The organism is Pontibacter arcticus (assembly GCF_003284895.1).
GTDB classification, from domain to species: domain Bacteria; phylum Bacteroidota; class Bacteroidia; order Cytophagales; family Hymenobacteraceae; genus Pontibacter; species Pontibacter arcticus.
The window spans coordinates 117,843-175,086 of record NZ_QMDV01000003.1; the positions used below are offsets into that span (position 1 = coordinate 117,843).

At 46.7% G+C, this 57,244-nt stretch carries 53 protein-coding genes, 1 other RNA gene and 1 pseudogene (1 of these 55 running past the window's edge); 30 read left to right on the top strand and 25 right to left on the bottom strand.

The annotated features are described in order from the left end of the window. Positions 1–34: 34 nt before the first annotated feature. From DP923_RS10030 to DP923_RS10055, 6 genes are all read right to left on the bottom strand, one after another. Positions 35–613 carry a YceI family protein gene (locus tag DP923_RS10030; protein ID WP_112305733.1) on the bottom strand — a complete coding sequence of 193 codons (579 nt, stop codon included), beginning with the start codon at positions 611–613 and terminating at the stop codon, positions 35–37. A 6-nt stretch (positions 614–619) separates the two neighbouring features. Continuing rightward, a complete protein-coding gene (locus DP923_RS10035) occupies positions 620–1,975 on the bottom strand; it encodes a hypothetical protein (RefSeq protein WP_112305734.1) in 1,356 nt (451 codons plus the stop codon). Positions 1,976–2,010: 35 nt separating this feature from the next. Beyond that, the gene (locus DP923_RS10040; protein WP_112305735.1) at positions 2,011–2,598 is read right to left on the bottom strand and encodes a YceI family protein; all 588 of its coding nucleotides are present in this window, start codon (positions 2,596–2,598) and stop codon (positions 2,011–2,013) included. A gap of 254 nt (positions 2,599–2,852) precedes the next feature. Beyond that, on the bottom strand, positions 2,853–3,641 hold the full coding sequence (locus DP923_RS10045; RefSeq protein ID WP_112305736.1) for an SDR family NAD(P)-dependent oxidoreductase: 789 nt from the start codon (positions 3,639–3,641) through the stop codon (positions 2,853–2,855). 64 nt (positions 3,642–3,705) lie between these two features. After that, positions 3,706–4,389, bottom strand: coding sequence for a deoxyribonuclease V (gene nfi / locus DP923_RS10050; RefSeq protein WP_112305737.1), 684 nt, complete (start codon positions 4,387–4,389; stop codon positions 3,706–3,708). 113 nt (positions 4,390–4,502) lie between these two features. Further along, positions 4,503–5,147 carry a hypothetical protein gene (locus tag DP923_RS10055; RefSeq protein ID WP_112305738.1) on the bottom strand — a complete coding sequence of 215 codons (645 nt, stop codon included), beginning with the start codon at positions 5,145–5,147 and terminating at the stop codon, positions 4,503–4,505. A 140-nt stretch (positions 5,148–5,287) separates the two neighbouring features. On the opposite strand from DP923_RS10055, the gene DP923_RS10060 reads away from it, so the two are divergent. From DP923_RS10060 to DP923_RS16695, 5 genes are all read left to right on the top strand, one after another. Next, entirely contained in the window at positions 5,288–5,962 is a 675-nt protein-coding gene (locus DP923_RS10060; RefSeq protein ID WP_112305739.1) for a dienelactone hydrolase family protein, read from the top strand. 259 nt (positions 5,963–6,221) lie between these two features. Then, the gene (locus DP923_RS10065) at positions 6,222–8,450 is read left to right on the top strand and encodes an NADP-dependent isocitrate dehydrogenase (RefSeq protein WP_112305740.1); all 2,229 of its coding nucleotides are present in this window, start codon (positions 6,222–6,224) and stop codon (positions 8,448–8,450) included. A 271-nt stretch (positions 8,451–8,721) separates the two neighbouring features. Further along, on the top strand, positions 8,722–8,898 hold the full coding sequence (locus DP923_RS16900) for a hypothetical protein (protein ID WP_317047275.1): 177 nt from the start codon (positions 8,722–8,724) through the stop codon (positions 8,896–8,898). Next, on the top strand, positions 8,891–9,271 hold the full coding sequence (locus tag DP923_RS10070) for a transposase (RefSeq protein WP_317047276.1): 381 nt from the start codon (positions 8,891–8,893) through the stop codon (positions 9,269–9,271). Before DP923_RS16900 ends, DP923_RS10070 begins: the two co-directional genes overlap by 8 nt. 133 nt (positions 9,272–9,404) lie before the next feature. Further along, positions 9,405–9,575 (top strand): hypothetical protein, encoded by a 171-nt coding sequence (locus DP923_RS16695; protein WP_165838173.1) that lies wholly within the window; start codon positions 9,405–9,407, stop codon positions 9,573–9,575. Here DP923_RS16695 and DP923_RS10075 read toward each other — a convergent pair. Further along, positions 9,556–11,043, bottom strand: a complete 1,488-nt coding sequence (locus DP923_RS10075) for a M28 family peptidase (RefSeq protein ID WP_112305741.1) — start codon at positions 11,041–11,043, stop codon at positions 9,556–9,558. The genes DP923_RS16695 and DP923_RS10075 overlap by 20 nt on opposite strands. 233 nt (positions 11,044–11,276) lie before the next feature. On the opposite strand from DP923_RS10075, the gene DP923_RS10080 reads away from it, so the two are divergent. Next, positions 11,277–12,806 (top strand): M20/M25/M40 family metallo-hydrolase, encoded by a 1,530-nt coding sequence (locus DP923_RS10080; RefSeq protein WP_239021000.1) that lies wholly within the window; start codon positions 11,277–11,279, stop codon positions 12,804–12,806. Positions 12,807–12,993: 187 nt separating this feature from the next. On the opposite strand, the gene DP923_RS10085 is transcribed toward DP923_RS10080, so the two are convergent. Together DP923_RS10085 and DP923_RS10090 are read right to left on the bottom strand one after the other, a co-directional pair. After that, positions 12,994–15,945 carry a M16 family metallopeptidase gene (locus tag DP923_RS10085; RefSeq protein WP_112305743.1) on the bottom strand — a complete coding sequence of 984 codons (2,952 nt, stop codon included), beginning with the start codon at positions 15,943–15,945 and terminating at the stop codon, positions 12,994–12,996. A gap of 48 nt (positions 15,946–15,993) precedes the next feature. Then, complete coding sequence (locus DP923_RS10090) at positions 15,994–17,865, bottom strand: DNA polymerase III subunit gamma/tau (protein WP_112306229.1); 1,872 nt, start codon at positions 17,863–17,865, stop codon at positions 15,994–15,996. A gap of 361 nt (positions 17,866–18,226) precedes the next feature. On the opposite strand from DP923_RS10090, the gene DP923_RS10095 reads away from it, so the two are divergent. Both DP923_RS10095 and ssrA read left to right on the top strand, forming a co-directional pair. Beyond that, positions 18,227–21,601, top strand: a complete 3,375-nt coding sequence (locus tag DP923_RS10095; protein WP_112305744.1) for a T9SS-dependent M36 family metallopeptidase — start codon at positions 18,227–18,229, stop codon at positions 21,599–21,601. Positions 21,602–21,843: 242 nt separating this feature from the next. Continuing rightward, positions 21,844–22,213: a transfer-messenger RNA gene (gene ssrA, locus DP923_RS10100) on the top strand. Positions 22,214–22,278: 65 nt separating this feature from the next. On the opposite strand, the gene DP923_RS10105 is transcribed toward ssrA, so the two are convergent. Together DP923_RS10105 and DP923_RS10110 are read right to left on the bottom strand one after the other, a co-directional pair. Continuing rightward, positions 22,279–22,848, bottom strand: a complete 570-nt coding sequence (locus DP923_RS10105) for a chemotaxis protein CheB (RefSeq protein WP_239021001.1) — start codon at positions 22,846–22,848, stop codon at positions 22,279–22,281. An 806-nt stretch (positions 22,849–23,654) separates the two neighbouring features. Further along, positions 23,655–24,473, bottom strand: coding sequence for a sialate O-acetylesterase (locus DP923_RS10110; protein WP_112305745.1), 819 nt, complete (start codon positions 24,471–24,473; stop codon positions 23,655–23,657). Positions 24,474–25,020: 547 nt separating this feature from the next. Between DP923_RS10110 and DP923_RS10115 the strand changes: the two genes are divergently transcribed. Further along, positions 25,021–25,233, top strand: coding sequence for a hypothetical protein (locus DP923_RS10115; RefSeq protein WP_112305746.1), 213 nt, complete (start codon positions 25,021–25,023; stop codon positions 25,231–25,233). Positions 25,234–25,274: 41 nt separating this feature from the next. After that, on the top strand, positions 25,275–25,772 hold the full coding sequence (locus DP923_RS10120) for a DUF4112 domain-containing protein (protein WP_112305747.1): 498 nt from the start codon (positions 25,275–25,277) through the stop codon (positions 25,770–25,772). On the opposite strand, the gene uvsE is transcribed toward DP923_RS10120, so the two are convergent. The 5 genes from uvsE to DP923_RS10145 all read right to left on the bottom strand — a co-directional run bounded on the left by uvsE (position 25,764) and on the right by DP923_RS10145 (position 30,199). Next, positions 25,764–26,660, bottom strand: a complete 897-nt coding sequence (gene uvsE, locus DP923_RS10125; RefSeq protein ID WP_112305748.1) for a UV DNA damage repair endonuclease UvsE — start codon at positions 26,658–26,660, stop codon at positions 25,764–25,766. The genes DP923_RS10120 and uvsE overlap by 9 nt on opposite strands. 56 nt (positions 26,661–26,716) lie before the next feature. Continuing rightward, entirely contained in the window at positions 26,717–27,301 is a 585-nt protein-coding gene (locus DP923_RS10130; protein ID WP_112305749.1) for a peptidase associated/transthyretin-like domain-containing protein, read from the bottom strand. A gap of 144 nt (positions 27,302–27,445) precedes the next feature. Continuing rightward, a complete protein-coding gene (locus DP923_RS10135; RefSeq protein ID WP_112305750.1) occupies positions 27,446–28,084 on the bottom strand; it encodes a carboxypeptidase-like regulatory domain-containing protein in 639 nt (212 codons plus the stop codon). Positions 28,085–28,288: 204 nt separating this feature from the next. Further along, a complete protein-coding gene (locus DP923_RS10140; protein ID WP_165838174.1) occupies positions 28,289–28,756 on the bottom strand; it encodes a hypothetical protein in 468 nt (155 codons plus the stop codon). Positions 28,757–28,966: 210 nt separating this feature from the next. Beyond that, positions 28,967–30,199, bottom strand: coding sequence for a metallophosphoesterase (locus DP923_RS10145; RefSeq protein WP_112305752.1), 1,233 nt, complete (start codon positions 30,197–30,199; stop codon positions 28,967–28,969). A gap of 153 nt (positions 30,200–30,352) precedes the next feature. On the opposite strand from DP923_RS10145, the gene radC reads away from it, so the two are divergent. After that, positions 30,353–31,081 carry a RadC family protein gene (radC, locus tag DP923_RS10150; protein WP_239021002.1) on the top strand — a complete coding sequence of 243 codons (729 nt, stop codon included), beginning with the start codon at positions 30,353–30,355 and terminating at the stop codon, positions 31,079–31,081. A 33-nt stretch (positions 31,082–31,114) separates the two neighbouring features. Beyond that, entirely contained in the window at positions 31,115–31,372 is a 258-nt protein-coding gene (locus DP923_RS10155; RefSeq protein ID WP_239021003.1) for a four helix bundle protein, read from the top strand. Positions 31,373–31,524: 152 nt separating this feature from the next. On the opposite strand, the gene DP923_RS10160 is transcribed toward DP923_RS10155, so the two are convergent. Continuing rightward, the gene (locus DP923_RS10160) at positions 31,525–31,722 is read right to left on the bottom strand and encodes a YwbE family protein (protein WP_112305753.1); all 198 of its coding nucleotides are present in this window, start codon (positions 31,720–31,722) and stop codon (positions 31,525–31,527) included. A 55-nt stretch (positions 31,723–31,777) separates the two neighbouring features. Further along, positions 31,778–33,625: a pyruvate kinase gene (locus DP923_RS10165; protein ID WP_112305754.1), complete on the bottom strand. Its 1,848-nt coding sequence runs from the start codon at positions 33,623–33,625 to the stop codon at positions 31,778–31,780. A 280-nt stretch (positions 33,626–33,905) separates the two neighbouring features. Between DP923_RS10165 and DP923_RS10170 the strand changes: the two genes are divergently transcribed. Continuing rightward, on the top strand, positions 33,906–34,967 hold the full coding sequence (locus DP923_RS10170; RefSeq protein ID WP_112305755.1) for a hypothetical protein: 1,062 nt from the start codon (positions 33,906–33,908) through the stop codon (positions 34,965–34,967). A gap of 79 nt (positions 34,968–35,046) precedes the next feature. Here DP923_RS10170 and DP923_RS10175 read toward each other — a convergent pair whose 3' ends face one another. After that, entirely contained in the window at positions 35,047–35,373 is a 327-nt protein-coding gene (locus tag DP923_RS10175; RefSeq protein ID WP_112305756.1) for a hypothetical protein, read from the bottom strand. A gap of 274 nt (positions 35,374–35,647) precedes the next feature. On the opposite strand from DP923_RS10175, the gene DP923_RS10180 reads away from it, so the two are divergent. The 5 genes from DP923_RS10180 (at position 35,648) to rny (ending at position 41,355) form a co-directional block, all read left to right on the top strand. After that, a complete protein-coding gene (locus DP923_RS10180) occupies positions 35,648–36,271 on the top strand; it encodes a DUF1684 domain-containing protein (RefSeq protein ID WP_112305757.1) in 624 nt (207 codons plus the stop codon). Positions 36,272–36,544: 273 nt separating this feature from the next. Further along, positions 36,545–38,959, top strand: a complete 2,415-nt coding sequence (pheT, locus tag DP923_RS10185; RefSeq protein ID WP_112305758.1) for a phenylalanine--tRNA ligase subunit beta — start codon at positions 36,545–36,547, stop codon at positions 38,957–38,959. 3 nt (positions 38,960–38,962) lie between these two features. Next, the gene (locus DP923_RS10190; protein WP_112305759.1) at positions 38,963–39,259 is read left to right on the top strand and encodes a hypothetical protein; all 297 of its coding nucleotides are present in this window, start codon (positions 38,963–38,965) and stop codon (positions 39,257–39,259) included. Positions 39,260–39,310: 51 nt separating this feature from the next. After that, positions 39,311–39,598, top strand: a complete 288-nt coding sequence (locus DP923_RS10195; protein WP_112305760.1) for a cell division protein ZapA — start codon at positions 39,311–39,313, stop codon at positions 39,596–39,598. A gap of 125 nt (positions 39,599–39,723) precedes the next feature. Beyond that, positions 39,724–41,355: a ribonuclease Y gene (gene rny / locus DP923_RS10200; protein WP_112305761.1), complete on the top strand. Its 1,632-nt coding sequence runs from the start codon at positions 39,724–39,726 to the stop codon at positions 41,353–41,355. Positions 41,356–41,430: 75 nt separating this feature from the next. Here the strand turns inward: rny and DP923_RS10205 are convergent, their stop codons facing one another. Beyond that, positions 41,431–41,904 carry a Dps family protein gene (locus DP923_RS10205; protein WP_112305762.1) on the bottom strand — a complete coding sequence of 158 codons (474 nt, stop codon included), beginning with the start codon at positions 41,902–41,904 and terminating at the stop codon, positions 41,431–41,433. Between the two features lie 131 nt (positions 41,905–42,035). Here DP923_RS10205 and DP923_RS10210 point away from each other — a divergent pair, with 131 nt between their 5' ends. Beyond that, positions 42,036–42,980 (top strand): hydrogen peroxide-inducible genes activator, encoded by a 945-nt coding sequence (locus DP923_RS10210; protein ID WP_112305763.1) that lies wholly within the window; start codon positions 42,036–42,038, stop codon positions 42,978–42,980. Between the two features lie 259 nt (positions 42,981–43,239). Here the strand turns inward: DP923_RS10210 and sucD are convergent, their stop codons facing one another. Continuing rightward, complete coding sequence (gene sucD, locus DP923_RS10215; protein WP_112305764.1) at positions 43,240–44,130, bottom strand: succinate--CoA ligase subunit alpha; 891 nt, start codon at positions 44,128–44,130, stop codon at positions 43,240–43,242. Positions 44,131–44,363: 233 nt separating this feature from the next. Here sucD and DP923_RS10220 point away from each other — a divergent pair. Both DP923_RS10220 and DP923_RS10225 read left to right on the top strand, forming a co-directional pair. Beyond that, a pseudogene (locus tag DP923_RS10220) lies at positions 44,364–45,347 on the top strand (PLP-dependent cysteine synthase family protein); the annotation flags it as partial. Between the two features lie 348 nt (positions 45,348–45,695). Continuing rightward, complete coding sequence (locus tag DP923_RS10225; RefSeq protein ID WP_112305766.1) at positions 45,696–46,136, top strand: response regulator; 441 nt, start codon at positions 45,696–45,698, stop codon at positions 46,134–46,136. 50 nt (positions 46,137–46,186) lie between these two features. Here the strand turns inward: DP923_RS10225 and DP923_RS10230 are convergent, their stop codons facing one another. Both DP923_RS10230 and ade read right to left on the bottom strand, forming a co-directional pair. Continuing rightward, complete coding sequence (locus DP923_RS10230; RefSeq protein WP_112305767.1) at positions 46,187–47,032, bottom strand: sulfite exporter TauE/SafE family protein; 846 nt, start codon at positions 47,030–47,032, stop codon at positions 46,187–46,189. A 28-nt stretch (positions 47,033–47,060) separates the two neighbouring features. After that, positions 47,061–48,695, bottom strand: coding sequence for an adenine deaminase (gene ade, locus DP923_RS10235; RefSeq protein ID WP_112305768.1), 1,635 nt, complete (start codon positions 48,693–48,695; stop codon positions 47,061–47,063). A gap of 84 nt (positions 48,696–48,779) precedes the next feature. Here ade and DP923_RS16700 point away from each other — a divergent pair, with 84 nt between their 5' ends. The 5 genes from DP923_RS16700 (at position 48,780) to DP923_RS10260 (ending at position 52,375) form a co-directional block, all read left to right on the top strand. Beyond that, entirely contained in the window at positions 48,780–48,929 is a 150-nt protein-coding gene (locus DP923_RS16700) for a hypothetical protein (protein ID WP_165838175.1), read from the top strand. 21 nt (positions 48,930–48,950) lie between these two features. Then, complete coding sequence (gene cmk, locus DP923_RS10245; RefSeq protein ID WP_112305770.1) at positions 48,951–49,655, top strand: (d)CMP kinase; 705 nt, start codon at positions 48,951–48,953, stop codon at positions 49,653–49,655. A gap of 10 nt (positions 49,656–49,665) precedes the next feature. Continuing rightward, a complete protein-coding gene (locus tag DP923_RS10250; RefSeq protein WP_112306232.1) occupies positions 49,666–50,556 on the top strand; it encodes a 4-hydroxy-3-methylbut-2-enyl diphosphate reductase in 891 nt (296 codons plus the stop codon). A 77-nt stretch (positions 50,557–50,633) separates the two neighbouring features. After that, positions 50,634–51,176, top strand: coding sequence for a DUF502 domain-containing protein (locus tag DP923_RS10255; protein ID WP_112306233.1), 543 nt, complete (start codon positions 50,634–50,636; stop codon positions 51,174–51,176). A gap of 392 nt (positions 51,177–51,568) precedes the next feature. Beyond that, complete coding sequence (locus DP923_RS10260) at positions 51,569–52,375, top strand: alpha/beta fold hydrolase (protein WP_112305771.1); 807 nt, start codon at positions 51,569–51,571, stop codon at positions 52,373–52,375. Positions 52,376–52,602: 227 nt separating this feature from the next. Here DP923_RS10260 and DP923_RS10265 read toward each other — a convergent pair whose 3' ends face one another. Then, positions 52,603–53,124 carry a hypothetical protein gene (locus tag DP923_RS10265; RefSeq protein ID WP_125047699.1) on the bottom strand — a complete coding sequence of 174 codons (522 nt, stop codon included), beginning with the start codon at positions 53,122–53,124 and terminating at the stop codon, positions 52,603–52,605. A 191-nt stretch (positions 53,125–53,315) separates the two neighbouring features. Here DP923_RS10265 and DP923_RS10270 point away from each other — a divergent pair, with 191 nt between their 5' ends. The 4 genes from DP923_RS10270 (at position 53,316) to DP923_RS10285 (ending at position 56,936) form a co-directional block, all read left to right on the top strand. Beyond that, the gene (locus tag DP923_RS10270; RefSeq protein ID WP_112305773.1) at positions 53,316–54,494 is read left to right on the top strand and encodes a PQQ-dependent sugar dehydrogenase; all 1,179 of its coding nucleotides are present in this window, start codon (positions 53,316–53,318) and stop codon (positions 54,492–54,494) included. Between the two features lie 102 nt (positions 54,495–54,596). Further along, entirely contained in the window at positions 54,597–55,091 is a 495-nt protein-coding gene (locus DP923_RS10275) for an ATP-dependent zinc protease family protein (RefSeq protein ID WP_112305774.1), read from the top strand. Continuing rightward, positions 55,088–55,993, top strand: coding sequence for a 30S ribosomal protein S6--L-glutamate ligase (rimK, locus tag DP923_RS10280; protein ID WP_112305775.1), 906 nt, complete (start codon positions 55,088–55,090; stop codon positions 55,991–55,993). The genes DP923_RS10275 and rimK overlap by 4 nt, the downstream gene beginning before the upstream one ends. A 1-nt stretch (position 55,994) precedes the next feature. Further along, complete coding sequence (locus tag DP923_RS10285) at positions 55,995–56,936, top strand: succinylglutamate desuccinylase/aspartoacylase family protein (protein WP_112305776.1); 942 nt, start codon at positions 55,995–55,997, stop codon at positions 56,934–56,936. A 10-nt stretch (positions 56,937–56,946) separates the two neighbouring features. Here DP923_RS10285 and DP923_RS10290 read toward each other — a convergent pair whose 3' ends face one another. Continuing rightward, a protein-coding gene (locus DP923_RS10290; RefSeq protein WP_112305777.1) for a hypothetical protein crosses the window boundary here: on the bottom strand, positions 56,947–57,244 show its end. The gene runs 389 nt beyond the window's last position; only the last 298 of its 687 coding nucleotides appear in the window; its start codon lies beyond the right edge, outside the window — the gene reads right to left on this strand; the stop codon is at positions 56,947–56,949.

The window sequence follows — 57,244 nt, forward strand, 5'->3', positions numbered from 1 at the left end:
TTAAATAAATCTCAATTCCAGCGGAAGATTCTCATTACCGGTCTGCCAGATTATCAGACTCCAGCGCGAGTTCAACTGTAATCTGAAGCTCGTCCTGTACTTTAAACAGACCACCCAGCTTTTTGGGAGTTACTAACCCGATCTCAGAGAAATCCAGGCAAATGTTACTCTTTAATAACTCTGTCTGGTTTTCTGATAAAGTATAAAACTTCACATCGTTCAGAAGTATGTTTTTCCCGGCCAGTTCCAGCTGCAGTTCTCCGGTGTAGTCGTTGCCGTGTTTTTTCAGGCTGATGAGCTCAATCCTGATTTCGGGATGCTGCTTTACATTTAGCGTGTTGGCAAAATCACGGTTCAGAAGATAATTTCCGCAGTTAAACTTTGCTACCGAAATCGTTAGTTTCAGCCTGTCTTTTTTAGGGTGTTGCCTGTTTAAGTAAACCGTATTTTTCTGATTGTAGCCTGTATAGGTGCAGTTTACAGCACCCAATGAAGTGTGCGCCTGTACTGTTATCTTGTTCCCCTTCACGATAACAAACGCTTCTCCGGGCATGAATGCTGTACCTGCCACAGCGGCAGCAACCAGAAAAATACGGGTAAGCAACAATACCATCTGTACTTAGAAAGAAATAGCGCCTTCTAGCATGATGCCATCAAACTGGCCACCATTCCGGATATCAGTAGGTGCAAAACCTTTGTACTGCTGCTTTACATATTCTGCTTTGGCCACAATGTTTTTGGTTACAAACCAGCCGCCACCGGCCTGCACTCTCTCCAGGGTTACATTATTGTTTTGTACTGTTGGAGCAGAAGCCAGAGGAGCAAGGCGGCCTTTCACCAGGTTGTAGCGGCCTGCCACATAAAAGTTCTCGTTGCCACCGAAGCGGTATACCAGATCAGTTCCGAGTTGTTTCCAGGTACGGTTGCTTGGCTCATCTGTAGCGCCCACTCTGCCTTTGCCTCTGGCCTGCTCGAAGTTACCAAACAACTCCAACCCTCTGAACTTAACGAACGGGTTAATAACGAAAGCAGTTAAGCTGTTGGTGATGCCCGGGTTAATATGGCCGGAAGTAAAGTTAGTGGCTGTAGTAACGGCTGCACCGCTGGCAACTCTGGCTGGCTCCATCACTAAAAAGTAACGTGAACCGGCGCGGTCGCCGCCATATAAGGTATTCCGAACAGAGCCGGCAGTTGTGTAAACAGAACCGGTCAGGCGTACGCGCAGGTCATCAGAAACCTGGCTGTCGTACCCAAGCTTGCCTATAAACGAAGGCTTGCGCTGCCCCGGGTTCTGAATCCCTCCCTGGATTTCTCCGCCGGTTACAGAGGCTAATGCCAGAAACCCTTTGTAATGATAAATCGCCTCGGCGCCAATTTCGGTTGTGAACGCATCCATAATATAGTTGCCTACAAACGGGTTTTGCAACGCGTGTGCATTATCTGTTCTTCTAAAGTGTGCATCGCCGTAGTTAATTTCCATGTGGCCCACACGCACCGTCAGGTTCTGGAACAGGTTGTTTATTAAGGTGCTGTTCAGAAACTCCGCTTTGTCAATTTGAATGTAGCCACCTTTTACCCATGCTTCCGGGTGGTGCCTGGATGATAAATAAGTGATCAGGTTCAGACGGATACCATCGGCCAGCGCCACATCCAGGTTCAGGTTAGCGGAGGCCAAGTTAAAACCGTTTTCGATTGGCATCAACTCGTTCAGGTTTACTTCTGCGCCATTCTGGTTCTGGAAATTGGCAGTTGCGGTGTTTTTGTGCTGGAGCCCCTGAAACTGCTGGGCAAATCCGCCACCTAAGCGCACTTTTATACCATCAAACGGAATCGTATCTGCTTTGCTTGTTTCGAAAGTGTTCAGGCCGCGTTTATCGTATGGTCTCCAGTACTGCATATCGGAAAGCGTGATCTGGGCAAAAGAACTTAAGCTAAGGCCTAGCATCAGGCTTAAGGAAAGTATGGTTTTTTTCATGACGTTAAATTTTATATCCGTTGGAAGTAGTGTAGTTATTGGATGGCAGCCTGCTGAAAATTAACTTTGAAAAGCAGCGTCAGCTCGTTTCCTGTTTTAATGGTGCCCATCATGGCGGTTGGTGGCTTTATGTTGAAATCAGAAAACTTAATAGCCGCTTCTCCTGCCAGAGAGACCAATTCTCCATTTATACTTGTATCCACTGTAAAAACAACCGGTTTGGTAACGCCTGCAATGGTTAAGTTACCGGCTGCCTGCGCTTTTTTGCCGGACAGGTTTTTAAAAGATGTCAGCGTAAACTGGATATCTGCGTGCTTGTTTGTTTTGAGCGATTCGTAAGCAATTTCATCCATTTTACCTTTGCCGCTTTTCAGCGATTCGGCTTTCATAGTGATGCTCCCGGATTTTACATTTTTCAAGCCGGCACCTTCTACCAGCATTTCTGCCTTGCCTGTTGCCTGGGCAGACGACATTTCCCAGTCGTGTAAGGTCGATGTTCCTTTAACTGCAAGTACAGGCTTGCCGGCCAGGCGGTAAAGGTTCTGAGCCAGCAGGTGGTTTGTAACTCCTGATCCTAAAAGAAGGGTAAGTACAAACAAGAGCTTGGTGGTTACATGTGTCATGTGTATAGCGTTTAGTGCGTAGCCCGGCGGGCTTATTTGATACACAAAAGTAGGGTGCCCGAGCCGCCGGAATAATGATAAACAATTGCAGAAAAGATGATAAATGTTATGTTTCAGAGTTCCGGAAAAGTAAAAGGCAGGTAATTTCAGGGTGCTAAAAACAGCGGAGTATAAAGTATAGAAAGAAGCTTAGTGCATAAAAAAAGGCCACCCGGATCAACTCCGGGTGGCCTTTCTACTTTAAACGTCAACGGTTACTTTACTTCTTTCATTTGCGATTTCATCAGCATGGCCAGCATCGAATCCGGGAAAAGGTTACTGGAAGCGAAGTTAAGTTTGGCACCAAACGTAGGCAGTACGCGGGCATCGCCGTTCATCAGGCCTTTATACCCTTCTTCTGCTACAACCTTCGGATCGGCCAAATCGCCCTGCGCAATTTTGGTGTCCTCCATGTTGGCTACATTAAAGAAATTGGTATCGGTAGCAGGCGGGCAAAGCAGTGTTATAGTTACACCCGTATCTTTCACTTCGTTCTGGATCGCTTCTGTAAACGAAAGTATAAATGCCTTTGTAGCTGCATAAATAGCCTGTTTTGGGTTAGGCATAAACGAAACCACAGAGCCCACCTGCAGTATTTTACCTGACCTGCGCGCCACCATTTCTTTTAAGTATAACTTGGTGAGGTGTACCAGCGAGGCTACGTTTAACTGGATCATACCGAGTTCTTTTTGCAGATCGGTATCCACGAAAAGACCCGACTCGCCAAACCCAGCATCGTTTACCAATACATCAACCTGCAGGCCCAGGCGCTGCACTTCGGCATACAGTTGCTCCGGGCCTTGAGGCAAGCTCAGGTCACAGGGAATAACGGTGGTGCGGCTTTGCGGAAATTCGCGTTGCAGGGTCTGGGCAGCTTCGTCTAAATGAGAACCGTGGCGGGCAACCAGTATCACATGGTAATTATCGCGCACAAAGCAACGGGCCAGTTCGAAACCAATGCCGCTCGAGGCACCGGTAATTAAAGCGTTTTTAGTTGTTTCCATAGAGGTTTTGGGTTTATAAAGTATGTTTATAACTATACCGGTATGCTGCCAGAAAGTTCAGGCCTTATACTTCGCTTTTAAACACGGCGGCATAATGGTCGGCGAGGCGGGTAGGTTCGGGTAATTTATGTTTGAGGGCGCACTCCATCGCAATACGGGTGGCAGTTTCCTGATCTATCAGGTGTCCGGGAGATACAAATACAGGTTTTACGTTATCTTTCGTACGCAGCACATTAGCGATAACCTCCTCTTTATACACTAGCGGCGATATGGCTCCTTTGGTAATTTCAGGCTCTTTATACTTGCCCACCAGCACTTTTTTAGCAACGCCCATGGTTGGTTTGTTTAAGTGGATGCCCAGGTGCGTGGCAATGCCCAACCGTCGCGGATGCGAAATGCCGTGGCCGTCTACCATGATCAGGTCGGGTTTTTGCTGCAGTTTTTTATATGCCTCCAGTACATTAGGCGCCTCCCTGAACGATAAGAAACCCGGAATGTAGGGCAATTGTACCGTGCCGTGGTGCCATACTTTTTCCAGCACTTCCATACTTGGGTAAGCCAGCAACACAAACACAGAAAGTATGGAATCCTCGCCGATAAAAGACGAATCGCAACCGGCAATCAGTTTCAGGTCGAAGTCGGGTTTTTGAAGTATGATTTGCGCCTGCATGTCGCGTTGCTGCTCGGTCAGTTTTTTCAGAATAGCCGGATCGGGCGCAGGGTAATCAAATCGTTTATAGTAAGCCATTATTTAATTTTGAATAACTGAATTTTGAATAATTGAATTTCAAATTGTAGTTGATCATACGCAGTATTCATCCTGATATTCAAAATTCAGTTATTCAAAATTCAAAATTAAACCTAAGCGCTGCACGGGTAAATGAGCTTGGCAAAGAGCAGGTACCAATTGCCGTCAGCAAAACCGAAATGAAACTCAAAAGAAGTTGCCGTATGCAGCACGGATTTCTGAACGTGCGGTAAAGTGGTTTTTATACGATCAACTTCAGCATCTGACAAGCTGGCGTAATACCAGTAGCCACTTTGCCTGAACTTAGCGGGGCCGGCTACAAAACAACCGTCTTTGCTGTAACCTGATTTCCCGGCTTCGTAATTCATTTCACCGCAATCAAATGCCGGCCATACTTCCGCAGTCAGGTTGCAGGTTTTGACTTCTTCGGCAACTGTAAAAAAGGACCTGCTCCGATACGTGCGCTTAAAATCTGAAATGACGGTTACGTGTGTCATTTTAGGCATGGCGCCCGACTGTTCTATTATCCAAAGGCCGTATTTTGGATGGATGAATAGGTTTATACTTGCCGTATCGGAAGTTTGCAGGGCAGTCAGGAAATCCTCAAAAGCGGTGGCAAAGTCGGCTGTATCGGGTTTAGTTATACTTTCCTGCGTTGATTGAGGTGCTTGCGGGCGTTCGGAATTCGCTGCGGCATCCGGTTGCGGCTTGTTGCAGGCTGCGCAAAGTATAAAAAGTATAAACAGCAGATTTCTCATGGGAGTTGCTTTCAAACGTCCTACGTGTTGGCGGTTGTTAGGTGCAGCTCAGCAAGAACTTTAGCTACCTGCAGGCGTAAATTGAGAGGCTGCATTTCCCCGCAGCGAACAGGGGATCTACTTAATTTTAAATTACGATCATGCCGGAATATACTTTCAATAACAGCGTTCAGATGGATGTGGAGAATGCCCAGCTTACAGGCGACCTGATGATACCCGAAAACCCGAAGGGGCTGGTTATACTTTTGCAGGGCACCGGCCGAAATCGGAACAACCCGCGCAATATGTTTGTAGCCGAACATTTACAGCACTCCCGATTTGCTACACTGCTGATAGATCTCCTTACGCCTGAAGAAAGCGCAGACCAGAACGCCCCTGCCATCACTTTGCTAACCGAACGCCTGATAAGCGCCGTGAACTGGTTGCAACAACACGACGAAACCAGGGATTTTAACATCGGGTTTTTCGGGGCAAGTACCGGAGCAGCCGTTGCGCTAAGTGCAGCCGCAGCGTTGGGCAGCGATATTGTAGGCGCAGTCGTTAGCCGCGGAGGCCGCCCAGATCTGGCAGATGCCGTTTTGCCTGATGTAGCATCACCCACCTTGCTGATTATGGGAGGGAGAGATGAAGAAGTGCTTGATTTCAATAAGACAGCGCAGGACAGATTACAATGTATAAAAGACCTACAACTGGTACCCGATGCCACGCATTTATTTGAAGAACCCGGTGCCCTCGAAATGGCCGCCCAACTTGCCACCGATTGGTACCGCAAATACCTGGAGCCTAAAAAGCAGCACGCCTTGCGCCAGGAATAACAAGCTAATAGGAGAGCAGCAAAGTATAAATTTAAGATAACCTTCGTTTATACTTTGCTGCTTTTTAAAGTATAAATCCGGGCTCTCATGCAACACAAAAAAGTACGCAGCCAAGCTATACTTTCCGAAGCCGGGCTTGTATGAAGCTCAGGAAACCTGCTGCTACGCGCTCCATTATCAAAAAGACTCTTATATTTGTTACAGATACCTGTTACTGCCGCCTTTTGGAGTAGTAACATAGCTTTAAACAAAAGAAAACATGACAACAAAGACAGCTAAAATTGTTTACACCATAACCGACGAAGCACCTGCGCTTGCCACACATTCCTTTTTACCGATCGTAAAAACGTTTACCAAAGCAGCTGGCATCGAAGTAGAAACTAGAGATATTTCACTTGCAGGCCGTATTTTGGCTACTTTCCCTGAGAACTTAACCGAAGAACAGAAGCAGAACGATGACCTGGCTTATTTGGGCGATCTGGCAAAGACACCGGAGGCAAACATCATCAAATTACCCAACATAAGTGCTTCTATTCCACAGCTGACGGCTGCTATAAAAGAGTTACAGGCGCAAGGCTATAAAATTCCGGATTACCCTGCAGACCCGCAGAACGATGCTGAAAAAGAAACAAAAGCACGTTATGCTAAAGTACTGGGCAGCGCTGTAAACCCGGTTTTAAGAGAAGGAAACTCTGACAGAAGAGTAGCCGATCCGGTAAAAGAATATGCTAAAAAGAACCCGCACTCCATGGGAGCCTGGTCTGCTGATTCTAAAACGCACGTAGCCCACATGACCGAAGGCGACTTTTATGGCAGCGAAAAATCTGTTACCGTAGAGCAAGCCGGCGAAGTGAAGATCGAATTCGTTGGCGCAGACGGAAGTACAAAAACCCTGAAAGAAGGCTTGAAACTGAAGGCCGGCGAAATTATAGATGCGTCTGTGATGAGCAAAAAAGCCTTGCGCGCTTTCTTCGAAAAAGAGATTTCGGATGCAAAAGAAGCCGGTGTTTTACTGTCGCTGCACCTGAAGGCAACCATGATGAAAGTATCCGATCCTATTATGTTCGGGCACGCAGTCACGGTTTTCTTTAAGGATGTATTCGAGAAGCACGCCGCCACATTCGAACAAATTGGTGTAGATGCCAACAACGGTTTAGGCGATGTGTACGCCAAGATCAAAACCTTGCCGGATGCCCAACGCGAAGAAATTGAAGCCGATCTGAAAGCAGCTTATGCCAACCGCCCGGAACTGGCGATGGTAGATTCTGACAAAGGCATTACCAACCTGCACGTGCCAAGCGATGTGATCATTGATGCCTCCATGCCGGCTGCTATCCGTTCGTCGGGTAAAATGTGGGGAACCGATGGCAAACTGCACGATACAAAAGCCATTATCCCGGACCGCAGCTATGCCGGTATTTACCAAGAAGTGATCAAATTCCATAAAGAGAATGGCGCTTTCGATGTAACCACCATGGGTACGGTGCCAAACATTGGTTTGATGGCGCAGAAAGCAGAAGAGTATGGCTCACATGATAAGACATTCCAGTTAGCAGAAAGCGGAAAAATACACGTAGTGGATGCTGCCGGTAATACGCTGATGGAGCATAACGTAGAAGAAGGTGATATCTGGAGAATGTGCCAGACCAAAGACTTGCCGGTTCAGGACTGGGTGAAACTGGCCGTAACAAGAGCCCGCATTACCAACACGCCAGCTATTTTCTGGCTGGATGCACAGCGCGCCCACGATGCCAACCTGATCAAAAAAGTAGAAAAATACTTACAGGACCACGACACCAACGGCCTTGAAATTAAGATCATGTCGCCGGTAGAAGCGATGCGTTATACTTGCGAGCGCGCCAAAGCTGGTGAAGACACTATTTCGGTAACAGGAAACGTACTGCGCGATTATTTAACAGACCTTTTCCCGATTCTGGAGCTGGGTACAAGCGCTAAAATGCTTTCGATTGTGCCGTTGCTTGATGGTGGTGGCTTGTTCGAGACTGGTGCCGGTGGCTCTGCGCCAAAGCACGTGCAACAGTTCGCTGAAGAAAATTACCTGCGTTGGGATTCGCTTGGCGAGTTTTTAGCGCTGGCCGTATCGCTGGAAGATCTGGCGTACAAAACCAAAAACGAAAAAGCCCAAGTGCTGGCTGAAACGCTGAACCAGGCTAACGGCAAATTCCTGGAGAATGACAAATCGCCTTCGCGCAAAGTAGGTGGTATCGATAACCGTGGCAGCCACTTCTACCTGGCCTTATACTGGGCACAGGCACTTGCCGAGCAAACTACAAACCAGGAACTGAAAGACAAGTTCTCGGCCTTCGCGAAAGCATTAACAGATAACGAGCAGAAGATTGTAGACGAGCAGATCGCAGCTCAAGGCAAACCTGTAGATATGGGCGGTTACTACCACCCGGATATGCAAAAAACAGAAAAAGCCATGCGTCCAAGCGAAACGCTTAACAGCATTCTGGCTGGTTTCTAAGTATAATCAAAGTATAAAAAGTAAAGGCTGCCTGAGAGATTGGGCAGCCTTTTTTATGAGTAAAGTTATCACAAATCTAGCGGGTACTCCGATTTCTAAATCCTCCACATGCCGCAAGTTTAGCGTTAGTGCAACTTGTGGCTACCCATGATGCCAGTTTGTAACTGGCATACTAATCAAAATCCATACTTTCGCCAGTTACAAACTGGCACCAATCTCAACCACCAGTTACCGCTTCGCTCAAACTGGCGGTATGTTCGTATAGCATACCATGAGCCGAAACTATAAGATCAGCGACCAGAGTAAACTACATTTTATTTCGTTTGCCACTGTAAACTGGATAGATGTATTAACCAGACCGGCCTACAAAGATATTATAGTTGACAGCCTGAATTATTGCATTCAGAACAAAGGATTGGAAGTATACGGCTTGGTGCATCATGTCTAACCACATTCATCTGATCATCGGCTCTGAAACTGAAAACCAATCCGGCATTATCCGCGACCTGAAAAAACATACTTCCAAAACAATAGTAAAGGCCATTGCCGATAACCCCCAGGAAAGCCGCAAAGAATGGATGCTCTGGATGTTTAAGCGTGCAGGAAAGCGCAATATTAATAATAAGGATTTCCAGTTCTGGCAGCAGCACAACCAACCTATCGAGCTAAACTCAAATTTCCTGATAGAGCAGAAGCTTACTTATATTCATAACAACCCAGTAGAAGCTGGTATTATATGGGAGCCAAAGGATTATCCTTATAGTAGAGCAATAGATTATACAGGAGGAAAAGGAATGGTAGATGTTATACTTCTAAGTTGATAAATGCCAGTTACAAACTGGCATCATGTAGAGGGCATGTAGAGGATTTTTCAGGTTAGTACGAGCTACAAGTCTGCACCAGCAAAAGGTATTTACAAGATTCAAAGTATAAACAAGAAGCGGCAGCCAAAGTATGGCTGCCGCTTCTTGTTTATACTTTGAAATTCAATATGATGCTCAAACAACTAAATTACTGCAAGCCAGTCAAACAGCATTTATTGGTCAGTTAAACCAACAAGCTTTTGTAGCAAGCTATACTTTAAAAACAAAGTATAAAATATATGCTAACGCACGCCTACATTAGCGCCCTTATCAACGGCAGGGCGGGCAGGCGTATCGGAAACAGCCCAGCCAGTGGCGTACATCCATTGCGTCATCTTGGTCAGCTTTTCGATATCGATTTTCTCGGCTTCATCGCCTGGTGTATGGTAATCTGGGTGAAGAAGCGTGGTAAAGAAGAGTGCTGGAATACCGGCTTGTGCATACGGAAGGTGGTCGCTGCGGTAATACCAGCGCTCGGGGTGGCTGGCCTGGTCCCATTTGGTATCGAGCTTGAACTTGGTGAGTTGCTGGTTGGCATTAAGGGCCATATTTACCAGTTGCTCAGAGTTACGATGCGGCAGAATAGATCCCAATAAGGCAGCAGAATCCGGTGCGTTTCTGCCGATCATATCAGCATTTAAAACGGCTACAATAGACTCCTTTTTTACCGTAGGCTGCTGCACATAAAACCTGGACCCGTACAGGCCACGCTCTTCGGCACCATGCCACACAAACAAGGCGCTTCTTTTGCCGGGTTTCTGTACCCAGGCCCTGCCGATAGCCAGGAGCGCAACACTTACTGTCGCATTGTCGTCGGCCCCATTCCAGATAGAGTCGCCGGCTACAGGTATGCCTACGCCATCGTGGTCGTGGTGGCTGCTGAACAGCACGTGTTCCTGTTTTAAAGTTTTATCCGTACCGGACGCTATGGCTATTACATTTACAGACGGGTACGTATAACTATCGGCCCTGAGGTGCGCTGCTATCTTCGCATTGGGTTGCTGTAAGTCGCTTGCCCAGGCTTGTCGAACAAGTATAACGGGTGCGGCATCCAGATTTGGCGCCGGAGCCGTACCTTCCAGTTGATAGATTCCTTCTTCCATAGCATGGCCAAAAAAGTTGGCATCAGCCTCGGTTTTAGAGTCGGTAACCAGAAAAATAGCTGCAACACCCTGCCGTTTTAAGATATCCGTCTGTTGCCTGAGCGCAGACAAAACATAACGGTATGTCCATAAACTCATGCCTTTGGCCGGAAGCTTTGCTGGGGGCAACAGGTGCATCGCTACTGTTTTGCCTTTTAAACTTGCCGTTGTATCGGCCATACTTTTCAGCCACATAACAGGTGCTTCCAGTTTGCTTTCTACTGGCGTTGTTAACCAGGCATTTTTCCATAATGTAGCAGGCTTCCCGTTTATACTGATTGTGCTGTTATCGGCTACGGTAGTGCGCCTTAGCGGGAAGAACTGGAAGTATGTTCCGTCGTCGCCGGCAGGTTGTAGCCCGGCTTTGCGGGCTTGTTCGGCAACCCAGGCTGCGGCACGTAGCTCGTCCTGCGTGCCTGCCCTTTTGCCACGCATATCATCACTTGCCAGCTCAAAAAGGTCGCGCTTCAGGTCTTCTTGCTTTATAGCATTTAGTGCAGGGGGCTTTCTAAAGGAGGAGGTTTTGTTTTGAGCATAAGCTGTGCAGCAGGCCGTCGCACACATCAGAAAAGTTAATAGAAGTCTCATAAAAGTCTCTGGTAAATCAGGATGGATAACATATAACACCTTACGGATACTGCTGAAAACCGGAAAATTGCAGTACTGTCGTGCCCGGCAACGCAGCGTTTGTAAAGCATTGATTTTTATATATTAACAAGTATAACAACAGCTTAAGCAATAAACTACAAAAACAATAAAATAGATAACTATATTAGCATAAGCTATTATAAATTAGATCTTAATCTTAACGCTATTTCCTGATGATGAAGAATATTTACAAGTTTTTTCCTGTACTGCTTTTCGCGGTTTCTGCAGGGGCTGCTGTGCAGGCACAGACCATACAGCAGTATGTAAGCAAGAACGACAAAAAGCTGATGGAAGAATACATTCAGTTTCTGTCCATTCCCAATGTTTCTACGGATACTGTTAATATCAGGAAAAACGCAGCTTTTATTCAGGAGATGATGGAGCGCAAAGGTATAAAAGCAGAACTGCTCAACGGAACCACGCCCGGCGTTACTCCGGCAGTATTCGGCGAAATAAAAACACCCGGTGCCACCAAAACCCTTGGCTTTTATGCGCACTACGACGGGCAGCCTGTAAACCCAAAACAATGGCACGAAGGGCTTGATCCGTTTAAGCCTGTTTTGCTTACAGGATCACTTGAGAACGGCGGAAAGATAATGGGCCCTTACAAAAACGGAGACGCCATTAACCCGGAGTGGCGCATCGCAGGCAGAGGCTCCGCAGATGACAAAGCGGGCGTGATGGCGATCATAAATGCATATGAGGCGCTGGTAAAAACCGGTAAAAAGCTTCAGGTAAATATCAAGTTCTTATTTGAAGGAGAGGAAGAAGTTGGCTCCATCCACTTAGACGAGATTTTCAAGAAGCACAAAGCCAAGCTACAGGCCGATTCCTGGATCGTTGTAGACGGACCGCGACATGTGTCCGGGAAAAAGACGATTGTATTTGGGGTGCGTGGCGACGTAAATATGGCATTAACCACATATGGCGCAAAACGGCCACTGCACAGTGGCAACTACGGCAACTGGGCTCCAAACCCCGCCCTGAAAATGGTACAGCTGCTGGCTTCGATGAAAGATAATAAAGGCAACGTATTGATCAAAGGTTTTTATGATGACGTAACACCACTTACATCTTCCGAAAAGAAAGCCATGGCACAGATACCAGATCAGGATGTCCTGCTTAAAAAGGAACTAGGCGTGCATACTCCTGAAAATTCGGAAAGATCCTTAATGGAAGGGGTTATGATACCTACGCTTAACATAAATGGCATACAAAGTGCTAACGTAGGAGCGCTGGCAGGTAATATTATCCCTACAAAAGCAGAAGTCGCCCTGGACCTGCGCTTAGTAAAGGGTAACGATCATCGAAAGCAGGCTCAGAAAGTAATCGATCATATCAAAAGCGAAGGCTACCATGTGGTTACCACTGAGCCAACGGAAGAGGAACGAAGCAAGTATGCCAACCTGATAAAGGTAGAAGTAAAGCATGGCTACAACGCACAGCGTACGCCCATGGACCTGCCTATTTCCAGGAGTGTGCAGGCTGCTGTGCAATCCACTATAAAAGAACCGCTGGTACTTATTCCGACAATGGGGGGTAGCCTGCCTTTATACTTGTTCGAGGAAATACTGGAAACCAAGGTTATCACCGTACCCATCGTAAATTACGACAATAACCAGCATGCTGAAAATGAGAACGTCAGAATCGGTTACCTATGGGAAGGTATAGAAACCATTGCAGCGATTATGCAGATTAAGTAAAATAAGTTTCTACCTATGATCTACCTTTTTACCTGCGTTTAAAGATGAAGTATACCTGTTATTTCAGATACTAGACAAATATAAAATAGAAGTCAGATAAAAGTATAAAACAAAAGCGGCAACCAAAGTATGGTTGCCGCTTTTGCAAAAGTCTGGTGTCTAAAATCCAGCGTCTAACATTTGAATATTAATACCCGAACAGCTCCGTCAGGTTTAGCTGCTTCACTTTGCCATACTTTTCGAGTTCTTTAAAGTTGAGTTTGTCTTTAGAACCGATCACAAGTATAACCTGTGGCTGGCCTTTCACATACTTATGCTGGAACTCCTTCAGTTGGTCGAACGTCATGGTGTTCGCGCTCTGGTATACATCTTTACGGATGTCGTAAGTCAGGCCTAAACGCTTGGCACGCTCGTAGTTAAACAGCACATCAGACCGTGTGATGCGTTCTGTTGAGATGCTGTTCTTTAAAGAGGCTACCGCGTTCTGGAAGTTCGCATCTGCCAGTGGCATATCCGTTAAAAGAGCCTGCATACCAGCCATCGCTTCAGCCAGTTTATCAGACTGCGCCCCGATGTAAGACTGCAGGTAATTGGCGCGGTCTTTTTTAGCAGCAGTAGCGTACGACGAGTAAGTAGAGTAAGCCAGTGCTTTAGACTCACGCAGATCCTGGAACACGATGCCGCCCATATACTCATTATACAAACGTACTACCGGCACAATATCCTTGTTATAAGCTACAGACTTGCTCAGGAACAGCATTTCGGCCTGCACCATGTTGTAATCTGCCCAGTAAACAGTTGGCTGTGCAAAGTCTACTTCTTTGTATACTTTCTCGGCTGGCACAGGCTTTAATGTAGCCGGTACATTGTGGCCGGCGTTAAGTGTTGCTACCAGCTTATCTGTTTCGCGTGGGCCATAGTATAAAACGCGGTGCTCATAAGTTGGGATGCTTTTGATAATGCTTACCAGTTCCTGTGGCTTTACAGCCTTCAGTTGTTTTTCTGAAAGGTTTGTATTGAACGGATTCTTAGCGCCATACTTGGCATAGTTAACCATTGCCTGCTGCAGGATAACGCCTTTATTCTTCTTGGCATCTTCGCGTGCTTTCAGCATCCCGGCTACCATGTCGTTCAGGGCTTGCTGGTTTGGCTTTGCGTTGGCAAGTATACTTTCGAACAGGTTGAGGCCTTGCTCAAAGTTCTCATCCAAACCGGTCAGGCTGATATGTATCTGATCGCCGGAAGAGAACACATCAAACGAAGTACCCAGCTTGTAAAACTCTTTCTGCAGTTCTTCGGCGGTATACTTGTCGGTGCCCAGGTACTTGAGGTAGTTTACCGCCATGCCCAGTTTCTGGTCGTTGTTGGTACCCATATCCAGGATGTAGTATAACTGGAACAGGCCGTTGTCTTTGTTCTTGGTATAGATAACCGGGATGTTCTGCTTCATCGTGGTCTCTACCAGGTCTTTGCTATAGTCTATGAAAACAGGCCGTAACGGCGCTGCTTCTTTGGCCATAAACTGCTTGTAGTATTCGGATTGTACATCGCGGTTAACCGCTACCGGTGTAATAGCAGGTTTCTCTACTTTTTGTGCGTTGGGGTCTTTGCCGGTTTTTTTGTAAACAAGCACATAGTTGTTACCGAAGTATTTGTTGGCAACAGCCATTACATCCTGCTTGGTTATACTGGCAAACGCAGCCGGGCGGCTCACAAATTTCTGCCACGGCATGTCATAAATAAAAGCCGTTACAAAAGCATCAGCGCGGTTGCTGTTATCTTCATACGCTTTCATGGTATTGATCTTGTCGTTGTTAACTACAGCCTGAATCAGAGACTCGTCGAAGTTACCTTTCTTGATCATGTCCAGTTGCCCCAGCAAGAGGTCGCGTACCTGGTCAAGCGTCTGACCCTGGCGTGGCATACCCGTCATCCGGAACATGCCGTAGTCTTTCATCGGGGTGTCGTACGCATAGGCCTGTAACACTTTCTGCTGCTGGTTCAGGTTCAGGTCAACCAAGCCAGCCTGGCCGTTATACAGCAGGTCAGAGATCATTTCGATCACGATAGCATCCTTGTCGTTGATGGCAGGCGTACGGAAAGCGATGGAAATGTTCTCAGCGTCCGGGCCAAGTATTTCTTTCACGATCGGTTTTTGGATCGGCTGCTCCTGCGTCACATCAAATGCAGGCTCAGGCTTCTTTTCCATACTTCCCCAGTATTTATCAATTAAGCGGATGGTCTGGTCGAAATCAATGTCGCCGCTCATGGCAATTGCCATGTTGTTGGGAACATAGTATTTGGTGTAATACTTTTTGATTTCGGTGATGGACGGATTTTTTAGGTGCTCTATGGTGCCGATGGTGCTTTGCGAACCATACTGGTGTGTAGGGAAAAGGGCTGCGCTGATCGCCTCCTGTACTTTCCAGCCGTCATTATCCAGGGTACGGTTTTTTTCTTCATAAACAGCCTCGAGTTCTGTATGGAAAATACGTGGCACCATATCGGCAAAACGGTCCGCTTCCAGTTCTAACCAACGCTCTAGCTGGTTGCTCGGGATGTCGTTTACATACACGGTCTGGTCTACCCAAGTATACGCGTTTGTTCCTTTTGCCCCGATGGCACCTAAAATCTTATCATACTCGTTCGCGACTGCGTACGTGGCCGCTACACCCGACACGGAGTCGATCTGCGCATAGATCTTTTTGCGGGCTGTTTCGTCTTTAGTCGCTCTGTACTTTTCGTAAAGGGCTTCGATCTTATCCAGCTCAACTTTTTCTTTTCCCCAGTTCTGCGTGCCCAGTTCCGATGTGCCCTTAAATACCATGTGCTCCAAGTAGTGGGCAAGTCCGGTTGCATCGGCAGGGTCGTTTTTGGCGCCTGCTCTTACAGCAATAAAGGTCTGCACGCGGGGCGCATCTTCATAGTCTGTCAGGTATACTTTCAGGCCATTGCTCAAGGTATAAATGCGGGCATTCAGCGGGTCGTTTGGGGCAGTTTCGTAAGTATATTCTTTCTGAGTTGCTGTTACAGCCGCTCCATCAGTTGCGGATTGCGTCTGGTAGGTTTCGTTTTTGCATTGTGTAAAGCTAAGACCCAGCGCAAGCAGCAACAAAGAAGTGCCTTTTTGTTTTGTCATAAGGTTGAGATTGGTATATAAGACTATAAATATAGACTTTTTTCTGATTTAGAAATCAGTATCAAGGCCCAAACGTTGTTTTAAGTCAACCAACACCGGAAATTTATCAGCCAGGTAGTTAAATTTATCCTGCGAGGTATACAGTTTGTTTTCGTCCTGCAATTCAATTACCTCCGCCTTCAGTTTTATACTTTTGTTGCCGAGTTCTTTTCTTAATTCTGAAAGCAGGATAGGGCGCAGCGTTGTAAACTGGGCCAGCATCACGTGGTTTTCGAGGTGCAGGGTCAGTTCGTTATCATCGCTGATGTGGTAGTTGCGGTTCAGGAGCGTGTACTCCATCATATTTTCGGCCTTCTTGCGGCGCAGGATCGCATGCCAGATCGTTTTAAGACGCGCTTCATCTACAGGCACGAAAGCGCCGTAATTATCGGTTTCCTCTTCCACCACTGTGGCGGTTTCTGGGGCTGCGGCAGCTTCCGACTGAATAGTTTTCAGGCTCGGCAGTTTGCTCAGCTTTTTCTGGGGCGGGAGCGCCGGGCGGTTCTTATCCGGAGTGGCAGCTGTTAGCACCGGAGGCTGTGGCTGTACGGGCGCAATGTGCGCATCCGGCGTTACCTGTTGCGGTTTAGGCGGTTGTTGCAAGCCTTCGGAAGGCACATTGCCCTGTTGCTGCGGCTGCTGCAAAACCGCCGACGGCACTGTGCCTGCAACAGCTTGCTGCAGGGCTGACGATTGTACGTTGGCACCTGTGGATGGGGTAGAGGCGGGTGCCGGCGCTGCTACCTTAGCTTTTTTTGATTCAGCTCCTTCAACTGCAAAACTTAAAGCGGCGTTCAGGTGTGCCATTTTCATGAGGCAGAGCTCTACGTGCAGGCGTTGGTTTTTGCTGCTCTTGTAATGCATATCGCAGGTACTTACCAAGTTCAGGCCCGAAAGCAGAAACGACACCGAAGCATTGGCAGCCTGCTCGCCATACTTTACTTTAATGTTATCCGATACCTCGAGCAACTGGATGGTAGCTGCATCTTTGCAAACCAGCAAACTCCGGAAGTGTTCGCCAATACCAGCCAGGAAATTGTGTGCATCAAAGCCGTTTTTCAGGATCTCATCAAACAGCAATAAAACACCCGCCAGGTTTTGGGCCAACAGATAATCAGTCAGACGGAAATAGTAATCATAATCCAGTATGTGCAGGTTCTCTACGGTTGCTTTGTAAGTTACATTGCTCCCCGAAAACGTGACCATCTGGTCGAAGATAGAAAGGGCGTCGCGCAAGGCACCGTCAGCCTTCTGCGAGATCAGGTGCAGCGCATCGGGCTCGGCCTGTATACTTTCTTTCTGGGCTATACTTCCCAAATGGCGCACCATATCCTCTACTCTGATGCGGTTAAAATCAAAGATCTGGCAGCGCGAAAGTATGGTTGGGATGATCTTATGACGCTCGGTGGTGGCAAGTATAAAAATGGCGTAGGCAGGCGGTTCTTCCAGCGTTTTCAGGAAAGCGTTAAAAGCCTGGTTTGAGAGCATGTGCACCTCATCTATAATATAGATTTTATACTTACCGGATTGCGGCGCATAACGCACCTGCTCTACCAAATTCCGGATATCTTCTACGGAGTTGTTGGAAGCTGCATCGAGCTCGTGGATGTTAAAAGAACTGCTGGAGTTAAAGCTGCGGCACGATTCGCACTCGTTACAGGCTTCCGTTTCCGGGGTGATATTTTCGCAGTTAATGGTTTTGGCCAGGATACGGGCACAGGTTGTCTTGCCAACGCCACGCGGCCCGCAGAACAGGAATGCCTGTGCCAGGTGGTTGCTGCTGATGGCATTCTTCAGGGTATTGGTTATATGGTGCTGGCCCACCACGCTATCGAACGTGGCCGGCCGGTATTTACGCGCTGATACTACAAAATTTTCCATTACTACAAATATAATCAATCTGAAGCGGAGTTGGGAATGCAAAACCAACACTTTCTTCTGCCTGCTCTGGATAAACCCGACTGGCAGCATTTAACCCCAATAACGCAGCTTAAAGAAAGTAATTGAGGTATGGGTGATAAGTAACGTGGAATATTAAGAAAGGCTTCTGACCCTTGAGTTATACTTCAGAACGAATGATCTGCTAAATTAATTGGGCTTGTATATAATACTTAGTATATAAAATTATACTTTATTAATGGGTAAAAGTGAGTAAAACTGATAAAGTAAAGATGTTATTAGAATTGTTATATCATTATAAATCTTATATTGACATAATGTTAAACTAAACTAAGTCATAACGATGAGAAAAGCTTTACACGGTACTGTACAACTGATGTTGTTAGTTGTATTGCTTTTAGGAAGCAATGTAGTATTTGGCCAGCGGCTGAATACTCCCGGCGAGCGGCCGATTCCTAAAAGTGCTTTAGAGCATATTAAAAAGAACAGGCAAAAGCTTGATCTGACTGAAGCTGACATTGCCGAAATGCGTGTAAGCAGCGAAAGCCAGACCAAACACAATGGTTTACGCCATGTGTACCTGCAGCAGCTACATGAGGGCATCGAAATTTACGGTGCGGTCTCGAATGTAAACCTCACCAAAGACGAAAAAGTATTATCGATGGGGAACCGTTTCAGAAAGGATCTGAGGCAAAAAGCTAAAACCACACAACCCGGCTTAAACGCAGAAGCTGCTGTAGCGGCGGCGGCCAAGCACCTGGGTATCTCCCTCAGGCAGCCATTAGTTGTTAAAGAAAGATCAAATGCCAAAAATAAAGAAGTATTGTTCTCTACAGGCGGTATTTCTTTAGAGCCCATCCCTGCCAAACTGGTATACCAGCCACAGGAAGATGGTAGCCTGAAACTGGCCTGGGAAGTATCTATTTACGAGCTTGATGCGCAAAACTGGTGGAACATTCGCCTGGATGCTGTAACCGGTAAAGTGCTGGATAAAGACAATATGGTTGTTCATTGCCAGTTCGATAACGACGGCCCTGCCGGCACGCCACTTCACCGTGAGCACAGCCATACCGTAGAAGCACCGGCTTTTATACCTTCTGTAGCGGCCTTGGCTCCAACAGCAAATGCTTACAATGTGTATGCCATGCCAGTTGAAAGCCCGAGCCACGGCCCACGCAGCTTTGTCAGTACTTCCTCCATCAACACAAAAGCATCGCCTTACGGCTGGCACTCTACCTTGGTATCCCCGGCAATCGAGTATACCATTACACGCGGTAACAACGTGCACGCTTACGAAGACCCTTCTAATAACAACAATATCACGGGGTTAAATTACAGCACAGACGGAGGCCAGGATCTTTTGTTTGATTTTCCGGTAGATTTCACAAAGCAGCCGGTTGAGTACCGCGATGCAGCGATCACCAACCTGTTTTATGTAAGTAACGTGATGCACGATGTGTGGTACCAGTACGGATTCGATGAACTGAGCGGTAACTTCCAGACAAACAACTACGATAAAGGGGGTTTAGGCGGTGACTATGTACAGGCTGAAGCCCAGGATAGCAGAAACATCGCTACAACCCGTAACAATGCTAACTTCTCTACTCCAAGAGACGGCCTCAGACCAAGAATGCAGATGTACCTGTGGTCTGGCAAAGCACCTGTTGATATCTTAAAAGTAACCGCGCCATCTGGCATCGCTGGCAACTACAAAGCAATTGAAGGATCATTCAGCAAGCCGCTTACCACAACTCCGGTAGTTGGTAAACTGGTACTGGCACAGGTAGAAACAGGCAGCAACGACGAAGCTTGTACTGCTTATACGAACGGAGCTGCCATGAGCGGTAACATTGCTGTTGTATACAGAGGGGCATGCGACTTTGCTGTTAAAACCCTGAATGCACAAAATGCAGGCGCTATTGCCATTGTGGTCATCAACAATGCAGACGGCGACCCGATCATTATGGGGGGTACGCCAACCAGCCCGGTAACCATACCAGCAGTGATGATCAGCAAAACAGATGGCCTGAAGATCAGACAGCAACTTGATGCTTCGCAGGAAGTAACTGTATCGCTTCAGAACAACGGTTCAGGCCCTGAGGTGGATGGCGACTTTGATAATGGCATCATTGCACATGAGTATGGCCACGGTATTTCTATCCGCTTAACAGGTGGGCCTAACCTTGTGAACTGCTTAGGCAACGCAGAGCAGGCCGGCGAAGGCTGGAGCGACTGGTTCGGTCTGATGATCACGATGAAGCCAGGTGATAAACCAGCTGATAAAAGAGGAGTAGGTACTTATGCGCAGAACCAGCCAACTGATGGCAACGGTATCCGCCCGGCACCATACAGCACAGATTTCGCTATCAACGGGTATACTTACGGCGCTACTAATAACACTGCTTTATCGCAACCACACGGTATCGGTTTTGTGTGGGCTACTATGATCTGGGATCTGAACTGGGCTATGATTGAAAAGTATGGTTACGATGCTGACCTGTACAATGGTAAGGGTGGTAACAACATGGCCATGCAGCTGATCATCGACGGCCTGAAACTGCAGCCTTGCGGCCCGGGCTTTGTGGATGCACGTAACGCCATACTTGCCGCTGACCTGCAGAACTATGGTGGTGCTAACCAGCAACTGATCTGGTCTGTTTTTGCCCGAAGAGGGTTAGGTTTCAGTGCCAGCCAGGGATTAGCTACCAGCAGAACGGACCAGGTAGAAGCATTTGATATGCCTCCTGCAGACCCAAGCTGCCAGACGCCGGTTATCAGCTTTGCGCTGAACGGAACGCCGGTAGAAGGAACGCCTGAAAACACCATCTACTTAGGGAAAGGCCCTCAGACCGCTACCCTTACAGCCACAGGCAGCGACAGCTATGTATGGACTCCGGCAACAGGCCTGAGCGATGCAAAAAGCGCAACTCCGGTGTTTACAGCAACTGCTGTTGGTACGTATACTTATACAGTAACCGGCAGAACAGGCAACTGCGTGAAAGATGCAACGATTACGATTAAGGTAGTAGAAGCACCGATCGTTTGCGACGTTCCACAGATTACTGTAAAAACTAATGGTACACCAATAGCCAGTGCGCCAGCTAATACCATCTATATAGGGTATGGCCCGCAGAGCGTAACGCTGTCTGCAAAAGCAGGCGATAGCAATAGCTTTGCATGGAGCCCAGCCACAGACCTGAAAGGTGCTAACACAGCCAATGCAGTATTTACGCCAAAAGCTGCCGGCACATACACGTTCACGGTAACTGCATCTAAAACAGGTTGCTCCAGCACTGCATCCGTTACGATTAATGTACTTGATGTGCGTTGCGGTAATAAAGTGGCTATGTGCTTCAGAGGGAAAGACCTTTGCGTAAATGCTAACACCGTTGCCAGGTCTCTGGAGCGTGGTTATACTTTAGGCAGCTGCTCTGATGCAACCCCTGTTGCCAGCGAGCCTACTTTCAAAGTATACCCTAACCCGGTTAGCTCTTCTGCCAACATCGACTTTACCCTGGAAGAAGATGGTGCTTACGCTATCAAGCTTGTAAACCAGGTAACCGGCGAAATAATGACCGTTGCAACCGGCAAAGGGAAAGCTGGTGATAAAGTAACACATCAGTTTAACAGAGGCAGATTAAGCAACGGTACTTATACTGTTATGATCGAATCTGCAAGTGATGTGAGAAGATTCCCGATCCTGTTGAGCGATAAATAACAAGTTTAGGTAAGTATCTGATTTTTAAGAGCCGGCAGGTAGTTGCCGGCTCTTTTTTTATTTGCCGCTCAGCCAGCCGCTAATTTATACTTGGTGACCAGCAGTTTTTAAAGTATAAAATGAAACCAAACAACCCCGCAAATTCGTTTAAACTACAGAATCCACAGCAGTGTATAGTAAATTTAGTGTACCTTTGCAGTATACTTTGTGGAAGTATAAACAGAGAAGTTCTTTTACTTATTGGGGTAGACCGGAATTGACAGCTTGTGCAGATTGCGTGTAAGCATGTCGGGTGATGAACGTACCACCTGTTAAAAATCCGTTCGAACAATAACTGGCGAATACAACTACGCCATGGCTGCTTAATCTAGGTATTAAGCAATTGCCATAGTCTCGTGCAGGTTTCGTGAATCTGCTTGCACATCAGAGGCTTCGACTCGATTGACTAGTTTGTGCAAAGGTGTGGTGCACAGGCGAAACAAAGCATCTAAGGAGGGCGCATAAGTTTGACTTATACTTGCAAACTCCCTACAATCCGAATAAGTCTAAGCATGTAGAAAGCCCGTAAATTTCCTTGTCTGGACCAGGGTTCGAATCCCTGCTACTCCACTAATCCATAACATAAAGCCTTGTAAGCGAATAGCCGGCAAGGCTTTTTTGTTTTATAAAGTTGCTGATTACAGGCTGTTAAGAAAAATAATGATTTCTTCGGTAGTAAGGACCTGTTGCACTTTGCCCGTACTGATAGCAGCTTGTGGCATGGTGCTGATCTCGGCGGTTGCAGGATCTTGTGCAATAGTATGGCCACCGTGCCGGGCTATGGCCTCGATACCTTTACTGCCATCGCTGTTTGCTCCGGTGAGTATGATGCCAACTAAAGTCTCGCCGTACTGCTCGGCTGCGGCCTCGAACGTTACATCGATACTTGGCCTGCTGTACTGCACTTTCTCGGAAGCTTCCAGGCTAAATGTATGATCCTTTTCAAGGAGGAGATGATAATCTGCAGGAGCGAGGTAAACAGTGCCCGGCTGGATAATTTCTTTTTCGGTGGCTTCTTTTAAATACAAAGGTGTTTTAGTGCTAAGCACATCCGTAATAAAGCCTTCTTTCGAACTGGCCGGCCTGTGTATAACAAGTACAACCGGGATTGTAAAGCCATCGCGTAAGGCAGGAATAATCTTGAAAATGACCTCTATGCTTCCAGCAGAGCCGCCAATCAGGATCAGGTTATACTTGGGCTGCTGCATGGGATAACTTATTTTGCCGGGTTTAAAACATACTTGTTATGGCAGCTTTAACTGCTTTTTTTAACAGAATGTTATGCCCAACGGTAACTGTTTTATTTCTAAAAAGGACTCCTGTTAACTTTTAAATAAAAAGTGTTTGATGCCGCTTTCTTGCCGGTAGCTATACAATAGTTAACATATGAACCATTGAGCATAAATATGCTTGCAATGCCTTTTAAAAGGAGATTCCAGCCTGATTTATGTAAGGCTATCACATCGGCTTTTGGGGATATTATCTACAAAGTGTGTATTTATGGTGCATGGTACACAGTTTTGTCTACAGGTTGTTATTTTAGGTTTATTATATAATAAGTTGGTATATAGCATATTAGCAAGTATAAGTTTTCTGGCACAATTTTGACATATTAGTTTATACAGCAACAGAAAAAACAGACGGTTTAGAAGTTGATGTGTAATTGCTGAACATGAAGCAAAAGCAGGAGATTGGTTAAAGGTTTAGTAAAAACTTTATACGATAGTCGGTTACCAAACCTGCTCAAAAAATATAAATCCGGAAACGGAAATTGAACGCTCCAAGATGATTTACAACATTTAGGCAGTAGTAAGCTACAAAAGCCTGCTTTCTGATTAAATGAATCTGGGATAAATTTTTTAAATAGTTATTAACAATTGGGCAAAGTAAAGGCCTTCGTTCTGCGAAGGCCTTTTTTTATGGGCAACCTTTTGAAGTATATGTCATGCTTTTCAGAAACAAAAAGGCCTGCTGTTAGCTAACAGCAGGCCTTTTTGTTATGATGTTGGTTAACTTATCTGATATCCCGGATGGCCATGTACAGATCAAAGCCGGCTTGTAATTGTCCTTCGGTATCAGCGTTGATAGGATCCTGGGGAATACGCGTGTAGTTTCTCGTATCGATGAGGGCAACCGTTCGCGGGTCTGAGCTGGCGCGTTCTTCTTTAGCCTGATTTACGAATTGTGCATACGGCCCCACCTCCGAAAATATCTTATACACTACGCGCCGTGTCTTGCTTAGGTAAGGTACTTCATCCAACGAAGCGAAAAAAGCGCGTTCGTTTTCGAGGTATGCAAATGCCCGCTCTTCTGTTAAAGCGTCATTTTCTCCCTGCCACCACGTTACTGTCAGGAATTTTGGTTTCATGCCCTGCGACATGATAGCGGTGCGGGCATTTTCTATCGTTCGTTTTGCTTCAGTGATCAGCTCTCCTGATTTTGGGTTCCAGTCAGCTACTTCTTTCGAGCCCGAATTATATAGCTGGGAGTTTTCTGCGCCAGCTACTATAAAGTATATATCTCTGTTTCTATGGCGCTGCATCAGGTAAGCCATCCGGATAAGCGGGCCAAACTCGTCGCGCCCGGATTGGGTATTTACACCAGCCTGTATGTTTTCAAACTTCCCGGTGGCTTTGTTATAAATGTGTGCGCCTTTCAGGGGTTCATTCAATTCGGCTGGCAACGCGTACGTATCAGCTTTACCAAGCGCATTGGATTGGCCAAGTATGATATGGACCTCAACAGTTTTTTCGGGGTAAGTTCTTTCTTTGCAGGCAGTAAGCAAAAGTGCTGGCAGCAATGCGGTTAGCAACAGGTAAAATATTCTGTTCATGGATTTCAGGATTGTTGAATAACAAGGGCTAAAGATTTAGTCATCCTTTATAGCCAAACTGATATATACTAAATCGTACTATACAACGTAATCCGAAAGTTAGTGTTGCCTGCAAAAGGCAGGTCCTTGTTAAAGTATAAATCGGGTATTTGCAGCTCAACCGGATAATAAAAAGCTAGGCCAAACTCTTAAATTCTGAGAGTAAATGCTAAAAAATAAAAAAATAAATAATTTTTTTAGAAAGTAAGTAACCTTTTAAAACATGCTACGTAAATGCAGCCGACCCTTTAGTATTGCCCGTTAGGGCATGTGAGAAGGCCTTGGCAGTGAACGGCTGAGGTCTTTTTTCTTTTATCCTCCTTCCTATTACTCGCCTTATATCTTTTAGATATTACTTTGTATTCTTGTAATACCGCGTAAAACTTACTGCTATAAATTGTTGTATATAAACCATCGAATTAAAATTTGAATTATTCAGGTTTAAAAATTTGTTAAACTTATAAGTATTAGTATATTTAAATAATTAATATGCTAATATTTATAATGTATGAAATCACTTCGACAGCTTATAGTAGCTATATTGGTAGTGGCTGGCATTGGCCTTTCTGCTTGCTCCACTATGGGCAGCATGGTTGGTAATAATGGCAAAATCAACATGGGCTACGGCGGTTATAAGAAAAACCCGTATGCGCAGCACAAAAAGCCTAAGAAACCCTACTATATCAGGCAGCAAAGTATGTGGGCAAAAGCACTCAGATAAGCAAGTATACCTTAAACAGGTTCGCGTGCGTATAAGCGCTTATGACAGCTAGCGGCACACATTATACACGCACTCCACAATCCGAAAAGTTGAAATGGGTAAACCACATGGCTACCCTCATGGACAACCAATTCCGGTTTCCGGGCACAAAATTTCGTTTTGGCCTTGATCCTATACTTGGTTTTCTGCCGGTTGTAGGAGATATGGCCTCGTTTGGTATGTCGGCTATCCTGATCATGACCATGGCCCGCCACGGTGCCAGTGGCAAACTGGTTGCTTTGATGCTGGTAAACGTAGCCCTTGATGCCATTATCGGAAGTATCCCCATACTTGGCAATCTCTTCGATTTTGCCTTTAAGGCCAATGAGCGCAACGTAAACATGCTTCGCAAGCATTACGAGCAGGGCGCTTACCAGGGCTCGGGCAAAGGGATTTTTATAGGTGCATTGCTGGGTATTTTGGCGCTGTTTATACTTTTAGCCTGGATTTTGTGGCAACTTGGCAGCTGGATTTACATACAACTGGCCGGCTTATTTTAAACGGCCCAACGCTTTTGCCATCGCAAGTGCTTTCAGGGCGCTTTCTTCTTTGTCTTTAATTTCGAGCATCAGGTCCATGTCCAGGCCTTCGGTTTCCGTCAGGAAATCATGGAAAAGCTGTTCTTCTATACTTTGGGTATGTTTGCCTTTGCGTTCGCCCTGGGCCTGCGAGCTATAGTCCATCATCAGAATACCATCGCGCTCGGGTTGCCAGGTTTGTGCCGCCATTTCTACTGCTTCGCGCATCGGCTCACCGTTATTGATACATTCATGATGGAAATTATCGAAGATGATCGGTATGCCCGTGAGCTCGTGCAAGTATAAACAATCCTGTAAAGAATAAGTGCGGTCGTCGTTCTCGACGCAAAGGCGGGCTTTTACAGCATCAGGTAACTGCTCGTGGTACACATCCGCAAAACGCCGCAACGCCGACCCTTTATCGCCATAAGCGCCGCCCCCGTGTATCTGCAACTTGGCTGTGGTATCAAGGCCCATTAGGTCAAGTATGCTTCCCTGGTACACCAATTCTGCAATGCTGTTTTTAACGGTTTGCTCGGTTGGCGAATTAAGCACTACAAACTGATCGGGGTGCATGGAAATGCGCATATTGTTGGCTTTGATATAATCCCCGAGCCTCCGGAAGGTCATCTTAAAATGCTCCTGCCAGTTGTAGGTATTTACAGGGTGCGAGGCAAACGGCACCAACCCCGACGATAACCTGAAAAACTGTAAACCGTGCTGCACATTATACTCCAGAATGCGACGCAGACAAGCCAGGTTCTGTTCTACAAGATCAATTAAACGTTCTTCAGAGTAGGAGGCAAGCCGGAAAGTGCGCGACGAGGTGCAATCCAGGGTTTCGTTTATGCAAGGGTATCCGATCTTCATGGTTAAGCGTTAGGTAGTGTTTCTTAACCTACGGATGATCGAAATGTTTGGTCTATTTACTGATAACCGGTATTGTCTTTAAAAAAGCGGTTATAGTTTTCTTTCTCTTGTTCTGCCTGGTCTTTCGCTTGTTCTTTTTTCAGCTTCATCAATTTCTTTTTCTGTTGAGTTTCCTTTGAGAAGGCAGAAACCGGGTTCCAGATAACGCTTGGCAAAGGTGCGGGTGGTGGTGGAGGTGGCTCTGAAGCGGGGTCGTAGCCGGGGCGTTTGATTTGAGTGGATACCGCTTTTACAGGTTCGGGTTTACTGCGCACTTCTACCTCGGTTAATTTTACGCTGCCAGGCTCCAGTAAAAGTATAGGTGCAGCGTTATTGGTAACAACATAAAACAACGCTTTATACCCGACCGCCCGGATCAGCAAAGAATCCTGTAAAGTGGCTCTTATCTCGAATACACCTGCCTGGTCGGAAAGTATGGTTTGGTTTATTTTTAAGTTTGTGATGGCGGCCCCTGCTACAGGAGTTTTCTTGTCTGGCAGTAAAATAGTACCACGAATCGTAGTGGCTTGCTGGGCGGCAACCGGTAAGGCTATCCAGAGAAAAAAGAAAAAAACAATACAGGGCAGAAGGGCAGGGCGCATTAAGTTTTATTTTGAGGAGATGATGGCAGCTTGTTTAGGTTAACGTGCTGAAAGTATAAAACGTATGTGCAACATTGTTACGGCCTAACATAAAACAGCCCGGCTCATCTGAAGTAAGCCGGGCTGTTTTGGAATAAGGTTAGTTTACTCGTAACCTGTATTGTCTTTAAAAAAGCGGTTGTAGTTTTTTCGTTCTTTTTCCTGTTGCTGCAGTTGCTGTAATTTTATCAGTTCTTCGAGTTTGCGGCGTTCTTTCCCTTCCTTCGAAACCATATCGTAGAGCAACCCGATCGGGCTGCCGATAGAAGGTGCTGGTTCGTCGGGTGGCGGAGGCGGATCGAGGCCGGGCAAGTGGCCGGGGCGTTTTACCTGGCTGGTGCGGTTCTGTTTCATGTTGCGCAAGGTGCGCTCAATCATTTCTGGCGATGGGCGGCTGGTAATTTCCACTTCGCCCAGCATCACGCTATCTTCCTGTAATATAATATTGACGCGCAGCTCCGATACAGGCAGTCTTTTTGGCAGATACAAAACCGGTTTATACCCGATGGCTCTTATCAGTAAAGTGTCCTGCTGGCCGACATCAATTTTAAACTGGCCGGTTTTATCGGAAAGTACGCCGCGTTGCGAGTTTGTCTTGATTATGGTTGCGCCCTCTACCGGTGTTTTTTTATCTGCCTGCAGTATGGTTCCGTTGAGGCGTATAGTAGTACCCTGCGCTAAACCGGCAAGCGGACCAAGCACCAAAAGTATAAAGTATAAAAAACGCAACGGATAAGTGGGCATGGATGTATGAAAAGCTCCGAGGTGGCAACAGTTTTTGGTGTAATACTAGTACGCCGGAAAGTATATAAAAGTATAGTAAGTTTAAAATATTTAAGACAGACTTCTGCAAAATTACAAATTCTGATTTAAAGCACGTTGATTATACAAAAGCCTGTAACAACAAGTATTACAGGCCTCTGCATGAGCAATTTTTATACCGGTATTTTACTGGTTTCTCGAGGCGTCGTTCTGTTTGTTATTTTCTTTTGTGTTCTCTGTGGCTCTTCGTTGGGCACCCTGCTGTTGCTCGTCAGCACCAGCTGCCTGGTTATTCTTGGTTGAAGTGGCCTTGTTGGTTTCAGTAGTGTTGGGTTGTGCCGTATTTACGACTGTGTTATTGGTTTTGCTGTAAGGAGCAGTTGTGTTACCCGTAAACACCGGTCGGTTTGGCTCAATGTAATATTCGCGGGTCAGTTCTTCTGCGGTTTTCTCGTCTCCGCCAGCGCCTTCTGTGGTGCCGGCTATACTTTTACCGGCTACTCCCGGCCTGTCGTAATTACGGATATCCGAGCGGTCTACTGTTTCGTTGCGGTTCGCGTTGCTAATTTCAGTGGAAGTGCCTTTATCTTCTGAGCATGAGGTAGCAAATCCGAGCGTGGCAAGGGCTACTACACTATAAAGTATTTTTTTCATGGTTTTCTGGTTTGGTTTTACCTTTCCGGCATTTTCCCGGGAAAGTATGGGTTTGGTTACAGGTATAAATTTACGGCAGATGATACGCGAGGTTGGTTTACTTCCGCATTTAACAACAATCAAAGTATAAACCTGCGCATCAGCAAGTATAAAAAACGTTAAAACAAAAAACGCTGCACTTTATAGCACAGCGTTTTTCTGAAGTATAACTTAAGCTCTTTTGAGTTCGAAAACGGTGATCTCCGGTAAAAAACCGACGCGGCCCGGATAACCCAAAAAGCCCAGGCCTGTGTTTACATATAAATATTGCTGCCCTTTCTGGTAAAGCCCGGCCCATTGCTTGTACACATACTGCACCGGGCTCCATTTCCAGCCGGGTATGTTAATGCCAAATTGCATGCCATGCGTGTGGCCCGATAAAGTCAGGTCGATATCCGGGTAAAGCTGGTTAATTTCGCCGTCCCAATGCGACGGGTCGTGGGAAAGAAGCACTTTAAAGGGTGTATTTTCGGTGCCTTTATAAGCCTTATCGAGCTGGCCATACTTCGGAAAACCAACACGGTTGCCCCAGTTCTCCACACCTAGTACGGCAATCCGTTCACCGTCTTTCTCAATCAAGCGGTTTTCGTTCATCAATATCTGCCAGCCCATTTTGCCATGCGATTCGATCAGCGAAGTAAGGTTACGGCGCTTGGCTTCCAGGCTATCCCAGTTCACATAGTCGCCATAATCGTGGTTGCCCAACACCGAAAAAACACCGCTTTTAGCCCTGATGCCTGCTAACGTATCTAAATGGTCGTCGAGTTCGGTGGCCACATTATTCACCAGGTCGCCGGTAAAAAATACCAGGTCTGCTTCCTGTTTGTTGATGAGTTTAACGGCTTCCTGCAGCGGCTCTTTGGAAGTAAAACTACCGGCATGCAGATCGGTTATCTGGAGCATTTTGTACCCGTCGAAGGCCTGCGGCAAATTAGGCAACCGTAGCGTCACGCGCTTTACCTGGTAATCAAAAGCACCTTTCACCATCCCATACACAAACGCCGAAAAAGGCACGGCCGCTACCAGCAAACCAACCTGGCTCAGAAACTTGCTGCGCGACGGATCAAACTTATGCTCGGTACCTGCATTGTTGAGTACGATCTTGCCAAACCGGATCACATCATCCAGAAATACAAATAAGAACACCACCAGCTTGCAGGCAAAAATAATGAACATCATACTGGCAAAGTAGGTCCTGAAAGCTGTGGGAGGCGTGCCACGCGTTAACGTAAACAAGGTAAAAGTGATAATGGTAATGGCTGTGATAGACCAGTAACCTATATACAGAGCACGTTGCCAGCCTGTGCTGAGGTTTTGCGTTACTGTTTTAACTGCCTGAAAAACATAGAGATCGATCAGAAAAAGTAAGAGCGTTGTAACGCCAAAGGAAATAAATTTTTTCATATAGAAGAGCCAGCCGGTGCCTGCCTGTGCAATGGATAACCGGTTAACGTGTGTTTTGTTAAAATTAAGAAACGGAAAAAGGTGGTACTGCTGAACTATTTCAGCGTCATTCTGATTTCACTTGCATCTTTTATGTACAAATTCCATACCGCTATGAAGTACGGTGTAAACGTTTCGGAACCAGTTATTTACCACCAGCCCTCACTCAATATTAAAACATGGGCCGAAGAAGACCGCCCGCGCGAAAAGCTTTTATTAAAAGGAAAAGCTGCCTTAAGTGATGCCGAACTGATCGCGATTCTGATCGGGTCTGGTACGCCTAAGCTAACTGCTGTAGATGTGGCCAAACTTATACTTGCCGCCGTTAATAACGACCTGAATGAACTTGCCAGGTTATCGGTAAAAGACCTGATGAAGCACAAGGGCATAGGGGAAGCAAAAGCCATTACGATTGTGAGTGCCTTAGAGTTGGGCCGTCGCCGCAAAGAGACCGCAGCCGCTGCCAGAACGCAGATCACCTGTTCCACGGATATTTACAATTACATCAAACCGCAGCTACTCGATCTGCAGCACGAAGAATTCTGGATTATACTTTTGAACCGCGCCAACGTGATCATGAAAAAGGAAAGTATAAGTGCAGGCGGTGTGGCCGGTACCGTTGCCGATCCGAAAATCATTTTCAAGAAAGCACTGGAGCAACTGGCCAGTTCGATTATATTGGTGCACAACCACCCCAGCGGTAACATCAAACCCAGTGCGGCAGACATAGCCCTCACCAAAAAAATGAAGGAAGCCGGCAACTTCCTCGACCTGCCCATACTTGACCACCTCATCTTTACCGACAACGATTACTACAGCTTCGCAGACGAGGGAACGTTGTGAAGTATGAGTTAGGGAAGTAAGAGTTAGAGAAGTATGGAAAGTATAAAAGAGGGAAATTTTAGCTTTGGAGAGCAGTTTAAGCTACGGACAAAATCTTTTTCGTTGCGGGTTGTAAAACTTTTTCAGGCATTACCTAAAACTGCCGAAGCACAAATTTTAGGTAAGCAATTATTGCGTTCGGCAACATCAGTGGCCGCAAACTATAGGGCGGCATGCCGTGCAAGGTCGAAAGCTGAATTTGTTGCGAAAGTAGGAGTAGCACTTGAAGAAGCGGATGAATCTCTGTTCTAGCTCGAAATGCTGGAAGAGTCAGGAATTGTAGCCGCTACTAAATTAGCAAACTTGAAAAAAGAAGCAGACGAACTCACAGCTATATTAACAACTATCCGAAAGTCAGCAAGAAGTAACAAATCTTAATTCTAACTTCCCCAACTCATACTTCTCTAACTCTCTAAGATCTCCTGCACTCGTCCTACTTCGCCGGTCTCTAACCTTACTTTGATGCCGTGCGGGTGCGTGGAAGAGTTAGTTAGGATATCCTGCACATAGCCTTCGGTCAGGTCGCCGGTGCGCTGGTCTTCTTTCTGCACGATCATCACATGCAGGCCTGGTTTAATGTTACTGCGTTTCTTGCCGTCCATTTTTAAAGTATGATGTTTAACTGCAAAGTACGAATTTATACTTTGGCCGGCTGCGTTAACCCTTTAAAGTGCCCATACCAGACAAATGAAGTATACGGAGCATCGATGTTTTTTTATGCTGATGGCCCTGCATACGGTTCAGGATATTGCTGAGCAGCTGGATAGCCGGAATTATGTGCGGGCCTTTGTTCAGCATCACGCAATCGGCGCGTTGCGACATGGCTGCATCTGTAATTTCGGCCCTGGAAGGGCGGCCTTTTTTAGCAAGCGATTCCAGTACCTGCGTAGCCCAGACAACCGGCATGTGAGCCGCTTCACAAAGCCATAAAATTTCTTCCTGTACTTCAGCGAGGCGTTGCCAACCGCATTCTACGGCAAGGTCGCCGCGCGCGATCATAATGCCGGCCGGGTAATGTTTCATGGCAGCCAGTAGCAGGAAAGGCAGATTACGGAAACCTTGCTTCGTTTCTACCTTCAGCATCACGGCTATATGTTGCGCGTTCAAACGTTGTAATTCGGTATGGAGTGCCTCTACCATGCTGGCATCGTTTACAAAAGAGAGATTCACGATATCGGCATGTTTTACTACAAACTGCAGGTCGTTTTTGTCTTTTTCAGTGAGGCCGCTCAGGTGTAAATTGCTTTCGGGCAGGTTTATGCCTTTATCTGCGCGCAGTTTGCTACCGGCATCTTTGGCAAACGTAATTTTTACAAGAAGCTCGTTTTTCGTAACCGCTTCTATTTTCCCTTCGATGGCACCATCATCAAAAAGAATAGGGTCGTTTTCGTGGGCATGCATGAACACTTCAGGTAACGTGCATGAAATATGCGCCTGCTTTATAACATGGCCGTTAGCATCGAATTGTGCCGGTTCTCCGGGCAGGGGCTTCCGGGTAAGTACCAGCATGTGGTCTTTTTTCAGGAGAATGGGCACTTCAATTTCGGGTAGTTCGCCAACTTCGGTAGTAGGTTCTGCTAGGCCGGGTATTTTTACAGTAAGTACCGTTCCGGATGCGATGTAGGATGTTTTAAGCAAATGCGCTACCACCCCATTTTCGAGTTTTTCTACTACAGAAAGGGAACGTTGCCTGCCGCGTGTATCCCTAAACCGGATAACATCGCCTTCCTGCAGTTGCGCCACCCAGGTTGCTGCTACAGGCAGGGCGGCATCGGTCTGTTTTGGAGCCTGCACATGCATTGCCGACAGCCATACTTTGGCCGGAGCAGCTACAAGGCCCAGTTCGTTTTGGGGAGGGCGGATGGCCAGCACGCGTGGCCCTGGTTTAAGCGGACCGGTACGTAACTTAGGTCCCATCAGGTCGAACAGTATCTTGCAGCTTATGCCGGTTTCTTTTTCAGCGCGCTTGATGTTGTGCACCATTGCATCCCATACTTCTGGGGCATCGTGGGCGCAGTTAATGCGGGCACAGTTCATGCCTGTCTGCAACATCTGCACGATCAGTTCATAATCCGAAGCCAGATCAGTGGAAAATGTTACCATGATGCGGGTATCGCGTTGTGGCGGCGCAGGGCCCAGCAGGGTGCTGGTATGTTGGGCAAGTAATGTTCTGTTCTCAAAAAAAGAGACGGCCAGTTTTTTATCTGCAGGCAAGCAATCGGACAGGAAACAAAGCTGATGGCGTACGGCCTGCAAACTGGCCAGTACATGCCCTTCAGATCGGCCTAAAGAAGATAATCCCAGTTCGGCCAGCTTATCCTGCAAGTCCCTGATATCGTGTTGGCGTAAACCCAGGTAATGTAATAGATTGGCAGCGCTTTTCTTAAATGTAGGGTGGGCTTGCTCAACGGATTGTTCAAACTTTTTCTCCAGTGCAAGCGCTCCTCCATATAAAGTATCGATCCGGGCAATCAGTGCTTCGTAGTATTGCTTCGTGTGCTGCATAAAGTTGTACCTATACTTTACAAACTGAGTTTGAATGAGATAAGTTGTGAGCTGAGCAGCATACCGCTACGACGCTATTTTCTTTTTTCTGATAGTTACCGCTTGTGCTGCGAGCAGCTTTAATTGCGCTGATCTCAGATTTATACTTCAGACTAACTTTTTTAAATTTTTTTTCCCCTGCCAAAATCCGGAGCCTAAGGCTGCGTCGTAAGTTTCCTGCAAACGGGCTTCAGGAGTTTCTCACCCCTAAGCCTATCTCTAACCTTTTAATTTCTATACTATGAGAACACCATTTTCTACTCCCCGTGTTATTTCAGGACTGCTGCGTACTACTACGCTGGCTGCCGTTTCGGTATTTGCATTAACCAGCTGCGATAAGCTGGATGATTATTTAGGGAACTCGCCGGGTAACGGAAGTGCTAACAGCAATGCCAGGTTATATGTATCCAACGCATCTGATATCAACACCTTAACACTGTATAATGTAACTGCCAGCTCAAAGCTGGATATGGCAAAAGTGATCCAGACAGACGCGAAAGATGGAAATGGTGTAGCCGTATCATCTAACAATACCCTGATGCAGGTTGGCAGAACCGATAAAGTGATCAAATTATTTAAGAACGCTTCCAGTCTGAGTCCTGCGCCAACAGCATCCAGTATGTTCACAGATCCAGCCATGACCAGCGGCCGCGAAATAGCTTATGATGAGCAGCGCCAGATGCTGTATGTGGCCAATAATGTGGATAGTACCCTGCTGGTTTACAGCAACCCGCTTAGCCTGAACGGTACTGTATCCACTACCAAAACCCTAAAACTGAAAGGCCAGCCCTGGGGTATCCATTACGACAAAGACACTAATCGCCTTTTTGTATTGCTTGATCTGGATGCCAGAACAGTTGAAATCTACAATAACCCATCCAACCTGAAAAGTGGCATGATACAGGCAGAATGCTCGTTTAAAATTGCAGGTTCCACACGTTTGCATGGCATCACATACTCGAGCAAAGCGGATGTACTGGTTGTAACTGAGATTGCCGCAGCCATGGGCGATGGCGCTACAACCGATGGTGGTATCTATATTTTTGAGAACGCTAAGAATACGGTAAAAGGAAAAGGGGTAACACTAACGCCTACCCGCACCATAAAGGGTATGAACACGATGCTGGGCAACCCGGTAGATGTGGCTTTTGATGACAGAAAAGGCAAGAACGAAATTTACATCGCTGAAAAAGCAAATAAGAAGATCCTGGTTTTTGGCCTGAAAGACCGTGGCGATGTAGCCCCTAAATCTATGGTTGCGACTACGGAAGGTGCAGAAGCGATTTTCCTGGATATCAGATAATGTAAGGTTGAGTTTAATGCAAAAAGCCCGGTACGATCTTCGTGCCGGGCTTTTTTGTAAAGTATAAATATTGCACGTACTACCGAATGGGAAGCTGTTTTTCCGCTAGAAAACCTTTTAGCTCTTCCGAAACGGGTTCTATGCTACGGATGCGCCTTTTTAAACCGCTGCGTAATTTCAGGTCCAGAAACTTGTTGCCGTTGCGGCTCTTGAAGGCAGCTTTCTCTATTTCGCTGAAGTATACTTCTGCCTTCGGGGTTCGGAACATCGTGATTATAAAACGAACCAAGTGCCCTGCACCGATCAGGAGGCCAGTCCATAACAAAAACTGGTCGCCGGTTTTTGTGTAGCGCCATACTTGCATAACCCCAAAAAATATCCAGAGTGCCGAAGAAGCAACCTGCATCCAGTGTTCCCGTTTAGCACTGTCTTTTATCGTGATCCTGTCTTCGCTCAGTATGATTTCGCCTTTGGCTAAGGGTAAGATTGTTACCAGTGAAATATGGTCTGGAGGTTTTATACTTTAAACGTGCTTTTCCGCTTAGAATAGAAAGAAGCGCGAGTGCCGTAAAGTATAATCAAGATAAGTATAAAATCCTGTTTACTCCAATTCAAAGTGGCGCATGAAACATTCCTCCCTAAAAATTCCGAACTTCGCGTAAACTATAGCCGCTTACCTCATGCAACGACCGCTTAAACTTGTGATACTGGCCGGCATAACGCTGGTGCTTTTTTACTTTATCCAGGACTCGTTCTTTAACGAAGAAAATTATACCAAACCACTTCTGGCAGAGCGCGAAAACAAAGACCTTTCGTTCCGGAGCCAGTCCAATTCGCCATTTACAGAAGAAGGCCGCCGCGCGTTCAGAAACCTGAATTATTACGAGCCAAAACCCGAATATCAGGTAAAAGCTGCAATTTCATACTTCGAGAAGCAGGATACGCTGCACATGCCCATGACAAACGGCACCACCGAAGCCTATTTAACCATCGGTACAGCGGCCTTCGAACTGGATGGCCAGCCTCAAAAGCTGACAGTTTATAAGAAAGTTAAAAGCGAGGAGGTGGAGAAGTACTTTGTGCCTTTCACGGATAAAACCAACGGTTTCGAAACGTATGGCGGCGGCCGTTACCTGGATGTGCCCATCAAAGAAAATGCAAAAACGCTGTTCCTGGATTTTAACCGCGCTTATAACCCGTTCTGTGCTTATAACCCGGATTTTGTGTGCCCCGTTCCGCCCAAAGAAAGCCGCCTGACCGTGGCTGTGCCTGCCGGTGAAAAGAACTACGAAACGGCGAAGTAAACCCCGCCCCAACCCTCCCCTAAAGACAAGGGAAGGAGCCCTGTTCTCACACTTGTGTTACTGTTTCTAGTATAGCCTTTAGTCTGCACTGTAACCGAAGAACTTAGACTTAGTGCATAAAAAGCCAAGGACAGAACTCCCTCCCTTGTTTTTAGGGGAGGGTTGGGGAGGGGTTTTCATACTTTCCGCTTTCATCTTCCGCGCATAACAGAATAATTCTTAATTTTGAGTATCCGGCTACGGAGCTATACTTTATCCTCAACACAGAAAAACATGCTGATTTCATTCGACTGGCTGAAACAACTCATACACATAGATAAAACTGCTGAAGAAACGGGCGCTTTACTAACAGGCGCAGGCCTCGAAGTAGAAAGTATACATACATTTGATGCCGTACAGGGCGGCCTGGAAGGTATCGTGATCGGAGAAGTACTTACCTGCGAGCAACACCCGGATGCAGACCGTTTACGCGTAACAACTGTAGATATTGGAACCGGCACGCCCAGCAACATTGTGTGTGGTGCGCCCAACGTAGCAGCCGGCCAGAAAGTGGTAATCGCAACCGTTAACAGCACCTTATATCCAACTGAAGGAGAACCTTTCAAAATAAAAAAATCGAAGATACGCGGTGCTGTATCGGAGGGGATGATCTGTGCGGAAGACGAGATTGGGATTGGTCAATCGCACGCAGGTATAATTGTGTTAGATACTAATCTGCCAAACGGCACGCCGGCCGCCGAGTATTTTGGCCTGGCTTCGGACAGCGTTTTTGAAATTGGCCTCACGCCAAACCGTGCCGATGCTGCCTCACATTTCGGAGTTGCCCGCGATCTGCAGGCACTTTTAAATACACCAGCGAACTTGCCAGCCACAGACGCTTTCAAAATAAATAATACTTCGCGGCCGATTGAGGTGGTAGTAGAGAACGCAGAAGCCTGCCCGCGTTATGCAGGCGTAACGGTTTCAGGTATAAAAGTTGGGCCGTCGCCGGAGTGGCTGCAGAAGCGCTTGCGCACCATCGAGGTAGCTCCTATAAATAACGTAGTGGATGTGACCAATTACGTGCTGCACGAACTGGGTCAGCCGCTGCACGCCTTTGATACAGCTACAATTACCGGCAACAAGATCATTGTAAAAAATGTAGCTGAAGGTACTGCCTTTGTAACTTTAGACGGAACAGAGCGCAAACTGAAAGCTACGGACCTGATGATCTGCAATGCCGAAGAACCAATGGCAATTGCCGGCGTTTTTGGCGGAAAAGAATCGGGTGTATCTACGGAAACAACATCTGTGTTTATCGAAAGCGCTTATTTCTCCCCGGATTCGGTGCGCAAGACAAGTATGGCGCATAGCTTAAAAACTGATGCATCTTTCCGTTTCGAGCGTGGCACCGATCCGAACATGGTTATTACGGCGCTGAAACGCGCTGCTTTATTGATCCAGGAAATAGCCGGCGGCGAGGTGTCTTCTGATATCGTGGACGTTTATCCGCAGCCCATCCAAAACACAGAAATAAACTTAAGTATAGCTTACGTGCATCGCCTCATCGGGCAGCACATCGGCGCAGAACGCATCAAAAGTATACTTTCAGATTTAGGAATCGAGATCACATCAGAAACCGAAACGCATTTAACTTTATCAGTGCCGCCGTTTAAAGTGGATGTTACACGCCAGGCCGATGTAGTGGAGGAAATTCTGCGCATCTATGGTTTCAACAACATCGAAGTTAGCGAGCATAATGCGGCTTCTTTCCTGGCCAGCTTTCCGAAACCAGATCCGGAGCACATCACCCAAAGTATACTTGATTATATTTCAGCGAACGGTTTCCACGAGATCATCACTAACTCCATTACCAATTCTAAGTACTACACGCAGTTTGGCGAGGAAGCCGGCTTGGTGAAGGTGATAAACTATAACTCCGAAGACCTTGATGTGCTGCGTAAAAGTATGGTTTTCTCGGGTTTGGAGGTGCTGCGCCACAACATTAACCGCCGCCAGCGCGACCTGAAAGTATACGAACTCGGCAAAACGTATGAAAAGCTGGAAGACGGCTCGCACAAGGAAACACGCAAGCTGGCACTTTTCACGGCCGGCAACGCAACTTCCGAAAGTTGGAACAAAGCAAGTATAAAAACCGCCTTCCACGACCTGGCCGGGCTGGTGCAGAACGTGCTCCGCAAACTAAACGCGTCGGATTTTGAAGTACAGCAAATCGAAGGCGACAAGTATGTGAAGCAAGGTATAAACTACCTGAAAAACGGAATCGTGATCGCTAAACTCGGTTTGCTGGATGCAAGTATAGCCAAAGCTGTGGAAGTAAAAGAGCAGGTATGGTACGCCGAACTGAACTGGGATTACCTCCTCAAAAAGTATAAAGACAACCTGGTAGCCGAAGAACTTCCTAAATTCCCGGAAGTGCGTCGCGACCTGTCGTTGGTTTTAGACAAAGGCGTTACGTTTGACCAAGTAAAGCAAATTGCCCAGCGCACCGAGCGCAAGCTGCTGCAAAATATAAATGTGTTTGATGTGTACGAAGGCGATAAAATTGAAGCGGGCAAGAAAGCATACGCCATCAGTTTAACCTTACTTGATAAACAGCAAACCCTGACCGATAAAGTTATTGATGCGACCATGAGCCGCCTGATGCAGCAGTTCGAAAAACAATTAGGCGCTATTATCCGGAAATAAGTTATGCCAAAAGATAAGCAAGTACAACAGCTCCAGCAGATTGAAGAAAAAGTACGCCGGTTGCTGGCCCGCCACGCCGAGGTGCAGCAACGCCTGGTAAAAGCCCAGGAAGACATAAAACTACTCGAAGTGCAGGCGCAGGAACGGGAAGAGCAAATAAAAAATTTTCAAAATCAGGAGAATAGTGTTAAAATTGTAAATACGATAGCAGGAGATACTGCCAATTCGGCTGAGTTAAGGCTCAAACTAAACGAGTATATTAGAGAAATTGATAAGTGTATTGCCTATCTACAAGACTAAAACATAGTTTTAGGGCAGGAACTAAGGCAAAACAAATAAAAAACGCAACGGATGGGTGAATTGTCTATTAAAATTCGGATCGCGGAACGCGAGTATCCGATGCGTGTTAAAGAAGAGGAGGAAGAAAGAATCCGGGTTGTCGGTAAAATTCTGAACGAGCGTATTCGCTTTTTCAAAGACCAGTTCAACTTACAGGATAAACAGGACCTATTAGCTATGGTGGCTTTTGAAACCATGGTTGAAAAGCTGAAACAGGAGGAAGAAAAAGAATCTCATGTGGCCGCCGTGGACCAACACCTTAATAACCTCGACGACCTCTTATCAAGTGCTACCAAATAAGCGCAGGAACCGGTAAACGCGCCGTTAATTGTTCAGCTTATACTTTGTTTAGGGTGTAAAACCTTTCTTACCGCTCTGGGGCAGGTGCTGCTATACGTTTTTATAAACCATAAAAACTTATATTTATGCCCGATATTCTATATTTAATACTAACGGCTATTATCTCGCTGCTCGTTGGCGTTGTACTGGGGCGGATGCTGCTTCAGAAAGTATACAAAAGCCAGGAAGAAGCTGCCCGCCATAAAGCCCACACCATCGTTCGCGAAGCCGAACTGAATGCCGAAAGCATCAAGAAAGACCGCATCCTGGAAGCAAAGGAGAAATACCTGAAGCTGAAATCTGAGTTTGAAGAAGAATCGAACAGAAAGAAAAACATCATCATCCAGAACGAGAACAAGGTAAAGCAGCGCGAGCAGCAGGTTACCAAGCAAATGGAGCAAGCCAAGCGCTTCGAAGCTGATCTTTTAAAGGAGAAGGAGAATTTATCCACTGTCTTCGAAAAGGAAAAAGAAACCCTGATCGCGCAGCTCGATAAAGAAAAAGAAAGCCTGAACGCCCAGCGCGAGCAATTCAAAAAGAAAGAAGAAGAAGTAGAGCAGCAGCGCAGCCAGGTGTTAGGCCAGCTGGAGAAAATTGCCGGTTTAACTGCCTCCGAAGCACGCGAGCAACTGGTGGAAGCTCTGAAAAGTGAAGCTCAGACGCAGGCTTCTTCTCATATCAAAGACATTGTAGCACAAGCTAAACTCACCGCTACCAAAGAAGCAAAGAAGATTGTAATCGAAACCATTCAGCGCACCGCCGCAGAGCACGCCATCGAGAATTGCGTTTCTGTATTCAACATCGAAAGCGACGATATCAAAGGAAAGATCATTGGCCGCGAAGGTCGTAACATCCGTGCCTTAGAAGCCGCGACTGGCGTAGAGATAATTGTGGATGATACACCGGAAGCGATCATTATTTCTGGTTTTGATCCGGTTCGCCGCGAAATTGCACGTTTATCGTTGCACCGTTTGGTAGCCGATGGTCGTATTCACCCGGCCCGCATCGAGGAAGTGGTAACTAAGACCCGCAAAAACATTGAAGAAGAGATTGTAGAGATCGGTGAGCGTACTGCCATTGATCTGGGTATACATGGTTTGCACCCGGAGTTGATCCGGATGGTAGGCCGCATGCGTTTCCGTTCTTCTTATGGCCAGAACCTGCTGCAGCACTCACGCGAAGTAGCCAACCTTTGCGCCACCATGGCTGCAGAACTTGGCCTGAACGTGAAACACGCCAAACGTGCCGGCTTGCTACACGATATTGGAAAAGTAACGCCAGACGAACCGGAATTGCCACACGCGATCATCGGTATGGAGCTTGCCAAAAAGTATAAAGAGCATCCGGATGTGTGCAACGCCATTGGCGCCCACCACGACGAGGTAGAAATGACAGCGATGGTTTCGCCGTTGGTACAGGCCTGCGATGCGATTTCAGGCTCAAGACCGGGTGCACGCCGCGAGATCATGGAATCGTATATCAAGCGTTTAAGAGAGCTGGAAGAAACGGCTGTTTCGTTTGAAGGCGTGAACCAGTGCTATGCCATACAGGCTGGCCGTGAGTTGCGCGTAATGGTAGATGCCGACAACGTAACCGACGAAAAAGCGGCGCAGATTTCGTTTGATATCTCGCAGAAGATCGAAAAAGAAATGCAGTACCCGGGCCAGATTAAGATCACAGTTATCCGCGAAATGCGCGCCATCAGCTACGCCAAGTAAGTTATACTTGCCGCTCAATAAAAAAGCCTGCTTCCGAAATGGAGCAGGCTTTTTCGTTTTTATACTTCATAAATTTTAGCTCATAAATGCATTCAGCATCCAGAGCGTTTTTTCGTTTTCGTTGATGTCTTCGCTCATCAGGGCTACCGTTCCTTCATCGCCTTTTTCTGCGGCTAAGCTTAGTATTTCGCGCTCCAGGTTAAGTATAACATTTAAACCGGCCTGTGTAGCAGCAACAGTTTCCTTGCCACCGCTAACGTTTATGGCTTCTTGTATACTTGCTGCGTTCAGGTATGCCGAAAAAGAATGGAGCGGTTGCTGCCCGATTGTAAGTATACGCTCTGCAATAGCATCAATTTTCGTTAGCGCAACAGTATACAGTTCTTCAAATTTGACGTGCAACTGGAAAAAGTATTCGCCTTTAATGTTCCAGTGGAAACCGCGCAGGTTCTGATAGTACAGGTGATAGTTGGCCAGCAACTGGTTCAACTTTTCAGCTATCTGCTGGCTGTCTTCTTTTTCGAGTCCTATTTTGTTTAGTGTGTTCATAGTGGCATTAATTTATACTTCTTTCTTATACAAAAATAGCAACTATAAGTTTATCATTCAAATTGATTAACTTTATGATATAATAAATTTACGCTATAAATTTGCTTTCGGAAGTATAAAATGTTTAGCAGATGACCCTTGTACAGTTAGAATATTTACTCGCCGTAGATACGCACCGCCACTTCGCAACAGCCGCTGCCCATTGCTTTGTAACCCAGCCAACCTTAAGTATGCAGTTGCAGAAGCTGGAAGAAGAAATGGGCGTGCAGTTATTTGACAGAAGCCGTGTGCCCGTGCGCCCCACCGAGATAGGCAAAGAAGTAATTATGCAGGCGCGTGTGGTGGTAGCCGAAGCCAAAAAGCTGAACGAGATCATCTTAAACCAGCAGCAGGAACTGGGCGGCGAACTGCGCATTGGCGTTATCCCGACGCTGGCCCCTTACCTGATCCCGCTTTTCGTGACTGGCTTTATAGAGAAGAACCCGCATGTACGTGTGGTGGTGCAGGAGCTTTTGACCGATGATATTGTTGAAAAATTAAAGCAGGAATTGCTGGATGTTGGCTTGCTGGTTACACCCCTCGAAGATAAAAGTATAAAAGAACTGCCGTTGTTTTACGAAGCCTTTGTAGCCTACATCAACCCGAACCACCCGCTGGCAAAGAGCAAAGCCATACTTCCCTCAGACCTGGACCTGGATGATCTGTGGGTGCTGAACGAAGGCCACTGTTTCCGGAGCCAGGTGCTGAACATCTGTAACCGGGGCGGTAAAAAAGCGGGCGTTGAGAGCGGGCATCTGGATTATAAAAGCGGCTCTCTGGAAACCCTGAAACGCATTGTAGAAACCCAGCACGGTGTTACCCTTTTACCTGAGCTTTCGGTGCTGGATATGCCCGACGATAAACGCAAACTGGTGCATACATTTGCTGAGCCGCAACCCTTACGTGAAGTCAGCCTGGTGGTGCACCGCAGTTTCCTGAAACGGAAGTTAATTGAAGCCCTCCGAAAAGAGATTATAGCTTCCATTCCGGCAAGTATAAAAGCTAGAGGTAAAGAAGGTGTGGTAGATGTGAAGTAAAGAATTTTCGTTTCCGTAGGGACAGGTCGCGACCTGTCCGCACAAGGACCGATCTACGAAGTATAAATTACCTCTGCTGGTTGCGAGCTTGCAGCTCGTGCCCCCGTATTTTAAATAAGCAGTATTAAGAGCGAAGTTAAGCTAAAAAGGTACGAGCTGCAAGATCGCACCAGCGGAGGCAGGAAACTCAAAAGCTATAAAAACAAAAAGGCTGCTCCGTTAAGAGCAGCCTTTTTTATACGTATAAAGTTATATCAGATTAAGCAGTAATGCCGGCTTCCTGAAGTACTTTCACCATGGCATCACCAATCTCAGCAGGAGAATCTACCACATGGATACCGTTTTCGCGCATGATCTTCATTTTAGCAGCAGCTGTATCATCAGCACCACCCACAATAGCACCTGCGTGGCCCATTCTGCGACCAGCCGGAGCTGTTTGGCCTGCTATGAAACCAACTACCGGCTTCTTGTTGCCGTTTTCGCTGATGTATTTTGCAGCCATTGCTTCGTAGTTACCACCGATCTCACCGATCATCACGATCGCATCTGTTTCAGGGTCTTCCATCAGCATCTGTACGGCATCTTTAGTTGGCGTTCCGATGATCGGGTCACCACCGATACCGATAGCAGTAGAAATACCTAAACCGGCTTTTACAATCTGGTCAGCAGCTTCATAAGTTAACGTACCAGACTTAGACACGATACCGATACGGCCTTTCTTGAAGATGAAACCTGGCATGATACCAACTTTCGCTTCGCCTGGCGTGATAACACCCGGGCAGTTTGGTCCGATCAGAGTAAGGTCTTTGTTTTTGATATAGTTCTTGGCAGCCACCATGTCTTTTACAGGAATACCTTCTGTAATGCACACAATTACTTTGATACCAGCATCAGCAGCTTCCATGATTGCATCGGCAGCAAAAGCAGGCGGTACAAAAATGATAGAAACATCCGCACCGGTTTTTTTCACAGCATCAGCTACTGTATTGAAAACAGGAAGGTCTAAGTGGTTTTTACCACCTTTGCCTGGCGTTACGCCACCAACTACGTTAGTACCGTACTCAATCATCTGTGATGCGTGGAAAGAACCCTCTGAGCCAGTGAAGCCCTGTACGATTACTTTCGAATCTTTATTTACTAAAACACTCATGTGTAGCTTATTTGGTTTGTAGTATGGACAGTCGAACTGAATTGCTGCAAAATTAGGCTTTTTTATGCCGTATACAAAAAATAGTTAATGCTAATGTTTGAAGTATACCTTGCCGCACAAAAACACTTATACCGCTAACGCGCCCAGTTAGATACATCTTTAAAGCTCCAAAGCCCGGAAATTAAAGTATAAATTTATTTGTGTAAATTGCAGCATCATTCAAAAAACCGCACATGACGTATCTGAACCATATTTCCGAAGCTATCGGGAACACGCCTTTAGTAAAACTAAATAACGTAACAGCTGGTGTAAAAGCCACTATCCTGGCTAAAGTAGAGTATTTTAACCCGGGCAACTCCGTGAAAGACCGCATGGCGGTTAAGATGATCGAAGATGCTGAGAAAGCCGGCCTGTTAAAACCGGGGGGTACTATTATAGAAGGTACATCCGGCAACACGGGCATGGGTCTGGCGCTGGCTGCCATTGCAAAAGGCTACAAGTGTATTTTTACGCTTTCTGATAAGCAGAGCAAAGAGAAAATGGATATCCTGCGTGCCGTTGGCGCTGAGGTTCGAGTTTGCCCTACCAATGTAGCACCTGACCATCCGGACTCTTACTACTCGGTAGCGAAACGCCTGAACGCAGAAATCCCAAATTCGTTTTACCCGAACCAGTACGATAACCTGTCTAACACAGCGGCGCACTACGAAGGCACCGGCCCCGAGATCTGGAACCAGACAGATGGGAAAATAACGCATTTTGTAACAGGCGTAGGCACAGGCGGCACCATTTCCGGTATAGCTAAATTTTTGAAAGAGCAGAATGCAGACGTAAAAAGCATCGGCATCGATACGTATGGCTCTGTGTTCAAAAAGTATAAGGAAACCGGTATTTTTGATGAGAACGAAATTTACGCGTACGCCACCGAAGGCATCGGCGAAGATATCCTTCCAAAAAACGTGGACTTCGACCTGATCGATACCTTTATTAAAGTAACAGATAAGGATGCCGCTTTAATGACGCGCCGTCTGGCTAAAGAAGAAGGCCTGTTTGTAGGCTGGTCGTGTGGCTCGGCCGTACACGGTGCCCTGGAGTATGCCAGAGAAAACAACCTGACCGAAGATGATGTATTGGTTGTGTTGCTACCCGACCACGGCACACGCTACCTAGCCAAGATTTACAACGATGAGTGGATGAAAGCGCAGGGTTATTTAGACTAAACTGCTTTTATTAACAAAAAACGCTTGGTATAACAATACCGAGCGTTTTTTGTTAAATATGATTCAACAAAAAGTATAAATTAAAGTACTAGATTAGATACGTGATGTGGTGATCAGAGGCAAACTGGCCAGACACGTAAGAATAGTACCAATTTTGGATAAATTTTCATACTTTTGTTTAAACATCTACAGTCCGTGCCGTTGCTCTACAGTTCGGTTAACACATTATTTATACTTTAAAACCTGCTGGCAAGCTTTCATAAAGTATAAATTACTTATCGCAAGTGTTTTACGATCAGGTAAAACTGTTCTGCGATTAGCAGATTAATTTTTGAGAAGTATAGAATGGAAAAACTCACTGGCGTTTTATTAATAGACGACGACGATACTACCAACTTCCTGAACCAGCGGTTGCTCGACAGGATGGACGTAGCCGATAATATCCGCACCTTCGTGAATGGCAAACAGGCATTTGATTACCTTTATAATGTTAGCAATAACAATTATGATGCTTCAAATAAAAACTACTTTGTGCCGCAACTTATTTTCCTGGATATAAATATGCCGGTAATGGACGGGTTTGAGATGCTGGATATGTTTGACAGGCTGAACCCCGATTTCAGGAAAGGTATCGTGATGGCTGTACTTACTACATCCACACATCCGCAGGATACCGAGAGCTCTAAAAAGTATGCAGCCGAGTATCTGACCAAACCCCTTACGGCAGAGAAAGTAGAAGCATTGCTGGCGAAATATTTTAAAGAAGAAAACGAACTGGAAGCTTAAAGGCTGACCAGGCAAGTATAAAAAGCGCGGCATTTGCTGCGCTTTTTTTGTTAGAACGAAAATCCGAAGTTTGATCTGATTGCCAGGTTTAACAACACGCCTACACCTGCCAATAGCAGCCCAATCCCGATCAGTTTTTCGAGGTTGGTTGTTTTGGCGCGTTTCTGTTTGATGATGTTGCCCGCAAAAGCGCCGATCGCAAACGAGACCATCAGGGGCAGGCAGCGGTTCCAGAGCACGTTTCCGAGCAAAAAGTGGCTGATAAAACCTGTAAAACTGGTAATGACAAGTATAAAAAGCGAGGTGGATGTAGCGATCAGCGGTGGTATCCTGAATAGCTTGATCATCATGGGAGTCTGTACAAAACCTCCGCCAATTCCGAACAGCCCAGCCATAACACCCGATACAAACCCGAACGTGGAAATGATGCCGCCATTGATGCGGTAAGCCATGTGCTTTGCCCTGTTTTTCCGGATAAAAGATGTGGGAGCACGCCGGATGCGGTACATAACACCCGTATGCCGAAGCTGTACTTTCGGTTTAGGAGGCGTTAGCATCATAGCGCCAACAATCAGTACAAAAACAGCAAAAAAGAGCTGTAATTTAAACACAGGCAGAAACGCCACCATAAAAGCGCCCAGCATGGTTCCGGCCATCGCGGGGAGTTGGATCAGGGTGCCCACCAGGTAATCTATACTTCGGTCGCGGAGGTTAAAAACGGAGGCAATGATAGAGCCCGGCACCAGTGCGGCCATGGTAGAGCCGATCGCAATTTCGATGTTGAACCCGAAAAAGATGATCAGGATCGGGACCATAAAAACGCCGCCACCGAACCCGATAACCGTACCGAAACCGCTAACCAGCACCCCGACCAGAAAAATAAGAAACTCCTCCATGGCAGCAGCCAAGTATGGCTATGTCTATCTATTCAGCTACAGATACGAACCGGAACGACTCCCCGTTAAATAAACCTTTATCGCTGAGCTTAAGCGATGGAATAACCAGCAAAGCCATAAACGAAAGTGTCATGAACGGCGAAGCCAGCGTACTGCCCATTTCCTTGCTCAGTTTATCGATAGCCGAGTATGCTTCTGCTACCGAATAACCATCTTCCGCAGACATAATGCCGGCTACAGGCAGCGCCAGTACTTGTTCGATGTCGCCATCTACTGCGGCAACGCCTCCCTTTGCTTCAATGATCAGGTTTACAGCGCGGGTTATACTTGCATCATCCACACCAACGGCAATAATATTATGCGAATCGTGGCCAACGGAAGAGGCAAGTGCACCGCGTTTCAGGCCGATGTTTTTAATGAAAGCCACGGCTGGCAAAGAATTCTCATAGCGGTTAACAACGGTCATCTTCAGCACATCCTGTTCTACATCCGATACGATAAAGCCATTCGCCACCTTTGGCGTTGCCCAGCCTTCTCTGGTAATCAGTTGTCCATCGAACGCTTCGATCACGCGTATTTTTTCGGCAGCGCCAATGGGTAACTCAAACTGGGCGGCTACTTTTATATCGGTGTTAAAATTATTGATGATCTCGCTTGGCGTAAAAGCGATGTTGGTTTTTCCGTTTTCAGCTACCAGCTCACCGTTAATGTAAGTTGCTTTTACAGTAAAATCAACGAGGTTATCGACAAGTATAAAATCAGCAGCATCGCCCTCGCGCAGCAAGCCAACCTGTAGCTTATAGTGTTGCACCGGGTTTATACTTGCTGCCCGCAACACATTAAACAAGGTGTGGCCTTTTGCCAGCGCGCGCTTCACGAGCAGGTTAATGTGGCCCTCTACTAAGTTATCCGGGTGCTTATCATCGGAGCAGAACATGATCTCGGTCGGGTAATCGGAAAGGAGCGGGATAAGGGCCTCGAAGTTTTTGGCTGCGCTGCCTTCCCGGATCAGTATTTTCATGCCAACGGCGAGTTTATCCAGTGCTTCTTCGGCGGTAAAGCATTCGTGGTCGGTGGTGATGCCGGCAGCGGCGTATAGCTTGGCCTGTTCGCCGCGCAAGCCGGGCGCGTGCCCGTCTACTGCTTTGCCATACTTTAGCGCCAGTTCAATTTTCTCCATCACGTCCGCATCACGGTTCAGTACGCCCGGCCAGTTCATCATTTCGGCTAAGTATACAATATCGTCGCGTTTAAAAAGTGTTTCGATGTCGGCGGCTGTAATTTCGGCACCAGCTGTTTCGAAGGGTGTGGCCGGCACACAGGAAGGCGCACCAAAATAAAACTTGAACGGTACTTTTTTGCCATTTTCTACCATGTATTCCACCCCTTTCAAACCGAGCACATTTCCTATTTCGTGCGGGTCTGATACGGTGGCTACGGTGCCATGCACCACGGCTAAACGGGCAAACTCAGAGGGCACCAGCATGGAGCTTTCTACGTGCACGTGTGCATCTACAAAGCCCGGCATAATATAATTCTTGCTTTGAGCGGGCTCACGAACTATTTTAGAAATGCGGCCGTTTGACACATGAACACTACCTTCGTAGATCTCCTGCAGGTGCAGGTCTACAATGCGGCCGGAAACGGAAAAATCTGTAGGCATAGCGGGGGTCTTAGATTCGGATAAATTGCGCTTAATAGGGCTTGAACCCGAAATTACTTTATATTTGCATTAAATTCAGTCGTTTTGAAAAAGATAATTTCATACCTGGTCCTGGCGGGCTTTCTGGCCACCGGCACCCTGGAAAGTTGCACCATGAAAACGCCGCAGCAAAAAAAGACGGCTGCGCTAAAACGCAAGGGTGGCAAAATGCCGTGCCCCTGTGATTCTAATTAAGTATAATTCTGATTTACCGAGATGAAGAAAATTGTAATTGCCATTGATGGCTACTCCTCCTGCGGAAAAAGCACAACAGCCAAACTGGTTGCCGCCGAGATGGGTTACGCTTACATTGATACCGGCGCCATGTACAGAGCAGTTACGTTATACTTTCTTCAGCACCATATTGCGCTCACCAACCCGAAAGAAGTGCAGGATGGCCTCGATAACATCGATGTTTCGTTTCATTACAATCCCAAAACAAAGCGTAACGAAACGTTCCTGAACGGCCTGAACGTGGAAGACGAGATACGTAAAATGTACATCTCCAACCAGGTAAGCGAAGTAAGCGTAGTAGCAGCAGTGCGCCATGCCATGGTAGCCCAGCAACAGAAGATGGGCCGTAAACGCGGGGTGGTAATGGATGGGCGCGACATCGGGACGGCCGTTTTTCCGGATGCAGAGGTAAAGGTGTTTATGACCGCCGACGTAGATACGCGTGCCAAGCGCCGCCAGCAGGAACTGCTTGATAAGAACCAGCTGATCAACCTGGATGAGATAAAGGAAAACCTGCAGAAACGCGACCACATCGACTCTACCCGGGAAGAAAGCCCTTTGCGCCGCGCCGAAGATGCGCACTTGCTGGATACCTCTTTCATGACGATTGACGAGCAGGTGGAATTTGTACTGAACAAAGTAACGACTACCTTGTTCGAGAATGAGATGGCCTTACAACAAAGCTGATACGAAAACCATGAACATAACAATAGACAAAAATTCAGGCTACTGCTTCGGTGTTGAATTCGCTATACAGATGGCCGAAGACGAATTGGAGAGCAGCCAGGAACTGTACTGTCTGGGTGATATTGTTCATAACGGCATGGAAGTACAGCGCCTCTACGGCAAAGGGCTACGCATCATCGACCGTGCCCAACTGGAAGAACTCCATGATTGTAAAGTACTGATCCGTGCACACGGCGAGCCACCGGAAACCTACAAACTGGCGCTTAAAAATAACATCGAACTGATCGATGCTTCGTGCCCGGTTGTGTTGAAGCTGCAGAACCGCGTAAAACATGCCTTCGATTCTATCCAGACTGATAAAGGCCAGATCGTACTATACGGGCAGCAGGGCCACGCCGAAGTAATTGGTTTGGCCGGCCAGACCCGCGACGAAGCCATCATCGTAACAACAGAAGAAGATCTGGCTAAGATAGATTTTACACGCCCGGTTACCCTTTTCAGCCAGACAACCAAAAGCACCAAAGGCTTTTACCACATGAAAGCCCTGATCGAAGAGCGCATCAAGCAAGCTAACCCGGAGCAGGTATTACCAGAATTTGACGCCAACGATAGCATTTGCCGCCAAGTATCAAACCGCGAACCGCAGCTTACCAGATTCTCCGTAGAGCATGATGTGATCATCTTTGTAAGCGGTAAGAAAAGCTCGAACGGCAAGGCGCTTTACAGTGTGTGCAAGCAGCATAACCCAAACAGCTATTTTATCGAAAACGAACAGGAGCTGGACCCGGCCTGGTTTGCCAACGCCAACAGTGTAGGTATTTGCGGCGCTACGTCTACGCCTATGTGGCTGATGGAACAGGTAGCACGCGGCATAGAAGCACTCGATACGGCTACTGTTTAATATAGTAACTCAACTATAAAGCATTTTTGCTAATTTAGGCTTTGCTGCGGCAAAGCCTTTTTTTATTTCTGTTATTTATGAAACGTTTTTTTAATTACTTCCTGAACGGGCTGATCATTATTGCGCCGATCACCATTACCGTCTGGATTATTGTTGGTGTAATTGATTGGCTGGATTCGCTGTTTGACCTGGGCATTCCGGGTTTGGGCTTGCTGATGATGGTGGTGCTGCTAACGGGTGTTGGCTTTATCAGTTCCTCGTTTCTGGTGAAGCCATTCTTTATAATCGCCGAGCGATTGTTTCATAAACTGCCGCTGGTTAGTATTATCTACTCCAGTATAAAAGATCTGTTTGATGCCTTTGTGGGCGACAACCAGAAGTTTAACAAGCCAGCTTTGGTAAGGATGTCGGATGAGGTCGAAAATTATAAAATGGGCTTTGTAACGCAGGAAAGTATGGAATCCGTTGACCTGGAAGATAAAGTAGCCGTATACTTTCCGCACTCCTATAACTTTTCAGGAGAGCTGTTCCTGGTGCCGGCCAAAAATGTTACTTACATCGATCTGCCAAGCAGCGAGGTGATGAAATTTGTGGTATCGGGTGGCGTATCGAAGCTGTAATTTCCTTAAAACTAAATTGTTAAATGGTTGACTGTTGAGATATAGGATTCTGCCGCGAGTTTAGCGACAGCGTAACTTGTGGCTAAGTATGGTACAAGTTTTCAACTTGCGTTCTGCGACAGCAGAAAAACGAAGCTTGCGGAAACTATGATTGAGTTTTGTCATCCTGTAAAGGATCCTGGGAATGAGTTGCAAGTAATGCACAAGATCCTTTACAAGATGATAGAATGGGAAAGCCCTTTTTCACACTTCAAAAGCCATCGCCAAAATATAAGCCATTGCAGGTCATGCTTAACCACAAGTTACCGCTGCGCTCAAACTCGCGGCAGTTGAAACTTTAAGGCAATTCAACAATCAACCATTTAACTATCAAACAATTTAACAATCAACAGTTGCCTCATCTCGTTCATAATAAATCAAAATTACATTACCGTGTAATTGGCTGCGGAGAAAAGGTGTTGCTGGCATTCCATGGGTACGGGCAGAACAGCAAGTATTACCTGCCAATGGAAAAAGCGCTCGGCGATGATTATACCATCTACGCCTTCGACCTGTTTTTCCATGGCAAAAGCCATCTGCAAAAGCAGGATGCGCCGCTTACCAAAGTATACTTAACAGAAGCCATACTTCAGTTCTTAGAGCAGCATAGCATCGGGCAGTTTTCGGTGATGGGTTTTAGCATGGGCGGTAAATTTGCGCTTACGTTAGCAGAGCAACTGCCCGAACGCATAGAAGAGCTTTTCCTGATTGCGCCGGATGGCATCAAAACAAGCTTCTGGTATAACATTGCGACTTACCCCGGCTGGATGCAGCAATTCTTTAAACGCACCGTACTAAAGCCGAACGGTTTTTTTAAAATACTGCGCGTGTTCAATAAGTATAAAATTGTGCACAAAAGTGTGGTTCGGTTTGCTCATTCGCAGATGGATACCACGACCAAACGCTTACGGGTTTACCGCAGCTGGATCAGTTTCCGGGAGCTGAGTTTTGACAGGAAGGTGCTGATCCAGACGTTAAATCGACATCAGATTCCGGTAACCATGTTTTTAGGAGAGTTTGATAAAGTGATCGCGCCAAAGCAACTCCATGGTTTTGTAAACGCCCTTACCAACGGCGAACTCGTTATACTTAAAACCGGCCATTCGCATTTATTGCTGGAGGTAGCCGAGCTGCTGCACAAACGGAAAAGTAAAGTATAGATCAAATCTGATCCTCACAAGTATAAATTAACACTTACTAAGCTGTTTTGCGGTTTAAATTATATTATTTAAACCCGCCGTTGTTGGTGTTTTCACCAACAACTAAACCTTCCCAGTGGGCGCTAACTTGAGACAACACGCAGTAAGGGCAGCGAAGAAAACCAAAGTATGGCACGGGCTTTTTCAGAAGTATAAAATCATACTTTTACTTTTCTTCCAAAGTATAGCTAAAACTTTTGCTGCGGCGTGTTCAGGTCTTTGTTCGGGATTTGCAACGGACCGAGGTAATAGTATTTCCCATCCAGCCGGATAACATTAAATGTAATAGGTACAGGCGGCAGCCCATAAGCGGCTATTTCCAGTTTTACAGGTATGATGGTGGTATTTTTAACCAAGGCGGTATCGGCGGTTATACGTTTAATTTTTGCTTCGGCCCAGTTCATTTCAAGTAAGGCACCATCTTTTAACAACTGGCTGAAATCTTTCTGAAAATCGTTCTGGATCTGGTCGGGTAAGTATAAAAGCAGGCTTTCGCGCACAGGTGCATTGCCCAGTTGCATCAACTTATCGTACACTTGTTTAGTTGGGATATAGGGTTGCAGCAAACTAAAATCAGACCCTTGCAGGGCACCATGTAGTAACACAGCCATCTCCCGGACAGTTACTATTCCTGATTGCTGATTTTGAGAAGCGGGTTGCTTAAGTGTAATAGCTAATGCCTGTGCCGAAAATTGTAATGTCAGCAGCATGCAAAAAAACAACCATGCCCATCTATACTTTATCATAATTACAGAGTAAGTTTGCCGGAGCCGTTTATAACAATGGCAGCGCCGCTAAAGTATACGTATGCTAATAAAATGCTGCGCTACAAAATGCGGTTTTCCAAGTCACTTTTACTGTATGTACCACAGGTACGCTAGCTGTTAAGATCAATCAAAACATGAAAAAAATTAAAGACCTGCTGTTGCTTTCGGGCTTATTATTCAGCTTAGGCTGCGATTCGAAAACAGAATCAGCCACGACCGCCACAACATCAGAAACCGAAACAGAAACGGCTGCGGCTACTGCAACCGTAGACGAAAACCTGGCGAAAATTAAATTGCCGGAAGGTTTCCAGATCGAATATTATGCCCAGGATGTGGAAAATGCACGCTCTATGGCACTGAGCCCGTCTGGGGTTCTGTATGTAGGCACGCGCAGCAACGATAAGGTTTTTGCTGTTGTAGATAAAAACAAAGATGGCAAAGCGGATGAAGTAATAGAGATTGCTGCCGGCCTTAACTCGCCGAACGGTGTTGCCCTGAAAGACGGCGACTTGTATGTAGCCGAGATCAGCCGCGTAATCAAGTTTCCGGATATCGAGAATACGTTCCGTAACAAACCAAAGTATGAAATTGTAAACGACAAGTTCCCAACCGAAGGACACCACGGCTGGAAATACATAGCTTTTGGCCCTGATGGAAAGCTGTACGTTCCGGTTGGAGCGCCTTGTAACATCTGCAAATCAGAAAAAGAGATTTACGCGTCCATTACCCGCATGAACGCCGATGGCTCCGGCCTGGAAGTATATGCACACGGCGTGCGCAACACTGTGGGCTTTGACTGGCACCCGGAAAGCAAGAATTTATACTTTACCGACAATGGCCGCGACATGCTGGGCGATAATACGCCAGCCGACGAACTGAACCGCGCCACCAAAAAAGGCGAGCATTTCGGGTATCCGTTTTGCCATGCCGGCACCATTTCCGATCCGGAGTTCGGAAGCCAGCGCAACTGCAACGATTTCGTGAAACCTGTGCAAACCTTAACACCACATGGCGCTGCGCTGGGCATGAAATTTTATACGGGCAACCAGTTTCCGGACGCGTACAAAAACCAGGTATTTGTAGCAGAACATGGCTCCTGGAACCGCTCCGAAAAAATTGGCTACCGTATTATGCAGGTAAGTATGGATGCCAGCGGAAACGCGACCGGCTATAAACCTTTTGCCGAAGGCTGGTTACAGAACGGCGAAGAATGGGGCAGACCTGTGGATGTGGTGATAGACAAAGATGGTTCGATGCTGATTTCGGATGATAAGAACAACGCCATTTACCGCATCAGCTACAAAAAGAGTTAGAAAGGTAAAAGTTAAAGAGTTAGAAAGTATAAATGGCGTTAAGATGCGGCAGGTATACTTTCTGATTTTTAAATGTTCTGATTAAACTTATAGTGATCCTGCATGAGAGATAAAAAAGAAGAAGGCGTAAAACCGGAAAAGAAAGTAATCGGGCGGCGGGAGCACATCTCGTTACCGGAACTGGACCTGCAGGACCTCGAAGCAAAAATAGATACGGGTGCTTATACCTCGGCCATCCATTGCTCTGATATACACACCGAAACTATGCCAGATGGCACGCAGGTAATTTGTGTAGATTTGCTCGATCCATCGCATCCAAAGTATAACCACCGGAAACTCAGGTTTGCAGAGTATGACCTGCGCGAAATAAAAAGCTCGTTTGGGGAGGTGCAGCAGCGCTACATTATCCGGACCACGATTGAGCTTTTTAACGAAGTATTTGAAGCCGAATTCTCGCTCTCGGACCGCAGCGATATGAAGTACCCGGTCCTGATCGGAAGAAAATTGCTGAAAGGCCGGTATATAGTAGATATTTCCCGTAAAGACCTGTCCCGGAAGTATAAATCAAAACAAAAGCAGAAACAAAATAACCCATGAAAATAGCCATCCTTTCCCGCGACCCGAAGCTATACTCTACCCGCCGCCTGGTAGAAGCAGCACAACAGCGGGGGCACCAGGCCGTAGTGCTCGATCACCTGCGCTGCGACCTCATCATCGAACAAAACGACCCGCATATACTTTACAAAGGCGAACGCCTGACCGATATTGATGCCGTTATTCCACGGATAGGTGCTTCGGTTACATTTTACGGTACGGCTGTGGTGCGCCAGTTTGAGATGATGAAAGTGAAAAGCGCCGTCGCCTCGCAGGCCATTGTGCGCTCCCGCGATAAACTGCGCAGCCTTCAGATCTTATCCAGAGCCGGCCTCGGGATGCCAAAAACAGCCTTTACCAATTACTCCAAAGGCGGCACTTCCGAACTGGTAAAAGAAGTAGGCGGGGCCCCGCTAGTCATTAAATTGCTGGAAGGCACGCAAGGTTTAGGCGTGGTACTGGCCGAAACAAAAAAAGCGGCAGAATCTGTTATAGAAGCGTTTCATAATTTGAAAGCCCGCATTATTGTGCAGGAGTTTATTGCCGAAGCCGGTGGCGCTGATATTCGTGCGTTTGTAGTGAACGGGGAAATTGTTGGTGCCATGAAGCGCCAGGGCAAAGAAGGGGAATTCCGGTCTAACCTGCACCGGGGTGGCAAAGCAACGCTCATTAAACTTACCCGCCAGGAAAAAGCTGCTGCACTTTTAGCTGCCAGTTCGCTTGGTTTAGGCATTGCCGGTGTAGATCTGTTGCAATCCAAACGCGGGCCACTGATCCTGGAAGTAAACTCATCGCCGGGCCTGGAAGGCATCGAAAACGCGACACAAAAAGACATTGCCAGCAAAATAATAGAATATACCGAAGGCCTGGCCCAGAAAAAGAAAAAATCGCAGGTAGAAGAATAGCATGCCGGAAACCATTACCATCAACGGAAAAAGAATTGACCGGGGCGAAAAAGTACTGACCAAATTAGTGATCAGTAAGCTGCCCAGCGGTACCGTCATCGAAATTCCAGTCTATGTGTTCCGGTCGGTGCACGATGGGCCGGTGGTGTTGCTGATGGCTGGCATGCACGGCGACGAAGTAAACGGGACCGAGATTATCCGTAGGATGCTCTGCAAAAAAATGCTGTACCCGCTGCGTGGTACCATTATAGCCGTACCGATCCTGAATATTTATGGTTTCCTGAATTTTTCGAGGGAAGTGCCGGATGGCAAAGATGTGAACCGCAGTTTTCCGGGCAACCGCGATGGTTCGCTGGCCAGCCGCGTGGCACATCGCTTTATGAAGGAAGTAATGCCGTATGTGGATTACGGACTCGATTTCCATACGGGTGGCTCCAGTCGTGCTAATTACCCGCAGATACGGTGTGTGCTGGATGATCTGCAGAACCATGATCTGGCCAACGCGTTCGCGCCGCCTTTTATACTTAATGCACCTTACCGCCAGGGCTCGCTCCGGAAAGAAGCTGCCAAACTAGGCAAATCTATACTTGTATACGAAACCGGCGAAAGCCTTCGCTTTGATGAGCACGGCATTGAAGCCGGAATAGCGGGTACCAACCGGTTTTTGCAGCATTTACAAATGGTTAGCAGTGCACCGCCCCCTACCTCCGAAACCATTGTCTGCGCAAAAGATACCTGGATAAGAGCTAAGAATGCGGGCTTGTGGCGTTGCTTTGTAACAACAGGTAGCTACGTTAAAAAGAACCAGTACATTGGGAGTATAACCGACCCGTACGGGGAAATGGAAGTACGCATTAACGCCACTGCAGCCGGCTATATTATCGGGTTAAATAACATGCCGGTTGTAAACCAGGGGGATGCTTTGCTGCACTTAGCTTTCTAACTGATCAAAATTACTGGCAACAGTTACAATTTTCCAGGAGTTTTTTTGTGCTTTTTTTCAGCGCTTTGTTCATGGCCAGCGATACTGTGGAAGCGTTTACAGTTGTCTGGCCGCGGGTGCCGTTTTCGTAGTCGTTATTCGGGAGCGATAAACCGATCATTTTAGTGGTGGTAACCAAGGTGTACAGTAGCTTTTGTGAGGCCGTGCTGTATACTTCGTAGCGTAGTGTGGCGGTAGTTTCGCTTGCATCTTCTGGTGTGTTGTACTGGTGCATTTCGCGCACTTCGGCGGCGCTGGCAGTTACATAT

What these genes read in the sequence shown, in the direction of transcription:
- DP923_RS16900 (WP_317047275.1), top strand. Translation starts at nt 8,722, where the DNA reads ATGAGCCGAAACTATAAGATCAGCGACCAGAGTAAACTACATTTTATT.
- DP923_RS10060 (WP_112305739.1), top strand. Translation starts at nt 5,288, where the DNA reads ATGCCGGAATATACTTTCAATAACAGCGTTCAGATGGATGTGGAGAAT.
- DP923_RS10175 (WP_112305756.1), bottom strand. Translation starts at nt 35,373, where the DNA reads ATGCAGGTTGCTTCTTCGGCACTCTGGATATTTTTTGGGGTTATGCAA.
- DP923_RS10075 (WP_112305741.1), bottom strand. Translation starts at nt 11,043, where the DNA reads ATGAGACTTCTATTAACTTTTCTGATGTGTGCGACGGCCTGCTGCACA.
- pheT (WP_112305758.1), top strand. Translation starts at nt 36,545, where the DNA reads ATGCTGATTTCATTCGACTGGCTGAAACAACTCATACACATAGATAAA.
- cmk (WP_112305770.1), top strand. Translation starts at nt 48,951, where the DNA reads ATGAAGAAAATTGTAATTGCCATTGATGGCTACTCCTCCTGCGGAAAA.
- DP923_RS10040 (WP_112305735.1), bottom strand. Translation starts at nt 2,598, where the DNA reads ATGACACATGTAACCACCAAGCTCTTGTTTGTACTTACCCTTCTTTTA.
- DP923_RS10250 (WP_112306232.1), top strand. Translation starts at nt 49,666, where the DNA reads ATGAACATAACAATAGACAAAAATTCAGGCTACTGCTTCGGTGTTGAA.
- nfi (WP_112305737.1), bottom strand. Translation starts at nt 4,389, where the DNA reads ATGGCTTACTATAAACGATTTGATTACCCTGCGCCCGATCCGGCTATT.
- DP923_RS10165 (WP_112305754.1), bottom strand. Translation starts at nt 33,625, where the DNA reads ATGCAGCACACGAAGCAATACTACGAAGCACTGATTGCCCGGATCGAT.
- DP923_RS10230 (WP_112305767.1), bottom strand. Translation starts at nt 47,032, where the DNA reads ATGGAGGAGTTTCTTATTTTTCTGGTCGGGGTGCTGGTTAGCGGTTTC.
- rny (WP_112305761.1), top strand. Translation starts at nt 39,724, where the DNA reads ATGCCCGATATTCTATATTTAATACTAACGGCTATTATCTCGCTGCTC.
- DP923_RS10095 (WP_112305744.1), top strand. Translation starts at nt 18,227, where the DNA reads ATGAGAAAAGCTTTACACGGTACTGTACAACTGATGTTGTTAGTTGTA.
- radC (WP_239021002.1), top strand. Translation starts at nt 30,353, where the DNA reads ATGAAGTACGGTGTAAACGTTTCGGAACCAGTTATTTACCACCAGCCC.
- rimK (WP_112305775.1), top strand. Translation starts at nt 55,088, where the DNA reads ATGAAAATAGCCATCCTTTCCCGCGACCCGAAGCTATACTCTACCCGC.
- DP923_RS10180 (WP_112305757.1), top strand. Translation starts at nt 35,648, where the DNA reads ATGCAACGACCGCTTAAACTTGTGATACTGGCCGGCATAACGCTGGTG.
- DP923_RS10070 (WP_317047276.1), top strand. Translation starts at nt 8,891, where the DNA reads ATGTCTAACCACATTCATCTGATCATCGGCTCTGAAACTGAAAACCAA.
- DP923_RS10035 (WP_112305734.1), bottom strand. Translation starts at nt 1,975, where the DNA reads ATGAAAAAAACCATACTTTCCTTAAGCCTGATGCTAGGCCTTAGCTTA.
- DP923_RS10205 (WP_112305762.1), bottom strand. Translation starts at nt 41,904, where the DNA reads ATGAACACACTAAACAAAATAGGACTCGAAAAAGAAGACAGCCAGCAG.
- DP923_RS10065 (WP_112305740.1), top strand. Translation starts at nt 6,222, where the DNA reads ATGACAACAAAGACAGCTAAAATTGTTTACACCATAACCGACGAAGCA.
- DP923_RS10130 (WP_112305749.1), bottom strand. Translation starts at nt 27,301, where the DNA reads ATGCGCCCTGCCCTTCTGCCCTGTATTGTTTTTTTCTTTTTTCTCTGG.
- DP923_RS10190 (WP_112305759.1), top strand. Translation starts at nt 38,963, where the DNA reads ATGCCAAAAGATAAGCAAGTACAACAGCTCCAGCAGATTGAAGAAAAA.
- DP923_RS10115 (WP_112305746.1), top strand. Translation starts at nt 25,021, where the DNA reads ATGAAATCACTTCGACAGCTTATAGTAGCTATATTGGTAGTGGCTGGC.
- DP923_RS10145 (WP_112305752.1), bottom strand. Translation starts at nt 30,199, where the DNA reads ATGAAAAAATTTATTTCCTTTGGCGTTACAACGCTCTTACTTTTTCTG.
- DP923_RS10275 (WP_112305774.1), top strand. Translation starts at nt 54,597, where the DNA reads ATGAGAGATAAAAAAGAAGAAGGCGTAAAACCGGAAAAGAAAGTAATC.
- DP923_RS10170 (WP_112305755.1), top strand. Translation starts at nt 33,906, where the DNA reads ATGAGAACACCATTTTCTACTCCCCGTGTTATTTCAGGACTGCTGCGT.
- ade (WP_112305768.1), bottom strand. Translation starts at nt 48,695, where the DNA reads ATGCCTACAGATTTTTCCGTTTCCGGCCGCATTGTAGACCTGCACCTG.
- DP923_RS10105 (WP_239021001.1), bottom strand. Translation starts at nt 22,848, where the DNA reads ATGCAGCAGCCCAAGTATAACCTGATCCTGATTGGCGGCTCTGCTGGA.
- DP923_RS10055 (WP_112305738.1), bottom strand. Translation starts at nt 5,147, where the DNA reads ATGAGAAATCTGCTGTTTATACTTTTTATACTTTGCGCAGCCTGCAAC.
- uvsE (WP_112305748.1), bottom strand. Translation starts at nt 26,660, where the DNA reads ATGAAGATCGGATACCCTTGCATAAACGAAACCCTGGATTGCACCTCG.
- sucD (WP_112305764.1), bottom strand. Translation starts at nt 44,130, where the DNA reads ATGAGTGTTTTAGTAAATAAAGATTCGAAAGTAATCGTACAGGGCTTC.
- DP923_RS10160 (WP_112305753.1), bottom strand. Translation starts at nt 31,722, where the DNA reads ATGGACGGCAAGAAACGCAGTAACATTAAACCAGGCCTGCATGTGATG.
- DP923_RS10045 (WP_112305736.1), bottom strand. Translation starts at nt 3,641, where the DNA reads ATGGAAACAACTAAAAACGCTTTAATTACCGGTGCCTCGAGCGGCATT.
- DP923_RS10085 (WP_112305743.1), bottom strand. Translation starts at nt 15,945, where the DNA reads ATGACAAAACAAAAAGGCACTTCTTTGTTGCTGCTTGCGCTGGGTCTT.
- DP923_RS10135 (WP_112305750.1), bottom strand. Translation starts at nt 28,084, where the DNA reads ATGCCCACTTATCCGTTGCGTTTTTTATACTTTATACTTTTGGTGCTT.
- DP923_RS10090 (WP_112306229.1), bottom strand. Translation starts at nt 17,865, where the DNA reads ATGGAAAATTTTGTAGTATCAGCGCGTAAATACCGGCCGGCCACGTTC.
- DP923_RS10265 (WP_125047699.1), bottom strand. Translation starts at nt 53,124, where the DNA reads ATGCTGCTGACATTACAATTTTCGGCACAGGCATTAGCTATTACACTT.
- DP923_RS10080 (WP_239021000.1), top strand. Translation starts at nt 11,277, where the DNA reads ATGATGAAGAATATTTACAAGTTTTTTCCTGTACTGCTTTTCGCGGTT.
- DP923_RS10285 (WP_112305776.1), top strand. Translation starts at nt 55,995, where the DNA reads ATGCCGGAAACCATTACCATCAACGGAAAAAGAATTGACCGGGGCGAA.
- DP923_RS10120 (WP_112305747.1), top strand. Translation starts at nt 25,275, where the DNA reads ATGACAGCTAGCGGCACACATTATACACGCACTCCACAATCCGAAAAG.
- DP923_RS10140 (WP_165838174.1), bottom strand. Translation starts at nt 28,756, where the DNA reads ATGAAAAAAATACTTTATAGTGTAGTAGCCCTTGCCACGCTCGGATTT.
- DP923_RS10225 (WP_112305766.1), top strand. Translation starts at nt 45,696, where the DNA reads ATGGAAAAACTCACTGGCGTTTTATTAATAGACGACGACGATACTACC.
- DP923_RS10210 (WP_112305763.1), top strand. Translation starts at nt 42,036, where the DNA reads ATGACCCTTGTACAGTTAGAATATTTACTCGCCGTAGATACGCACCGC.
- DP923_RS10270 (WP_112305773.1), top strand. Translation starts at nt 53,316, where the DNA reads ATGAAAAAAATTAAAGACCTGCTGTTGCTTTCGGGCTTATTATTCAGC.
- DP923_RS10255 (WP_112306233.1), top strand. Translation starts at nt 50,634, where the DNA reads ATGAAACGTTTTTTTAATTACTTCCTGAACGGGCTGATCATTATTGCG.
- DP923_RS16695 (WP_165838173.1), top strand. Translation starts at nt 9,405, where the DNA reads ATGGCTGCCGCTTCTTGTTTATACTTTGAAATTCAATATGATGCTCAA.
- DP923_RS10155 (WP_239021003.1), top strand. Translation starts at nt 31,115, where the DNA reads ATGGAAAGTATAAAAGAGGGAAATTTTAGCTTTGGAGAGCAGTTTAAG.
- DP923_RS10030 (WP_112305733.1), bottom strand. Translation starts at nt 613, where the DNA reads ATGGTATTGTTGCTTACCCGTATTTTTCTGGTTGCTGCCGCTGTGGCA.
- DP923_RS10195 (WP_112305760.1), top strand. Translation starts at nt 39,311, where the DNA reads ATGGGTGAATTGTCTATTAAAATTCGGATCGCGGAACGCGAGTATCCG.
- DP923_RS10110 (WP_112305745.1), bottom strand. Translation starts at nt 24,473, where the DNA reads ATGAACAGAATATTTTACCTGTTGCTAACCGCATTGCTGCCAGCACTT.